The 47167-nt window shown below is 73.4% G+C and carries 37 protein-coding genes (1 of these 37 running past the window's edge); 23 read left to right on the plus strand and 14 right to left on the minus strand.

The window, feature by feature from the left end:
* From AC29IT_RS25765 to AC29IT_RS25780, 4 genes are all read right to left on the minus strand, one after another.
* Window positions 1-530 carry the 5' portion of a hypothetical protein gene (locus AC29IT_RS25765; protein WP_358442879.1) on the minus strand. The gene continues 298 nt to the left of window position 1, outside the view, so the window shows 530 of its 828 coding nt (coding positions 1-530); the start codon lies at window positions 528-530; the stop codon falls past the left edge of the window.
* A 578-nt stretch (window positions 531-1108) separates the two neighbouring features.
* Complete coding sequence (locus AC29IT_RS25770; protein ID WP_488220386.1) at window positions 1109-2170, minus strand: glycosyltransferase family 4 protein; 1062 nt, start codon at window positions 2168-2170, stop codon at window positions 1109-1111.
* A complete protein-coding gene (locus AC29IT_RS25775) occupies window positions 2167-4680 on the minus strand; it encodes a glycosyltransferase (RefSeq protein WP_488220387.1) in 2514 nt (837 codons plus the stop codon). Before AC29IT_RS25775 ends, AC29IT_RS25770 begins: the two co-directional genes overlap by 4 nt.
* Window positions 4681-4888: 208 nt before the next feature.
* On the minus strand, window positions 4889-5917 hold the full coding sequence (locus tag AC29IT_RS25780; protein ID WP_488220388.1) for a glycosyltransferase family 2 protein: 1029 nt from the start codon (window positions 5915-5917) through the stop codon (window positions 4889-4891).
* Window positions 5918-6044: 127 nt separating this feature from the next.
* On the opposite strand from AC29IT_RS25780, the gene AC29IT_RS25785 reads away from it, so the two are divergent.
* The 3 genes from AC29IT_RS25785 to AC29IT_RS25795 are packed head-to-tail and all read left to right on the plus strand — an operon-like array spanning window position 6045 to window position 9275.
* Window positions 6045-7145, plus strand: coding sequence for a glycosyltransferase family 4 protein (locus tag AC29IT_RS25785; RefSeq protein ID WP_488220389.1), 1101 nt, complete (start codon window positions 6045-6047; stop codon window positions 7143-7145).
* 49 nt (window positions 7146-7194) lie between these two features.
* The gene (locus AC29IT_RS25790; protein ID WP_358443260.1) at window positions 7195-8346 is read left to right on the plus strand and encodes a glycosyltransferase family 4 protein; all 1152 of its coding nucleotides are present in this window, start codon (window positions 7195-7197) and stop codon (window positions 8344-8346) included.
* Between the two features lie 53 nt (window positions 8347-8399).
* A complete protein-coding gene (locus AC29IT_RS25795) occupies window positions 8400-9275 on the plus strand; it encodes a glycosyltransferase family 2 protein (RefSeq protein WP_488220390.1) in 876 nt (291 codons plus the stop codon).
* Between the two features lie 59 nt (window positions 9276-9334).
* Here AC29IT_RS25795 and AC29IT_RS25800 read toward each other — a convergent pair whose 3' ends face one another.
* A complete protein-coding gene (locus AC29IT_RS25800; protein ID WP_488220391.1) occupies window positions 9335-9916 on the minus strand; it encodes a hypothetical protein in 582 nt (193 codons plus the stop codon).
* Between the two features lie 728 nt (window positions 9917-10644).
* Between AC29IT_RS25800 and manB the strand changes: the two genes are divergently transcribed.
* Together manB and AC29IT_RS25810 are read left to right on the plus strand one after the other, a co-directional pair.
* Entirely contained in the window at window positions 10645-11751 is a 1107-nt protein-coding gene (manB, locus tag AC29IT_RS25805; RefSeq protein WP_488220392.1) for a mannose-1-phosphate guanylyltransferase, read from the plus strand.
* Window positions 11752-11755: 4 nt separating this feature from the next.
* Window positions 11756-12658, plus strand: a complete 903-nt coding sequence (locus AC29IT_RS25810; RefSeq protein ID WP_358443253.1) for a DNA-3-methyladenine glycosylase family protein — start codon at window positions 11756-11758, stop codon at window positions 12656-12658.
* Here AC29IT_RS25810 and AC29IT_RS25815 read toward each other — a convergent pair.
* The 4 genes from AC29IT_RS25815 to AC29IT_RS25830 all read right to left on the minus strand — a co-directional run bounded on the left by AC29IT_RS25815 (window position 12643) and on the right by AC29IT_RS25830 (window position 16425).
* Window positions 12643-13203 (minus strand): NUDIX hydrolase, encoded by a 561-nt coding sequence (locus AC29IT_RS25815; protein WP_488220393.1) that lies wholly within the window; start codon window positions 13201-13203, stop codon window positions 12643-12645. The genes AC29IT_RS25810 and AC29IT_RS25815 overlap by 16 nt on opposite strands.
* A gap of 63 nt (window positions 13204-13266) precedes the next feature.
* Window positions 13267-14610: a coenzyme F420-0:L-glutamate ligase gene (locus AC29IT_RS25820; RefSeq protein WP_488220394.1), complete on the minus strand. Its 1344-nt coding sequence runs from the start codon at window positions 14608-14610 to the stop codon at window positions 13267-13269.
* Window positions 14607-15614, minus strand: coding sequence for a 2-phospho-L-lactate transferase (gene cofD / locus AC29IT_RS25825; RefSeq protein WP_488220395.1), 1008 nt, complete (start codon window positions 15612-15614; stop codon window positions 14607-14609). Before cofD ends, AC29IT_RS25820 begins: the two co-directional genes overlap by 4 nt.
* 70 nt (window positions 15615-15684) lie before the next feature.
* On the minus strand, window positions 15685-16425 hold the full coding sequence (locus AC29IT_RS25830; protein ID WP_488220396.1) for a site-2 protease family protein: 741 nt from the start codon (window positions 16423-16425) through the stop codon (window positions 15685-15687).
* 567 nt (window positions 16426-16992) lie between these two features.
* Between AC29IT_RS25830 and AC29IT_RS25835 the strand changes: the two genes are divergently transcribed.
* Window positions 16993-17325 (plus strand): WhiB family transcriptional regulator, encoded by a 333-nt coding sequence (locus AC29IT_RS25835; protein ID WP_358443277.1) that lies wholly within the window; start codon window positions 16993-16995, stop codon window positions 17323-17325.
* Window positions 17326-17515: 190 nt separating this feature from the next.
* Entirely contained in the window at window positions 17516-21193 is a 3678-nt protein-coding gene (locus AC29IT_RS25840; protein WP_488220397.1) for a glycosyltransferase, read from the plus strand.
* Window positions 21194-21259: 66 nt separating this feature from the next.
* On the opposite strand, the gene AC29IT_RS25845 is transcribed toward AC29IT_RS25840, so the two are convergent.
* Entirely contained in the window at window positions 21260-21733 is a 474-nt protein-coding gene (locus AC29IT_RS25845; RefSeq protein WP_184482313.1) for a metallopeptidase family protein, read from the minus strand.
* 253 nt (window positions 21734-21986) lie between these two features.
* Between AC29IT_RS25845 and AC29IT_RS25850 the strand changes: the two genes are divergently transcribed.
* The 9 genes from AC29IT_RS25850 to AC29IT_RS25890 all read left to right on the plus strand — a co-directional run bounded on the left by AC29IT_RS25850 (window position 21987) and on the right by AC29IT_RS25890 (window position 30359).
* On the plus strand, window positions 21987-22337 hold the full coding sequence (locus AC29IT_RS25850) for a DUF3499 domain-containing protein (RefSeq protein ID WP_358443275.1): 351 nt from the start codon (window positions 21987-21989) through the stop codon (window positions 22335-22337).
* 116 nt (window positions 22338-22453) lie between these two features.
* Entirely contained in the window at window positions 22454-23803 is a 1350-nt protein-coding gene (locus AC29IT_RS25855; RefSeq protein ID WP_358443236.1) for a phosphomannomutase/phosphoglucomutase, read from the plus strand.
* 52 nt (window positions 23804-23855) lie between these two features.
* Window positions 23856-24071, plus strand: coding sequence for a Trm112 family protein (locus AC29IT_RS25860; protein WP_488220398.1), 216 nt, complete (start codon window positions 23856-23858; stop codon window positions 24069-24071).
* 6 nt (window positions 24072-24077) lie between these two features.
* Entirely contained in the window at window positions 24078-25151 is a 1074-nt protein-coding gene (locus tag AC29IT_RS25865) for a hypothetical protein (RefSeq protein WP_488220399.1), read from the plus strand.
* Between the two features lie 149 nt (window positions 25152-25300).
* Entirely contained in the window at window positions 25301-26539 is a 1239-nt protein-coding gene (gene manA, locus AC29IT_RS25870) for a mannose-6-phosphate isomerase, class I (protein WP_358443228.1), read from the plus strand.
* 89 nt (window positions 26540-26628) lie between these two features.
* Window positions 26629-27639, plus strand: coding sequence for a cation diffusion facilitator family transporter (locus AC29IT_RS25875; RefSeq protein ID WP_488220400.1), 1011 nt, complete (start codon window positions 26629-26631; stop codon window positions 27637-27639).
* Between the two features lie 281 nt (window positions 27640-27920).
* Window positions 27921-29432: an amino acid permease gene (locus AC29IT_RS25880; protein ID WP_358443223.1), complete on the plus strand. Its 1512-nt coding sequence runs from the start codon at window positions 27921-27923 to the stop codon at window positions 29430-29432.
* Window positions 29433-29553: 121 nt separating this feature from the next.
* Window positions 29554-30048, plus strand: coding sequence for a hypothetical protein (locus AC29IT_RS25885; protein WP_488220401.1), 495 nt, complete (start codon window positions 29554-29556; stop codon window positions 30046-30048).
* Window positions 30045-30359, plus strand: a complete 315-nt coding sequence (locus AC29IT_RS25890) for a winged helix-turn-helix domain-containing protein (RefSeq protein ID WP_358443218.1) — start codon at window positions 30045-30047, stop codon at window positions 30357-30359. The genes AC29IT_RS25885 and AC29IT_RS25890 overlap by 4 nt, the downstream gene beginning before the upstream one ends.
* A gap of 204 nt (window positions 30360-30563) precedes the next feature.
* On the opposite strand, the gene AC29IT_RS25895 is transcribed toward AC29IT_RS25890, so the two are convergent.
* The 3 genes from AC29IT_RS25895 to AC29IT_RS25905 form a co-directional block, all read right to left on the minus strand.
* Window positions 30564-33203: a hypothetical protein gene (locus tag AC29IT_RS25895; protein ID WP_488220402.1), complete on the minus strand. Its 2640-nt coding sequence runs from the start codon at window positions 33201-33203 to the stop codon at window positions 30564-30566.
* Between the two features lie 332 nt (window positions 33204-33535).
* Entirely contained in the window at window positions 33536-34375 is an 840-nt protein-coding gene (locus tag AC29IT_RS25900; protein ID WP_488220403.1) for a hypothetical protein, read from the minus strand.
* A gap of 116 nt (window positions 34376-34491) precedes the next feature.
* On the minus strand, window positions 34492-35154 hold the full coding sequence (locus AC29IT_RS25905; protein ID WP_358443210.1) for a Crp/Fnr family transcriptional regulator: 663 nt from the start codon (window positions 35152-35154) through the stop codon (window positions 34492-34494).
* 99 nt (window positions 35155-35253) lie between these two features.
* Here AC29IT_RS25905 and AC29IT_RS25910 point away from each other — a divergent pair, with 99 nt between their 5' ends.
* The 7 genes from AC29IT_RS25910 to secA all read left to right on the plus strand — a co-directional run bounded on the left by AC29IT_RS25910 (window position 35254) and on the right by secA (window position 45950).
* Window positions 35254-35892, plus strand: coding sequence for a dTMP kinase (locus AC29IT_RS25910; RefSeq protein WP_488220404.1), 639 nt, complete (start codon window positions 35254-35256; stop codon window positions 35890-35892).
* 151 nt (window positions 35893-36043) lie between these two features.
* A complete protein-coding gene (gene mtrA, locus AC29IT_RS25915) occupies window positions 36044-36721 on the plus strand; it encodes an MtrAB system response regulator MtrA (protein WP_224959260.1) in 678 nt (225 codons plus the stop codon).
* 16 nt (window positions 36722-36737) lie between these two features.
* Window positions 36738-38642: an MtrAB system histidine kinase MtrB gene (mtrB, locus tag AC29IT_RS25920; protein WP_488220405.1), complete on the plus strand. Its 1905-nt coding sequence runs from the start codon at window positions 36738-36740 to the stop codon at window positions 38640-38642.
* The gene (locus tag AC29IT_RS25925) at window positions 38639-40357 is read left to right on the plus strand and encodes an LpqB family beta-propeller domain-containing protein (protein ID WP_488220406.1); all 1719 of its coding nucleotides are present in this window, start codon (window positions 38639-38641) and stop codon (window positions 40355-40357) included. The genes mtrB and AC29IT_RS25925 overlap by 4 nt, the downstream gene beginning before the upstream one ends.
* 403 nt (window positions 40358-40760) lie before the next feature.
* A complete protein-coding gene (locus AC29IT_RS25930; protein ID WP_488220407.1) occupies window positions 40761-41648 on the plus strand; it encodes a ComF family protein in 888 nt (295 codons plus the stop codon).
* A gap of 466 nt (window positions 41649-42114) precedes the next feature.
* The gene (gene hpf / locus AC29IT_RS25935) at window positions 42115-42822 is read left to right on the plus strand and encodes a ribosome hibernation-promoting factor, HPF/YfiA family (RefSeq protein WP_488220408.1); all 708 of its coding nucleotides are present in this window, start codon (window positions 42115-42117) and stop codon (window positions 42820-42822) included.
* Window positions 42823-43037: 215 nt separating this feature from the next.
* Window positions 43038-45950, plus strand: a complete 2913-nt coding sequence (gene secA / locus AC29IT_RS25940; RefSeq protein ID WP_488220409.1) for a preprotein translocase subunit SecA — start codon at window positions 43038-43040, stop codon at window positions 45948-45950.
* Between the two features lie 77 nt (window positions 45951-46027).
* On the opposite strand, the gene AC29IT_RS25945 is transcribed toward secA, so the two are convergent.
* A complete protein-coding gene (locus AC29IT_RS25945) occupies window positions 46028-46462 on the minus strand; it encodes an Rv3235 family protein (RefSeq protein ID WP_488220410.1) in 435 nt (144 codons plus the stop codon).
* Window positions 46463-47167 lie beyond the last annotated feature (705 nt).

Consider the following 47167-nt stretch of genomic DNA (forward strand, 5'->3'; position numbering starts at 1 on the left):
GTGACGCCGTTGCCCGCGACGTTGCCCGCGTTCAGGTCGCCGGTCAGGCCGCTGATGTCACCGGTGTTGATGTCGCCGACCAGGCCGACGTCGTTGCCGTTGCCGACGGGCGCGCCCAGCTGGTTGTCCGAGCCGGTGCTGTCCTCGCTGCGGGACATCTCGGTGCTGTTGCCGCTGTTCTCGGTGGACTGCTCGTCGGTGGTGCGCGCCGTCGGCGACAGCAGGCCTTCGACGTCGCCGAGCGCGGTGAAGATCTCCGGGGTGGCCATGGTGCTCTCCAATTCGTCGGGGCCGTTCGGGAGGAACGGCATCAGGGCGTCCGCGGGTGCGCCGTGGCCGTCGGCGGCGAGCGCCACCAGCCCTGGGGGCAGGGCTCGGGTGAACTCGTCGACGACCTCGACCGGTGCGAGGTCGAGGGCCAGGGAGGCGGCGTGCACCACGTCCGCACCGCTCAGCTCGGGCAGGCCCGCCTGGTCCAGGAACGCGCGCGGTTCGGCGGTGAACTCGGCGCGCGATTCCGCGCCGGTCACCACTCTCCGCAATATTTCGTACACCGTGTCCACGGTTCGCACGCTCCGTTCCCAGGGATTCCGCACGAGCGGGGCGGAACGGTTGTGGCGAAGTCATCGGTACCCGCCGCACAGCCTCGTCCGAGCCTGCCAGGACTCGGATTCCGGGGACCGATCGCACCGCGACCCTCGCGCCGCCGACCCGTTCCGCCCGTGGTCACCACGCTAGGAGAGCTGCGGGAAGCAGGACATGGGGGTGATCCCCGTACGGTTTTCCGCTATTAGGGGATCGGGTGCGAACTGATTCTCCAGCGGCAGATCAGGAACGCGGCGGGAAATCGATTGGTCGATTTCCGGTGGGATTCGACACCGAGTTCCGGCGGCGTTCCCCATCGATTCGGATAAACATCGCGCGGGGACCGATCGATCGGGCCCGCGGCTACGAAGGAATGCGGTGCCGGGTGCTGCCACGGCACCTTCGCACGGATCGCGGCCGCCGCGGTCACGGTCCGGGAGTGCCGGGATACCGGGTGTGCATCGGTGTGGTCGCGGCATCGGTGTGGTCGCGGAACCGGGGCGGACGGCCGGACGCGGCCGGGTCAGCTCGCCGCGCGCTCGTAGGCGCGCAGCGTCGCCTCCGCGCAGCCGCGCCAGGTGAAGCGGGCCGCGTGCGCCCGCCGCGCCGCCACCGCCGCCGGGTCCGGGGCGGCTTCCCCGGCCCGCCGCAGCGCCGCGCGCAGCGCCGCCGCGTCGCCGTGCGGGACGAACTCCGCCAGCCCGCCGGTGACCTCCCGCAGCACCGGCAGATCCGAGCAGATCACCGGTACCCCGCAGGCCAGCGCCTCCAGCGCGGGCAGCCCGAAGCCCTCATCCCGCGAGGGCAGCACCAAAGCCCGCGCCCCGGCCACCACGCTGCGCAGCTCCGGTTCCGGCAGGTACCCGGTGCGCAGCACCTTGCCGGTCTGCCGCGCCTCGCCCGGGCCGGCCAGCACCAGCGGCGGCAGGTCCCGGTCGTGCGCGCGCAGCAGCACCTCCACGCCCTTGCGCGGGCCTTCGGCGCCAACGAACGCGAAGTACTCGTCCGGCAGGCCCAGCCGGTGCAGCTCGGCACCCGGTGGCACCGCCTCGAACCACTCCGGGCCCACGCCCAGCGGGGTGACCGCCACGTCCGCGCGCGGCACCCCGAACCGCTCGGCGACGACGTCGGCGACCGCGGCGCTCGGCGTGCACACCACCGCGGCCCGCCGCACCGAGGAGCGCACCAGGTCGGCGAAACCCGGCTCCGCCTCGGCGGGCTCGTCCAGGAACGCCAGGTCGTGCACCGTCACCACGCCGCCCGCGCGCACCGCGGGCGGCAGCGCGAAGTTCGTGCCGTGCACCACGTCCACCGCGCCCGCCAGCAGCTCCACCGGCGGGAACGGCGCCCGGGTCCACAACGCCCGCACCGCCCGCGCCGGCACCGGCACGCCGGTGGCCCGCACCCCCGGCGGCACCGCCCCGCGCAGCGCGCGCCAGCCGCGCGCGGTGAACCCGATCGCCCGAGCGTCCACACCGGACATCCGGCCGAGCTCTGCGCTCAACGACGCGGTGTAGCGCCCGATCCCGGTGCGCCTGCCCAGCAGCGGAGTGCCGTCCAGCAGGACCCGCAGCGGCCCGCTCACCGCTTGCGGAGCCGATCACCGGCCAGCCTGCGCAACCGGCCACCGGCCCGCCGCGCCACCTCGACCGGGCCACCCGCGTCCAGGTATTCGCGCAGCAGCGCCACATCGCGGCGCACCGCCTCCACCCGGTCCGGCGGCTGCGTCCGGGTCAGCGGCGACGCGGCCCGCAACCGGTCCGCGGCCGGGCGCGGGTCGCGGCAGAACTCGGTGAGCGGCGCCAGCACCGACTCCCAGGTGAACCGCTCCCGCACCGCCTCGATGCGCTCCCGGCAGGACGCGGCGAACTCCGCGTCGTAGAGCACCCGCTCCAGCGCCGCGGCCAGCGCGTCCGGGTCCTCGGCGGGCACCACCACGCCCAAGCCCTCCTGCCGCACCAGGTCCGCGAACGAATCGCCGTCCGTCGTCACCACCGGCAGCCCCGACCACAGGTAGTCCAGCACCCGGGTGCGGAACGCGAACGTCGTCTCCACGTGCTCGAAGTGCGAGGTCACGCCGCAGTCGGCGTCCAGCAGGAAGTTCTGCCGCTCCCCGTACGGCACCCACGTCTCGTTGAAGAACACGTGCTTGCCGGTCAGGCCCAACCGGCTCGACAGGTGCCGCGTCCGGTCCGCCATGCCCATCTCCGGCACGTCCGGGTTCGGGTGCTTCATGCCGAGGAAGAACAACCGCACGTCGTGGTGCCGCCGCGCGACCCGGTCCACCGCGTGCAGCAGCGTCAGCGGGTCGAACCAGCTGTAGACGCCGCCCGCCCACAGCACCACCTTGTCGTCGGCGTCCACGCCCGGCTGCACGCCCTTGATCGCCGGACCGGTGCGGCGCGGCGCCACCGAGGACAACCCGAACGGCACCACCTCCAGCAGCGAGCGCACCGTCGGATCGGTGTCGTAGAGGCCCGGCGTCAACCGGCCCAGCGACGCCAGGTGCCCCAGCCAGAAGTGCCGCTGCCGCTCCGAGGCGCACAGGAAGAAGTCACCGCGCTCCAGCTGCGAGTTCAGCACCTTCGTCACCCCGCGCAGGTCGGCGGCGCGGCGTTCGTCGTCGGTGTCCCGGCCCTGCTCCAGCAGCTCCAGGTGCATCGGGTCGTACACGTCGCACACCACGACCTTCGTGGAGTCGGCGTGCTTGAGCGCGGGCACCATCTCCAGCACGTGGCCCTGCACGATCACCACGTCCGCCCACTCCACGTGCGCGGCGAGCTCGCGCGGTTTCGCCGCCACCACGGGGAAGGCCGACTCCGGCGGGTTCACGTGCGCGTTCACGCTGACCAGCCGCACCTGGTGCTCGGCGCTGAGCACCTCCGCCATGTGCCAGGCGCGGATCGCCGGGCCCGCCATCCGCTCGGCCACCGAGTCCCCGGTGATCACCGCGATGGTGCGGGGGCGGCCGTAGACCTCGTCCAGGCCGAACGCGTCCACCAGCACCTCGTGCGCGGCCAGGTAGCTCGGCAGCGGGTAGGCCGGTTCCATCGCCTTGCGCATCAGCGGCACCAGGTCCGCGTCCGAGCGCACCCGGGCGGCCTGCTCGACCTCCCGGGACTCGGCCAGCTGCGGCAGCATCTCCACGAACCGGTCGATCGCGAGCAGGCTCGCCAGCGAGTCCCGCGAGATCGGCACCTCGTCGTCGAAGTCCGGGCCCTCCGGGCGCCGCGTCATCTCCAGCTGATCCGGGTCGATGTCGCCGCGGGCGGTCGCGCGGCGCACCGACAGCGCCATCGCCGCGGGCAGCACCTTCGCCAGCGTCTCCGCGGAGACGTTCTTGTACAGCGCGGCCAGCGCGTTGCGCTCCAGCAGGAAGTGCTCCCGCGCGGAGGACACCTGCGTCATCGAGGCGTGGTGGCGGTGGAAGGTCAGCGACCGCGGCTCGTAGCGCACCCGCCAGCCGCGCAGGTTCAGCCGCCAGCCCAGGTCCACGTCCTCGTAGAACATGAAGAACCGCTCGTCGAACCCGTCCAGCGCGGCGAACAGCTCGGCGCGCACCAGCAGCGCCGAACCGGTGCCGAACAGCACGTCCCGCGGCGCGTCGTGGCTGCCGTCGTCCGGTTCGCCTGCGAACCGCTTGTAGCCCATGCCGAACCAGGTGAGCCCGCCGTCCACGAAGTCGACGAGCTCGCCCTCCCAGTCCAGGACCTTGCTGGCGACCGCGCCCACCGTCGGCTCGGCGCGCAGCACCGCCACCGCGGCCCGCACCCAGTCCCGGTCCGGCCGGGCGTCGTTGTTCAGGAACGCCAGCACCTGGCCCGACGCGGTCCGCGCGCCCAGGTTGCAGCCGCCGGCGAAACCCAGGTTCTCGCCCGGTTCCAGCACGGTGGCGCCCGGCGCCGCGGCGCGGATGCGGGCGGCTTCGGCGCTGCCCGGGGTGTTGTCGACGCAGATCAGTTCCAGCCGGTCCGCCGGGTAGTCCAGTTGGTCGCGCACCGCGCGCAGGCACGTGATCGTGTCCTCGGCACCGCGGTGGTTGACGACGATCACGGAGACTGCGGGCAGCGCAGCGGACTCGGAGGTATCAGCCACGCCCCTAAGCGTGCCCTATCGGTGCCCGCCGAACGCACGCAGTCCGAAGATCCACCCGAATCCGGCACCACCGCCGCCGGGGTGCGCGGACCGCCGGTCCGACCTCGTCGGGTGAGCGGTCCGTTGGTTCGTGCGGTGGTGTCCGGGGCGGGCTGCCCGTCCGATGCCGTTGGGCGAACGGTCCGTTCACCCGCGGAGCGGGTGCGGGTCAGCGGCCCGCCCAGCGCCGCCACACCTCGGCGCGGGCCCGCGCGGTGCGGCCGCGGCGGGCGAGCAGCGCGCCGGGGGCGAGCGCGCCGAGCTCGGCGAGCACCCGCAGCCGGAGCCCGAGCCGGAAGTTCGGCGGCGGCACCGGAGCTCCGCGCAGCCGCCGCAGCGGCAGCACCCCGGTGAGCGCGGCGAACCGGGCGAGCTCCCGCACCGCGACCCGCCCCGGCGCGCAGCGCAGCAGCATCAGCAGCCGGTTCCGCTCGTTCCACCGGTGGAACCGCGCCGAACCGGGCCGGGTGCTCGCGCCGTGCAGGTGCGCCACCCGCGCGCCGGGCACCAGCAGCACCCGGCCGCCGTCGAGCCGCAGCCGCCACGCGGTGTCGGTGTCCTCGTAGTAGCAGAAGAACCGCGCGGGAACTCCGCCCGCGGCGCGCAGTTCCGCGGTCCGCAGCAGCGCCGCCCCGCCGCAGAACCCGAACACCTCCCGCACCGGGGCGGTTCCGGCGATCGGGTCGGTCCCGGCCGAGTCGGCATCAGCGCTCGGATCGACTCCGGCCCTCGGATCGGTTTCGGGCCCCGGATCGCCCCCGGCCCGCGCACCGGCCCCGCCCCCCGAATCGACGCCGTGCCCGTCTGCGCTCAACCGCACCCCGGCGGACTGCACCACCCCGTCGGGAGTGCGCAGCACCGCGGCCGCCGCCCACACCCCGCGGTCCGCGTCGAGCGCGTCCTCCAGCGCGGCGAGCCAGCCGGGTTCGGGCGCGGCGTCGTCGTTGAGCCAGGCGGTGAACGGGGTGCCGATCCGCGGCAGCGCGGCGGCGATCCCGCCCGCGTAGCCGAGATTGCGGGGCAGCCGCAGCACCTCCGGCCGGGACGGGTGCCGGGCGATCAGCTCGGCCGTGCCGTCGTCGGAGGCGTTGTCCACCACCAATGTCCGATGTGGACGGTCGAGTGCGGCTACCGCGTCCAGGCAGGCGGTCAGGTGCCGCCGCCCGCGCCACGTCACCACCACGACCGTGCTCCGCACACCGCCTCCGTCCCGCCGCAGGCCCCGAACCCTAGGCGACGGCACCGCGCTTCCCGGCGGGGCCGGTGAATTCGCAGCGTAGGGTTCTGCTCGGAGTGCAGCGTCCGCGAACCGGAGAGGTGATGAGGTGCCCGAGTTGGTCGTGATCGCCGAGCAGCTGGTCGCCCGCGTGCCCGGCGGAACGGGCCGCTACACCCGCGAACTGCTCGCCGCGCTCGCCGCCACCGCCCCCGCGGGCTGGGAGGTGAGCAGCGCGATCAGCCGCGGCGGCGACCCGGCCCGCGCCACCGTGGCCGGGGTGGCGGGCCCGAAGGTGCTGCCGCTGCCGCGCCGCGCCCTCACCGCGGCCTGGGAGCACGGCCTCCCGCCGTGGCCGGGCGGCGACGCGGTGCACGCCATGACCCCGTTGGCCCCGGCCCGCAAGCGCGGCCGCGGCCTGGTGGTGACGGTGCACGACACGGTGCCCTGGACGCACCCGGAGACGCTCACCCCGCGCGGCGCCGCCTGGCACCGCCGCGCGATCACCCGCGCCGCCCGGGAGGCCGACGCGATCGTGGTGCCCACCGAGGCCGTCGCCGCCGACCTCGCCACCCGCGTCGAGCTGCGCGCCGACGTGCGGGTGATCGGCGAAGGCGTGCCCGAGGCGCTGCTCGCCGCCCCCGACCCGGACCGGGTGCGCACCGCCGCCGCGAGCCTCCCGCCGCGCTACCTGCTGACCGTCGGCACCTTCGAACCGCGCAAGGGCCACGCGCACCTGATCGAGGCGCTGTCCCGCCCGGAGGCCCCCGACCTGCCGCTGCTGCTGGTCGGCGTGCCCGGCTGGGGCGGGGTCGATCCGGTGCGGCTCGCCGAACGGCACGGGCTGCCCGCCGGGCGGGTGCGGGTGCTGCGCGACATCGGCGACGCCGAGCTCGCCGTGCTGCTGCGGCGGGCGACCGCCCTGGTGGCGCCGAGCCTCGCCGAAGGCTTCGGGCTGCCGGTGCTGGAGGCGATGGCGCTCGGCACGCCCGTGGTGCACTCCGACGCCCCCGCCCTGGTGGAGGTCGCCGGGTCCGCCGGCCTCACCGCGCGCCGCGCCGACCCGCGCGCGCTGGCCCGCGCGCTGCGCATCGCCGTCGACGACCCGGACCAGCGGGACCGGATGGCGGCGGCCGGACCGCGCCGCGCCGAGCTGTTCGGCTGGCGGCGCGCGGCCGAGCAGGTGTGGCGGGCGCACCTCGAGACCTGATTTCCGGAACCCCCCACGATCCGCACCGGCACCCCCGTACGCTGCACGCGTGCACAGAGGCGAGCCGCAGCTCCTCGTCGACGCCACCGCCGTCCCCGCGGACCGCGGTGGCGTCGGTCGCTACGTGGATTCCTTGTTGGCCGCGCTCGACCAGGACGGCGCGCAGCTGAGCGTCGCCTGCCAGCCGCGGGACGCCGCGCTGTACGGCAGGCTCGCCCCGAACAGCCGGATCATCCCGGCGGCGGAGGCCGTCGCGACCCGCACCGCCCGCCTCACCTGGGAGCAGACGACGCTGCCCCGGCTGGTGCGCAGGCTCGGCGCGCACGTGCTGCACTCGCCGCACTACACGACGCCGCTGGCGAACCCGGCCGCGTCCGTGGTCACCCTGCACGACGCCACGTTCTTCACCGACCCCGCGCTGCACTCGCCGGTGAAGGCCCGCTTCTTCCGCTCCTGGACGAAGGCCGCGCTGCGCCGCGCCACCCTCTGCGTGGTGCCGAGCGAAGCCACCGCCGACGAGCTCGCCCGCAGCGCCGGAGCCGACCGCACGGCGATGCACGTGATGTACCACGGCGTCGACCCCGAGCACTTCCACCCGCCGTCGCCCGCCGAGATCACGGCCGTGCGGGACCGGTTGGGTCTGCACGACCAGCCGTACGTGGCGTTCCTCGGCGCCCTCGAACCCCGCAAGAACGTGCCCGCCCTGATCAAGGGATTCACCGCGGCCGGGCGCGGCCGCTCCGACGACCCGGCGCTGGTGCTGGCCGGGCAGCCCGGCTGGGACACCCGGGTGGAGCGGGCGCTGGAGGCGGTGCCGCACCGGGTGCGGGTGATCCGCGCCGGGTACGTGCCGTTCGCCGAATTACCCGGTTTCCTCGGCGGCGCGCACGTCGTCGCCTACCCGAGCATCGGCGAGGGCTTCGGGCTGCCCGTCCTGGAGGCGATGGCCTGCGGCGCGGCCGTGCTCACCACCGGACGCCTCAGCCTGCCCGAGGTCGGCGGCGACGCCGTCGCCTACTGCGGGGTGCGGCCCGCCGAGATCGCCACCGGGCTGACCGGGCTGCTCGACGATCCGGCCCGCCGCGCCGCGCTGTCGGCCGCCGCCCAGCGCCGTGCCAAGGAGTTCACCTGGGCCGCGTGCGCGGCGCAGCACCGCGAGGCCTACTCCCGTGCGCACCACCTGCACCGCCGCCGCCGCTGACGGGGCCTCACCGCCCCGCGGCCGCCGCGCGCCGTTCGGCAGAATGTCCGGGCGTGACCGCCTCTTCCCGCAGCCATGGCGACCAGCTCGCCATCGTCATCGTGACCTACTCGCCCGGCGAGACCCTCGACCGCAACCTCGACTCGATCCGCGCTGCCACCGAACGCCCGGTACGGGTGGTCCTGGCCGACAACGGGTCGACGGACGGGGAACCGGAACGCGCCGCCGAGACCCGCTCCGAGGTCGAATTCCTGCCGACCGGGGCGAACCTCGGCTACGGCGGGGGAGCGAACCGCGGGGTGGCGGCCCTCGGCGCGGAGTACGGCTGGGTGGTGATCAGCAACGCCGACGTCGAATGGGCGCCGGGGGCGCTGGACGCGCTGCTGGCCGCGGCCGAGCGCTGGCCGCGCGGCGGTGCCTTCGGCCCGCTGATCAACGAGCCCGACGGCACCGTCTACCCGTCCGCGCGGCTGCTGCCCTCGCTGGGCCGTGGTGCGGGGCACGCCGTGTTCGGCCGGATCTGGCCGGGCAACCCGTGGACCCGCGCCTACCGGCAGTCCGAGGCGGCCGTCGAAGAGCGCACCGCGGGCTGGCTGTCCGGCTCCTGCCTGCTGCTGCGCCGCGAGGCCTTCGACGGCATCGACGGGTTCGACCCGCGCTACTTCATGTACTTCGAAGACGTGGACCTGGGGGACCGGCTCGCCCGCAAGGGCTGGCTGAACGTGTTCGTGCCCAGCGCGCGGATCACGCACATCGGCGGGCACGCCACCTCCAGCGCACCGGCGAAGATGCTGGTGGAGCACCACCGCAGCGCCTACCGGTACCTCGCCGACCGGCACCGGGGCGCGGTGTGGGCGCCGCTGCGGCTGGCGCTGCGGGCCGCGCTGGCGGTGCGGGCGCGGCTGGAAGTGCGGGCGCGCGGGAAGTAACCGGGACGGGCGGCGCGAGCACCGCGCCGCCCGCCGGGCTCCGGCCGGTGCTGCCGGCGCTAGTACTGCTGGCGAGCGGCGCGGGAACCGAGCGGGCCGAACTGGCCCTCGGGGCGCTGCGCCTGGTACGGGTTCGGCGGCAGCTGCTGGCCGAAGTCCTCGTCCGGCCAGCCGTACTGGTCGTTCCGGCCGCCCTGCTGCTGGCCCGCTTGTTGTTGGCCGCCCTGCTGCTGAGCGCCCTGTTGCTGGCCGCCCTGCTGCTGCCCCGCCTGTTGCTGGCCGCCGTGCTGCTGGCCCGCCTGCTGCTGAGCGCCTTGCTGGGGACCGGCCTGCTGGCCGCCCTGCTGCCGGGCCTGCTGGTCACCGCCCTGCTGCTGCGGCCGGTTCTGCTGCTGGCCCTGCTGGCCGCTCTGCTGGTAGTGGCCCTGCCCGGTCTGCTGCGGCCGCTGCTCGGCGCGCTGCTGCGGCCACGCCGCCTGCTGCTGCCCGCCCTGCTGGGACTGCTGCGGAGCCGTGGCCTGCGGGATCGCCGTCGTCGCGTCCGCATCGACCTGCGCGTGATCGGCGGCGTCGACCACGGTGCGCGGAATCCGCACGGTCGTCGAGGCGTCCATCGGCGAGGTGGCGCTGTCCGGTGTCACGACGAACGCGCCCCGTGCCCGCGCACGAGCAAGTGTTTCGTCGGCTCGGTCCCGCGGGTCCATAGCGGTGCCTCTCCATGCTTTCGCCGTCGGCTTCTCGGCCGCGTCGCGACCGTCGCGCTACCGCGGGGCGCCGGCGAGGAGCTCGTCGCGCCGCGGTCCCTTCGTGTTGTCACCGTCCCGCGGCAAGGTATGCGTGCCCTGTCCGCGTCCCGGCACGGGGTTCGACTTCGGTCCGCGCCGTGGCGCGGGGTTCGGTCCTGCTCCGCTGCTTCGCACTGTATCCGCCGTTCCCGGTCCGGGGCCGGTATTGGCGGTGGTCGAGCGCCCGGTGTCGTCGCGGCACGACGATCATCGTGCCACCACCGGGAGCGGATCCGCGACGCCGAGGTGGGGTGGAGCCGCGGTGCTCCGGTCGCATTCGGGGGCGGCCGCCCGGGACCGCGCCGCGCCGTCGCGGTCGCCGTTCCGCGCGTGCCACCGGGAGGATCGGGGGCGTGCGGGGTGCCGTGCTCGCGGAACGGCCGGGTAGTGACCGATTCCACTGAGCCGGAACCCGGCCTCCATTATGCCGCCGTCGTTGTCACAGTATTCCCCCCAACGGGTTTTCGTCAGGATCTACCGCACGCACCCGGCACCGGCGCGGGGGAGCCCCCGCCGCCGCTGACCGCGGTCGCCTGCCGGTACCGGAGGCCGGGACGAGCCCGGCGCGAGGAAGGAGGTCCGGTATGAGCGCCGGTCCCGATGGTTCGCCCGGCCCGCTGCCCGACGCGGAGGCGGTGGTGCTCGTCGGCGGCAAGGGCATGCGCCTGCGCCCGCTGACGCTGTCCGCGCCGAAACCGATGCTGCCCACCGCCGGGGTGCCGTTCCTGAGCCACCTGCTGGCGCGGATCCGGGCGGCGGGCATCCGGCACGTCGTGCTCGGCACCTCCTACAAGGCCGAGGTGTTCGCCGAGCACTTCGGCGACGGCTCCGAGTTCGGCCTGGAGCTGGAGTACGTCGTCGAGGACGAGCCGCTGGACACCGCGGGCGCCATCCGCAACGTGGCGCACCTGCTGCGGGCGAAGGACGTGCTGGTGTTCAACGGCGACATCCTCTCCGGCCTGGACCTGCGCTCCCTCGTCGAGACCCACCGCGCCAGCGCCGCCGAGGTGACGCTGCACCTGGTGAAGGTGGCGGACCCGCGCCAGTTCGGCTGCGTGCCCACCGACGCCGACGGCAGGGTCACCGCGTTCCTGGAGAAGACCGAGGATCCGCCGGTCGACCAGATCAACGCCGGTTGCTACGTGTTCCGCCGCCCCGTGATCGAGGACATCCCGGCCGGTCGGCGGGTGTCGGTGGAGCGCGAGACCTTCCCCGGCCTGCTGGCCGCGGGCGCCCGGTTGCAGGGGCACGTGGACTCCTCGTACTGGCTGGACATGGGCACGCCCGCCGCCTACGTGCGCGGCTCGGCGGACCTGGTGCGCGGCGAGCTGCCGTCCGCGGCGCTGCCCGGCACCCCGGGGGAGGCGCTGCTGCTGCCCGGCGCGCAGGTCGCCGCGGACGCCGTCGTCGACGGCGGCAGCACCATCGGCGCGGGCGCGGTCGTCGGGGAGCGCGCCCGGATCACCGGCTCGATGGTGTTCGACGGCGCGCACATCGGTGCCGAGACCGAGGTGGACGGCTGCGTGATCGGCGCCGGGGCCCGCATCGGCGCGGGCGTGGCGCTGCGCGGCGCGGTGCTCGGCGACGGCGTGGTGCTCGGCGACGAGTGCGAACTGCTGGACGGCGCCCGGGTGTGGCCGGGCGTGGAGATCCCCGCCGGTGGCGTGCGGTTCTCGGCGGACCGGAGATGACCTGATGCGCACCACCTGGCGGCCGACCGGCCCGCTGGACCTCCCGCGGGTGCTGTCCCCGCTGCGCCGCGGCAGCGGGGACCCCGCCAGCGCGGTGCAGGACTCCGGGGCGTGGTGGCTGGCGATGACCACCGCGCACGGTGCCGGGACGCTCCGGCTCGCCGCCGACCCGGCCGGCGAGGTCGTCGCCGAGGCGTGGGGCGACGGCGCGGAACCGCTGCTGGCCCGGGTGCCGCGGCTGCTCGGCGCCGCCGACGACGACGGCGGCTTCGCACCCGCGCACGACGTGGTCCGGCGGGGGATGCGGGCCGCCCGCGGCCTCCGGCTCTGCTCGACCGGGCGGGTGTGGGACGCGCTGGTCGCCGCCGTGCTGGAGCAGAAGGTCACCAACCGGGAGGCGTGGCGTTCCTGGCGCGAGCTGTGCCGCCGGTTCGGCACCCCCGCGCCCGGTCCCGCGCCGCGCGGCCTGTGCGCGCCGCCGAGCCCGCGGCAGGTGCGGGAGATCCGCGACTGGGAGTGGCACAAGGCGGGCGTGGACGGCGCCCGGCGGCGCACCCTGATCGCCGCGGCCGGGGTGGCGCACCGCCTGGAACGGGCCGTGGAGCTGGGTGGCGAGCCGGGCCGCGCGCTGCTCCAGCACGTGCCCGGCATCGGGCCCTGGACGGCCGCGGAGGTCGCGCAGCGGGCCTGGGGCGATCCGGACGCGGTCAGCGTCGGTGACTACCACCTGCCGACGATCGTCGGGATCGGGCTCGCGGGCCGGCCGATGGACGACGCGGAGATGCTGGCGGCGCTCGCCCCGTACGCGGGCCAGCGGCACCGCGCGGTGCGCTACCTCGGCGCTGCCGGGGTCACCCGCCCGCGGTTCGGGCCGCGGCTGCCGCCCCGCGACTACCGGGTGCTCTGAGCCGCGAGGTGCGGTCCGGCCGCGGCCAGCAGCGGGCCCAGATCGGAGTCCGCGGGCAGCGCGTCGACCGGCCACCAGCGCAGGTCCAGCGACTCGTCGCTGCGCACCGGCTCGGCGCCCGCGGGCGCGCGCACCAGGTAGCGGACGTCGAAGTGCCGGGTCGGCACGCCCAGCGAGCAGGTGATCGGGTGCACGTCCAGGTGCACCGGTTCCGCGGACGCCGCCAGCCCGTCGATCCCGGACTCCTCGGTGGCCTCCCGCAGCGCGGCGCCCGCCAGCGAGGTGTCCTCCGGTTCGCAGTGCCCGCCGAGCTGCAGCCACTTCCCGACCCGGGGGTGCAGGGTGAGCAGCACGTGCTCGGCGGCCGCGTCCAGCAGCACCGCCGAGGCCGTCACGTGCCCCGGCGCGCAGGCGCGCAGGCACGCGTCCTCGCGCGCGTCCAGCAGGGCGAGGAACGCGTGGCGCAGCGCCTCCTGCCCGCCGTCGGACGGCCGCCACCCGCGCAGCACCTGTTCCGCGTCCGCGTGCAACACCTCGGCCCCCACGACCGAACCTCCTCGTGCTCGCACCCGCTCACTCGGCGGGCGGGTCGTCGACCTGCGGCGATGTCAGAGTTCCAGCAGCCCGTCGGCCAGGTCGCGCGGCGGGCGCGGGCCGTCGACCGGCTCGGCCGGGTGACCCACGGCCACCGCGCCCAGCGGTTCCCACGACTCCGGCAGGTCCAGCGCCGCCCGCACCACGTCCGGGCAGAACATCGTCGAGGACACCCAGCAGGAGGCGAGCTCCTCCGCGGCCAGCGACACCAGCAGCCCCTGCACGGCCGCCCCGCCCGCCACGGTGAACATCTCCCGCTCCGCCGCGGTGCGCCGCGCGTCCGGGTAGTCGTGCGAGCCGTCCCGGACCAGGAACGGCAGCACCAGTTCCGGGGCCGCGTACAGCAGGTCGCCGCGGCCCACCCGGCGCTGCGCGGCGGCCTCCTCGCGGCCGTCGCCGCGCAGGTCCGCGAGCCACGCCGTGCGCATCGCGTCCAGCAGCTTCGCCCGCAGCGGCCGGTCCCGCAGCCACACGAACCGCACCGGGCGGGTGTGGTGCGGGGCGGGTGCGGTGAGCGCGGCGGCGACGGCCCGGCGCACCGGCTCCTCGGCCACCGGTTCCGCGCTGAACGCGCGCACCGAGCGGCGCAGCAGCACCGCTTCCCGGCGGCCCTGCGCGATGGCCTCGTCGGTGCCGAGCCGGAACAGGTCGTGCTCCACCGGCCGCGTCAGGTCCCGCGCCGAGGAACCGTCGTCCTCGGTGCTCAGCCCGCGCAGCACCGCGACCGGGACGCCGCCGAGCTTGCCCTTCACCAGGTCCGCGGCGGCCGCGACCTCGTCGGCGATGGCGACCTCGGTGACGGCCAGCTCGTTGCCCTGCGCGTCGACGCTGCCCGCGTACCGGTGCAGCACCCGCAGCCCGGCCGCGCCGATCGCCGCGTCGGTCTGCCCGTTGCGCCAGGTCCGCCCCATCGTGTCGGTGATCACCACGCCGACCTGCACGCCGAGCCGGTCGGCCAGTCCGGCGCGCAGCCTGCGCGCGGAGGCGTCCGGGTCCTCCGGCAGCAGCGCGATCCGGTCCAGCGCCACGTTCGAGGCGTCCACCCCGGAGGCGGCCTGCACGATGCCCAGCCGGTTCCGGGTGATCAGCGTGTTCCGGAACCGGGCCAGCACCGCGGTGGCCTCGGAGCGCACCAGTTCGCGGCGCAGCCGTTCCCGTTCCGCCGGGTCGCGCGGGGTGCGCACCACCCGGTCCTCGACCTTCGAGATGACCTTGCTGGTGACCACCACGACGTCCCCGTCGGACAGCCACGGCGCGCCCGCCGCGATGGAGGCCGCCACGTCGTCGCCGGGCCCGAACTCGGGCAGCCCGGTCACCGCGAACAGCTGGAGCCCGGCGGTCGCCGCGTGATCCCTCATGACGCCTCCGGAACCGCGAGCCCGGCCGCGTCGAACGCGGCCCGCGCCATCTCCGCGGTCGCATCCACGTCGGACATCAGCAGCGGGACGTCGCGCACCGCCACGCCCGGCACGTCGGCGGTGTCGCCGGTGTGCACCAGCCACGCGTCGAGCACGCCGTCGGCGGACTCGGCGCGGGAACCGTAGAGCCTGCCGACCGCTTCAGCCGAGGTCTCCACGCCGATCGCGGTCAGGCAGGCGTCGGCCATGCCGCGCAGCGGGCGGCCGCCGATGATCGGGGACACACCCACCACGGGGGCGGGCGTCGAGCGCAGCGCCTCCCGGAACCCGGGCACCGCGAGCAGCGTCCCCACGCTCACCACCGGGTTCGACGGCGCGACCAGCACCACGTCGGCCCCGGCGATCGCCTCGGCGACGCCCGGCGCGAGCTTGGCCTCCTCGGCGCCGACCGGCACGATGGCGCCCGCGGCCGGTTCCGCGCGGTGGCGCACCCACCACTCCTGGAAGTGCACCGCGGCCGGTTCGCCGGTGGCGGGATCCTCGATCGCCACGTGCGTCTCGACCCGGTCGTCGCTGACCGGCAGCAGCCGCACCCCGGGCCGCCAGCGGTCGCACAGCGCCTCGGTGACCGCGGACAGCGGGTAGCCGGCGCGCAGCATCCGCGACCGGACCAGGTGGGTGGCGATGTCCCGGTCGCCCAGCCCGAACCAGCTCGGTTCGGCGCCGTAGGCGGCCAGCTCCTCCTTCACCGACCACGTCTCGTCGACGCGGCCCCAGCCCTTCTCGGTGTCGATGCCGTCGCCGAGGGTGTACATGCAGGTGTCCAGGTCCGGGCAGACCCGCAGCCCGTGCATCCACACGTCGTCGCCGATGTTGACCACGGCGGTCACCTCGTGCGGGGACCCGCCGTCGCCTTCGCCGAGCGCGGGCATGCCCAGCGCCGCCTTGACCCCCAGCAGGAACCGCGCCCCGCCGACTCCACCGACCAGTGCTACGACCTTCACCCCGCGATCCTCGCACGCGGGCGGGGCCGTCCGAGGCCGGACCGGTGTCCGCTGCGTCACCGGCCGGTGATCACTGCCAGAAGCGGAAGGTCTCCTGGCCCAGCATCGCCAGCACCGGATTCCCGCCGACGGCGCCGAACACCAGGTACGCCAGCGAGAAGAACGCCTGGCCCACGAACGGCACCGCGAACAGCAGCAGGAACAGCACCAGCGGCGCCCACGGCCGCGCCTTCTCGCCGAACTCCCGGGCCTGGCGCGACAGCCACGGCTCGATCGCGCCGTACCCGTCCAGGCCCGGCACCGGCAGGATGTTCAGCACGAACGCGATCACCTGCAGGAACGCCAGGTAGGACAGCCCGGTGGAGAGCCCGATCGGCATCGGCACCAGCAGCACCGCGGCCGTGATCAGCATCCCGATCACCAGGTTCGTCAGCGGTCCGGCCAGCGACACCATCGATTCGACGCGCCGGGTGCGCAGCGCGTGGTGGTTGATCCACACCGCGCCACCGGGCAGCGGGATCCCACCGGCGATCACGAAGAGCAACGGCAGCACGATGCTGAGTACCGGATCGGTGTAACGGCGCGGGTCGAGCGTCAGGTAGCCCTTGCCCGGGATCGACAGGTCGCCACCCCGGTACGCGGTGATCGCGTGCCCGAACTCGTGCAGGCACAGCGACGCCGCCCACCCGCCGATGACGATCAGCACGATTCCGGTGGTCCGGGCGAACGGCTGGTCGACGGTGGCGAGCACACCGCCGAGCACCGTCGCGCCGAGCAGGGCCAGGAACAGGGGGCTCACACGCGTCTTCACGCCCCCAGTGTCCCCGGTCGCCCCGACGGCCGGGCACGGCCGGGTGAAAAGTCCTGATCGGTGCTGCGCGGCGCTGCCACCTGGCGTAATGGGCTGCCGACAAAAGAGTGCCGGAGTTGCGTCATGCGGCGGGAGCCGCGGGGTCCCTCAACGGGTTGGCTCCGCTTGACCGAGTGGAGCTACACCGGTGTAATCACAGCGGTGTCATTCTCCGCTGAAATGATTGCTCGGCGGCGGGTTCACCGGGCGGTCCACCGCAGCGCGGTCGGCCACCGGTGGTGAATCCCGACGAATCGTCCGGTTCGGATTTCCACCTCGTGGATTTTCCGCCTGCCGGATTTCGAGCGGAGGCCGGGAAAAGGGAGTCCCGGTAGGTGGCCATGGTCGAACGGGCGGGTCCGGTGAGAGGGCCGGTGCGCTGCCCGGGCGGCGACGCGGGGTGCGGTGCGCCTCACGTCCGGAGTGCATCCCGAACGGTCCTGGGGAGGGCCGGAGGGAACGGGAGCGATCGGGGGAGGACCAATGTGGGAGACAGGTCAAGCCCACCTGATGGAACAGGGCCGCTTGATGGAACAGAGTCATCCGCTGCTTCAGGGGAACCTGGTGCAATGGGGGGATCCGAAGGAATCCGAGACCACGGATGCCGATGTGCTCGCCCAGCTCTTCGAACTGGGTGAGCCGGAACAGGAGTGGCAGGAGCGCGCATTGTGCGCGCAAACCGATCCAGAGGCCTTCTTCCCGGAGAAGGGCGGTTCCACTCGCGAGGCCAAACGCATCTGCGCGGGCTGCGAGGTCCGGTCCGAATGCCTGGAGTACGCGCTGGAGCACGACGAGCGCTTCGGCATCTGGGGCGGGCTGTCCGAGCGGGAGCGCCGCCGCCTCAAGCGACGCGCGGTGTGAAGCCGGGCCCGCGCCCGCCGGTCCGAGGGACCCGCGCGGCGCAGGGCCCGGCTTCCCGCCGGAGGGACCTGCGGTGATCACCTGAGACGTCCGCGCGCACGCCCGTCCCGGTTCGGCGGCGGGCCCTCAGCTTTTCGGCTTCCGTCCACTACCGTCGTGCGGTGATCGCACCACGGCAGGGGAGGACACTGTGGCCGGGACCGCGCCGCGCCTGAACACCGCGCCCGCACTGGCGGTGCTCGTGTGCCACGACGGCGATCGCCGGTTACCGGAGGTGCTGGCCGCGCTGCGCGAGCTCACCGTCCGGCCCCGGCACCTGCTCGCGGTGGACACCGGTTCCACCGACGGCACCGCGGACCTGCTGGCGGCGGCCTCCGACCTGGTGGACGGCGTGCTGGACCTGCCGCCGGAAACCGGTTTCGGCGCCGCGGTCGCCGCGGCCACCGAGCACGCCGTCGACCGCTGGGGCGATCCGGGCCGCTGGTTGTGGCTGCTGCACGACGATTCCGCGCCGGAACCGGACTGCCTGCGCCGGTTGCTGGACGTCGCCGAGCTGGATTCGGCCGCGGCCGTGCTGGGGCCGCTCGGCCTGGACTGGGACGATCCGCGGCTCGTGGTGGACGCCGGGCTGTCCACCGACGCCTCGGGACACCGGCAGACCGGCATCGGCTCGGCCGAGGTCGACCCGGAGCTCGCCTGGGCGGGCGCCGCGGACGGGGAGATCGGTGGAGGTCCGGGGCGGTCCGCGGACGAGTCGGCCGCCACCGCCGGAGCCGGAGCGGACGCCGACTCCGATGACTCCGATGACTCCGACGACACCGTCGGCGCCGGTTCCGTCGACACCGCCCGCACCGAGTCCGCCCGCACCGACTCCGCGGTCGCCGAGTCCGCCACTTCTTCCGATACCGCCGACGCCGCTCAGCCCGACGGCTCAGCCGACACCGAACCCGCCGAACCCGTCGGTGAATCCGCCCCGGACGACCGGCCCACCGACGCCGACCCGGCCGCCGATGAGGCCGCGGCCGACGGCGCCGGCTCGTCCCCCGAGTCCACATCGGACGCGGAGCGCCGCGCGCCCACCGACGTCCGCGTCGTGTCCGAGGTGCTGGCCGTCTCCACCGCGGGCGCGCTGGTCCGCCGCGAGGTCTTCGAGCGGCTCGGTGGGTTCGACCCGGCGTTGCCGCTGGGCTTCGAGGACATCGACTTCGGCTGGCGCACCAACTCCGACGGGCACCTGGTGCTGTGCGTGCCGAGCGCCCGGATGCGGCACGCGGGCGCGCTGCGCGCCGGCGACCGGGAACCGGACGCGACCCGGCGCACGCTGCGCGCCGCCGAGCGGGTCGGCGGGGTGCGCACCTTCCTGGCCAACGCGCCGCGCTGGTCGTTCCTGCTCGGCGTGCCGCGGCTCGCGGTGCTGGCGCTGCTGCGCGCCGCCGGGTTCGGGCTGCTGTGGCGGCGGGGGGACGCGGCCGCCGAGCTCGCCGTGTTCACCGCGCTGGTCACCGGCCGGATGGGGTTGCGCACGGCGCGCGCCGAACGGCGGAGCACCACACCGGAACCGTCCGGGGTCCGCGGTCTGCTCACCAGCCGGGTGACGCGGCTGCGCAACGGGTTCCGGGCCGCGTTCGCCGGGCTGGTGCGGGAACGGGTGCGCCGCGAGGTCGTGCTCGGCCGCATGCCCGCCGCGCTCGGGCCGGCGCGGGTGACCCCGGTGGCGCCGCGCTCGGTCGGTCCGGCCGCGCTCCCGGCGGGGGCGCTCGGCACTCGCAGGCGCAGCGTCGGCGGGCTGCGCCGTCCCAGCGGCCCCGTGGTGGTGCCGGTCGAGACGGCGGCCGCCGCGGCGGAGCAGCGGCGGCCGTCGCCGGTGCCGCGCGACGCGGGCTCCGTCCCGGAGCCGGACCGCAGGCTGCTGCTGGTGCAGGTGGACCGGCGGCGGGTGCTGCGGGAACTGGTGCTGGCGCCGCCGGTGGTGCTCGCGGTGGTGCTCACCGCGATCGCGCTGATCACGCACGGCCTGGTCGCCGAGCACGCCCGGTTCGGCGCCGAGCTGCAGGGCGGCAGGCTGTTCGCCGCCGTCGACCTGGGGTCGACCTGGCGGGACTACCTCGCCTCCTGGCATCCGGTGCACGGCGGCACCGGTTCGCCCGCGCCCGCCGCGCTGCTGGTGCTGGCGCTGCTGGGCACGGTGCTGGCGCCGCTCGGCGGGCCGCCCGCCGTGGTGGCGTTGCTGCTGCTGTTCGGCGTGCCGCTGGCCGGGCTCACCGCCTACGCCGCGACCCGCACGCTGCCGATGCGCGGCGAGCACCGGGCGCTGGCCGCGGGCGCGTACGCGCTGCTGCCGCTGGCCACGTCCGCCGCCGGGCAGGGCAGGCTCGACGTGGTCGTCGCACACGTCCTGGTGCCGCCGCTGCTGGCGGGCATCGCGTCCGTGATCGGGCTGTCCCGGCTGGCGATGCTCGCCCAGTCCCGGCATTGGCTGGGCACCGCCTGCGCGACGGCGCTCGGCCTGGCCGTGCTGGGGGCGTTCGCCCCGCTGGTGCAGGCGCTGCTGGTGGTGCTGGCGCTGCTCGGGTTCGTGGCGGTGCCCGGCGAGGCGCGGCGGGCGCGGCGCCGGATGGCCGGGCTGGCCGCGCTGGTGCTGCTGCCGATCGCGTGCCTGCTGCCGTGGCCGGTCGTGCTGGTGCAGCACCCGGAACTGCTGCTGCACGGGCTCGGCGCGCGGATCACCGAGGTGCCCGCCGGGTGGTGGCCGCTGCTGCTCAGCGCCGACGGGGCTCCGGCGACCTGGGCCGGTGGGCTGCTGGTGCTGGTCGCGCTGCTGGCGGCGGCGCTCGCCCCGCGTCCGGCGATGATCCCGGGCGCGGTCACGGCGGCCGCCGGGTGGGCGGTGGCGTTCACCGTGGACCGGATCGCGATGACCCCGGTGGCGGGCGGCCCGGCGGGCACCGGCGGTGCCGGGGCCCCGCTGGTGGTGGCCGCGGCCGGGCTGCTGTGGGCGGCGCTGTCCGCGGGACCGCTGCCGGTGCGGGTGCCGCGCCGGGTCCTCGCGGGTGCGCTGACCGGAGTGCTGCTGCTGGCCGGGGTGAGCGCGGTGTTCGCCGGGCGCGGACCGCTGCAGGTCGCGCCGACCGGCGGGACTCCGGCGCTGGCCGCTGAGCTCGACGGGCCCGGCGGCATGCTGCTCCTCGAGCGCGGCCCGGCTCCGGCCCGGCTGGTCGAGGGCCGCGCACCGCACTTCGGCGACGACGACCTGGTGCCGGTGCCGGACGCGATGCGCTGGCTGCGCGAGGTCGAGGCGGACCTGCTCTCCGGCGACCCGCAGCGGGTGCGGACCGCGCTGGCCACCGCTGCGGCCCGCGGCACCGGGCACGTGGCGGTGCCGGACGCGGCGACCGCCGACCGGGTGCGGGTGGCGGCCGGGGACCTGGTGGCGGATCACGGCGAACTCGGCGACGGCACCCCGGTGCTGCGGGTGCTGCTGCCGTCCGGCCCGGTGCAGCTGCTCGGCCCCGACCTGGCCCGGCAGGCGCGGCTCGCGGGGACCCCGTCCCCGCAGGCGCGTCCGCTGGGCGTGCCCGCGACGCTGCCCGAGGTCGCGGTCCGCGTCTCCGACGGCGGGGTGGGGCGGGTGCTGCTGCTCGCCGCCGAGCACGAACCCGGCTGGCACGCGGTGATCGACGGGCGGGAGGCGCCGCTGGCCGAGGGGTGGGGCCACCAGGTCGCGGTGCCGGTGCCGGAATCGGCGAGCGAGGTCCGCGTCGGCTACGGCGACTCGTCCCGCACCGCGCTGCTCGTGGTGCAGGCCGCCGCCGTGCTGTTCACCGCGATCGGCGCCCTGCCCTCCCGGCGCCGCTCCGAGGAGAGCTGAGCGGCGGCCGTCCCGCCGTGCCCGGCGGCCTCGCGGTCACCGCCCGGCGGGGGAGTTCGGCATGGCTTACTGGCCTTCGATGACGTCCGGGTCCAAGCCCAGGTAGGTGGCGACCTGCTCGATGAGCACGTCGTGCAGCAGGTCGGCCATGTCCTGGCCGTCGCGGGCGCGGGCCTCCAGCGGCCTGCGGTACAGCACGATGCGGGCGCGGGTCGGCAGCCCGCGGCGGTCCACCCCGGCGGGGACGAGGCGCGCCAGCGGCACGTTCGCGTCCACCACCACGTCGTCGTCCCAGACGACCTTCTCAGGGGCGGTGACCTGGACCTCGGGCACCTCGTCGACGGCGACGTCGAGCTCGGTCAGCTCGGCGTGCCAGCGCTGCTCGATCGGTTCCAGGGCTTCCAGCACGATCGCGTCGAACCGTTGCGACCGGCTGCGCGCGACCGGGACCGACGACGGGTACAGGGGGCCGCGCAGGCCGCGCCCTCGACGGTCCCGCCGGGCGAGCGTCCGGCGCCGATATCCACGTGCGGTCACCACGGGCTGAGGGTACGCCCTCAGGACCCCCGCGGGGATGCCCGTTCGGGTCGCCTGTCGGCACCGGATGTGAGCACCCGCCGTCACCGGATCGCCCGGCACCCGTTCAGCGCAGCGCGAACAACACCGCCCACCTGCGCGAATCCGCCGGTGAGAGCCGTGCGCGCCGGAAGATCGACATCGACGGGCGAGGACGTTTCCGCGTGCCTCCGGCGCGGGCTGGACGGGGGGCGCTATCGTGCCAGTCGTGCGGAGCGTGAGGCGGTGCTCGCGGACCGGGTGTACCAACCCGGCCGTTGCGACGCTTACGTATGCCTATGCGGACTCGACCGCGGTGGTCGGACCGCTCGCCACGTATGCGGAGCCCCACAGCTACGACCTGTGCGAGGAGCACGCGTTGCGGCTGACGGTGCCGAAGGGCTGGGAGGTCGTCCGCTACGAGGGCGAGTTCTCGCTGCCGGACGGTTCCGCGGACGATCTGACCGCGCTGGCCGAGGCGGTACGCGAAGCGGGGCGGTCGGACCGGCCGGTGGACGCGCCGGACTTCTCCGTCGGCGGCGGCAGGCGCGGGCACCTGCGGGCGCTGCCCGACCCCCGGGACGACTAGGACCACGCCGAACGTGACGTGCCGCTCGTGGCCGTCGGGAGCTCTCCGCAAGATCACCGATCGCCGGTAGGCTCGGACCGCAGCGAGGTTGGCCGGACTACGTAGGGATGTGCAGCGTGCGGGACCTGTCGGAGATCGTCAAGGCGTACGACATCCGCGGGGTGGTGGATGAGCAGCTCGACGCCGACGTCGTTCGGGAGATCGGTGCCGCGTTCACCAGGCTCGTCGGCGGCCCGGCCGTCGTCATCGGGCACGACATGCGGGACTCCTCCCCGGCGCTGGCCGCCGCGTTCGCCGAGGGCGTCACCGGGCAGGGCGTCGACGTGGTCTCCATCGGGCTGGCCAGCACCGACATGCTCTACTTCGCCTCCGGCACGCTGGAGCTGCCGGGCGCCATGTTCACCGCCAGCCACAACCCGGCCCGCTACAACGGCATCAAGCTGTGCCGGGCGGGCGCCGCGCCGGTCGGCCAGGACAGCGGGCTGTCCGAGATCCAGGAGCTCGTCGGGCAGGGCGTCCCCGAGTTCCTGGGCGCGAAGGGCGGCACCACCGAGCGCGACATGCTCGCCGAGTACGCGGAGTTCCTGCGCGGCCTGGTGGACCTGAGCGCGATCCGGCCGCTGAAGGTCGTCGTCGACGCCGGGAACGGCATGGCCGGGCACACCGTGCCGCAGGTGTTCGAAGGCCTGCCGGTCGAGGTGGTGCCGATGTACTTCGAGCTGGACGGGAACTTCCCGAACCACGAGGCGAACCCGCTGGACCCGGCGAACCTGGTCGACCTGCAGGCGAAGGTGCGCGAGGTCGGCGCGGACGCCGGGCTGGCCTTCGACGGGGACGCGGACCGCTGCTTCGTGGTGGACGAGAACGCCGACCCGGTGGCGCCGAGCGCGATCACCGCGCTGGTCGCGGTGCGCGAGCTGGCGAAGGAACCGGGCGCGACCGTCATCCACAACCTGATCACCTCGCACGCGGTGCCGGAGATCGTCGCCGAGCAGGGCGGCAAGCCGGTGCGCACCCGCGTCGGGCACTCCTTCATCAAGCAGACCATGGCCGAGACCGGCGCCATCTTCGGCGGCGAGCACTCGGCGCACTACTACTTCCGGGACTTCTGGAAGGCCGACTCCGGCATGCTGGCCGCGCTGCACGTGCTGGCCGCGCTGGGCGGGCAGGACGGCGGGCTGTCCGGGCTGATGGCCGAGTACTCCCGCTACGCCGCCTCCGGCGAGATCAACTCGACGGTGCAGGACCAGGCGGGGCGGATGCGCGCCGTGGCCGAAACCTACCGGGAACGTTCCGGTGCTCGAACCGACGAGCTCGACGGGCTTACCGTGGAGCTGGCGGACGGCTCCTGGTTCAACATCCGGCCTTCGAACACCGAGCCGCTGCTGCGGTTGAACGTGGAGGCGCCGGACGCCGCCGCGGTCGCCGCGCTGCGCGACGAGGTGCTCGCCGTGGTGCGGGGCTGACCGAGTGATACCGCCCGCTGGGCGTGGACCGGGTGTGGACTCAGGAGGGAACGTGGCCGTGGCCCTGGAACCGACATTGCTGGAGATCCTCGCCTGCCCGGCACCGGACCACGGCGCGCTGCGCGCCGGGGGCGGGACCGAGCAGGACGAGTACTTGACGTGCACTTCGTGCGGCCGCGGCTACCCGGTGCGGGACGGCATCCCGGTGCTGCTGGTGGACGAGGCCGTCGGTGGCCCCGAGGATCCTGGCTCGACCGGGGAGAGGTGACCTCCGGTGCTCGACGACAGCCTCTTCGACGATCCCGAGCGGATCACCGAGGCCGATTCGCGCGGGCTGCTGCGCTCCGCCGCGCTCGCGGGCGCGCAGGTGCGGGCGGCCGCGGAGACGGTGCAGGAGATCGGGTTCGACGACCTCGCCGACGGCAGGCCGCGTTCGCTGGTGCTGGTGTCCCGGCCGGGCCTCGGCCCGTCGGTGTGCGGGTTGCTGGCCGCGCTGGCCGGGGCGTCCTGCCCGGTCCCGGTGATCGTGGCCGAATCGGTGCCGGTGTGGGTGGGGCCGCTGGACGTGGTGTTCGCGCACACCCCCGACCCGGGTGATCCGACGCTGGCCGAAGGGGTGGCGACCGCGACCCGGCGAGGCGCCTCGGTGGTGCTGGCCGTGCCGGCGGACGGCCCGGTGGCCGCGTCCGGCGCGGGCCGGGCGAAGGTGGTGCCGCCGCGGATCCCGGTGCCCGACGAGCTGACGTTCGCGCACGTGTTCACCGCGGGGCTCAGCGTGCTCATCGCGCTCGGCCTGCTGCGCTGCGACACCGATCAGCTGGCGGACGAACTGGACCGGGAGGCGGAACGCGCGCACCCCGGTCAGGAACCGCTGATGAACCCGGCGAAGTCGCTGGCGCTGCGGCTCGCCGATCACGAGGCGCTGCTGTGGGGAGTCGACCAGCTCGCCACCGCCGTCGCCGGGCACGGCGCCTACGCGCTGGGCGTGCACGCGGGAGTGGCCTGCGACGTGGCGAGCCACCCGCAGGCCGTCACCCGGCACGCGCTGTACCGCTCGGTCCGCGACACCGGATCGGACCTGTTCGCCGATCCGGACGAGGACGGCGGCGCGACGCCCCGGGTCTTCCTGATCGGCACCCGGCACGACGAGCGGGCCGAGGCGGACGAACGCGCCGCGACCCGGTCGCTGCCGGGCGCGGACCTGATCGTCCCGGGCGAGTCGGCGCGGGCCGACGCGGTGTTGCGGGCCGCGGTGCTCGCGTTGCGGTTCGATCTCGCCGCGGTCTACCTGGGCCTCGCGGCGGGCACGCTCGGAGGCCCGGGCAGGCAGGCGCTGGCCGTGCACTGACCGGACGGGGCGGAAACCTGGGTGATTGCCGGGAACGTCCCTGATGCACTGGTGGCGGCGAGGCGATGTCCTGGTTCCAGGGTCGGCGCCCCTACGGTGCCGGTCCGAGGACGCGTGCCCGACCGGCGGTGAAGAGAGCGAGAAGGACTGTGGAGTTACTGCGGAACGCGGTGCGCCCCTACGCGTGGGGCTCGCGTACCGCCATCGCAGATCTGCTCGGGCGGCCCGTTCCCACTCCGCACCCCGAGGCCGAACTGTGGATGGGTGCGCACCCGGGCGACTCGTCGAAGCTGGTGCGCCCGGACGGCAGCGAGGAGTCGCTGCTGGACCTGCTCGACGCGGACCCGGCGCACCACCTCGGTGAGGTGTGCACCGGCCGGTGGGGCAGCAGGCTGCCGTTCCTGCTCAAGGTGCTCGCCGCGAACGAGCCGCTGAGCCTGCAGGCCCACCCGTCCGCGGAGCAGGCCGCCGAGGGCTTCGAGCGGGAGGAGCGGGCCGGCATCCCGCGCAACGCGCCGAACCGGAACTACCCGGACCCCACGGCGAAGCCGGAGCTGGTCTGCGCGCTCACCGAGTTCCACGCGCTCGCCGGGTTCCGGGAGGCGCACCGCACGGTGCGGCTGCTGGGCGAGCTGGACGTGCCGACGCTGCGCCCGCACACCGCGCTGCTGGCGGCGCAGCCGGACCCCGACGGGCTGCGGGCGCTGTTCACCACGTGGATCACGCTGCCCGAGCACTACTTGCGCGGGCTGCTGCCGGAACTGCTCGACGCCTGCGTGCGGCACGTGCGCGAGCACGGCGAGTTCGCGCTGGAGTGCCGCACGGTGCTGGAGCTGGGGGAGGCGTACCCGAACGACGCGGGCGTGCTGGCGAGCCTGCTGCTGAACCGGCTGGTGCTGCAGCCCGGCGAGGCGATCTACCTGCCCGCGGGCAACCTGCACGCCTACCTGCAGGGCACCGGCGTGGAGATCCTGGCGAACTCGGACAACATCCTGCGCTGCGGGCTCACCCCGAAGCACGTGGACGTGCCGGAGCTGCTGCGGGTGCTGGACTTCACCTGCGGGGACATGCGGGTGCACAAGGGCGAGTCGCTGGACGGGAACCGCACCGTCTACCAGACGCCCGCCGAGGAGTTCCGGCTGTCCAGGGTGGACTGGTCCCCGGCGAACTCGACGGCGGTGCTGCTGGACTCGGACGGTCCGCAGATCCTGCTGTGCACGAAGGGCGCGCTGCGGCTGACCGCGCAGCGCCCCGGCGCGGAACCGGCCGAGCTGGAGCTGAGGAAGGGCCAGTCGGTGTGGCTGGCGGCCTCCGACCCGGCGGTGCTGGCGAGCCCGGTGTGCCCGGACGGGACGGCGCAGGTGTTCCGCGCCGCCGCGGGCACTTAGCAGGCGCAATCCCGACATACCTGCTCCGTCCGGGCGATCGCGGCGGTAGGTTTCCCGCGGAACGCAGGGAATCGAGCTCGGGAGCACGCGTGTCAGCAGGTGGCGGTACCAAGGCGATCCTGGCGGCGTTGGCCGCGAACGCGGGCATCGCGGTGGCCAAGTTCGGCGGATTCCTGTTCACCGGGTCCTCGTCGATGCTGGCCGAGTCGGTGCACTCGGTGGCGGACACCTCGAACCAGGGGTTGCTGCTGCTGGGGAAGAAGACCTCGGTGCGCCGGCCGACCGCGGAGCACCCGTTCGGCTACGGGCGGGACCGCTACTTCTACTCGTTCGTCGTGGCGCTGCTGCTGTTCAGCCTCGGGTCGGTGTTCGCGCTGTACGAGGGCGTGCACAAGATCCAGCACCCGGAGCCGTTGAGCTCGCCGCTGGTGGCGGTGGTGATCCTGCTGCTGGCGATCGCGCTGGAGTCCTACAGCTTCACCACCGCGATCAAGGAGTCCCGCGGGATCAAGGGCGGGCTGAGCTGGTGGCAGTTCATCCGGCAGGCCAAGACCCCGGAGCTGCCGGTGGTGCTGCTGGAGGACGCGGGCGCGCTGCTGGGCCTGGTGCTCGCGCTCGGCGGGGTGGGGCTGGCGGTGCTCACCGGGAACCCGATGTTCGACGGGATCGGCACGGTCGGCATCGGGCTGCTGCTCGGCGTGATCGCGGTGATCTTGATCGTGGAGACGAAGAGCCTGCTGATCGGGGAGGGCGCCGACCGGTCGGTGCTGGACGAGGTCGTCGGCGAGCTGCGCGGCGGCCGGGTGCGGCGGGTCATCCACATCCGCACCCAGTACCTCGGCCCGGACGAGCTGCTGATCGCCGCGAAGATCGACCTGGAGCCGTCGCTGGACGTCGCCGCGGTCGCCGCGGAGATCGACGCCGCCGAGGCGCGGGTGCGGGCGAAGGTGCCCGCGGCGCGGCTGATCTACCTCGAACCGGACCTGGACCGGAGCGGGGATCGGAGCGCGGATCGGGATCGGGGCGCGGTCTCGGAACCGGTCGCCGACTCGCCTTCCGAGACCGACTCGGAACCGTCGATCGACTCGCCGCGGGACTGATTCACCGCAGATCTTGCACCGTTCGCGGGGGCTTTCCCGATGATCTGCGGATAACCGGGAAATTGTCCCGCCGGGCGGCGGTCTACCTGCAGTGACACCCCTGCTGTGTGCGGACGGTGATCGCCTCGGAGCATTTGGCGGATCAACTTGTCCTCCGGGTGGACGGGGCGGTCACAGAGCATTAACGAATCCCGACCCCCACACTGTTTCCTAGCTAATCCGGTGCAACACTCCCCCGCTAGGGTGCGTTCCACCATTCGGGTTGGAAGAGGAGGGCGACAGTGCCAGGGACCGGGCTGTGGCGAACGAAGACGGTCGAGCAATCGATCAAAGACACCGATGAGCCGGACACGAAGCTCCGAAAGAACCTCGGTGCCTGGGACCTGATGGTCTTCGGCGTCTCGGTCGTCATCGGCGCGGGGATCTTCACGCTCGCCGCCTCCACCGCGGGGGACGTGACCGGCCCGTCCGTATCGCTGTCCTTCGTCATCGCGGCGATCGCCTGCGGGCTCGCCGCGGTCTGCTACGCGGAGTTCGCCTCGACCGTGCCGGTCGCGGGCAGCGCGTACACCTATTCGTACGCGACGTTCGGCGAGTTCGTCGCCTGGATCATCGGCTGGGACCTGATCCTGGAGTTCGCGGTCGCCGCCGCGGCCGTCAGCAAGGGCTGGTCCAGCTACCTGCAGCAGGTGCTGCAGCTCATCGGCATCAACGGGGTGCCGACGAAGTTCGAGCTCGGGCCGCTGCAGTTCGACTGGGGCGCGCTGCTGCTGATCGCCGGGCTCACCGCGGTGCTCGCGCTGGGCACCAAGCTCTCGGCGCGGGTCAGCCTCGTGATCAGCGCGATCAAGGTGTTCGTGGTGCTGCTGGTCGTCGTGATCGGCCTCTCCTACATCAACACCGCGAACTACACGCCGTTCATCCCGCCGGCCGAGGCCGGTGCGGAGGATGCGTCCAAGCTGGACCAGTCGCTGCTGTCGCTGCTGCTGGGCGGTGAGACGAGCAGCTTCGGCGTCTTCGGCCTGCTCGCCGGTGCCTCGCTGGTGTTCTTCGCGTTCATCGGCTTCGACGTCGTCGCCACCACCGCGGAGGAGACCCGCAACCCGCAGCGCGACGCGCCGCGCGGCATCTTCGGCTCGCTGGCCATCGTCACCGTGCTGTACGTGGCCGTCGCCGTCGTGGTGACCGGCATGGTCAACTTCAAGCAGCTGGCCACCGTGGACGGCGAGAAGGCCACCCTGGCCACCGCATTCCAGCTCAACGGAGTCACCTGGGCCGCCGGGGTCATCACGGTCGGCGCGCTCGCCGGCCTCACCACCGTCGTCATGGTCATGTTCCTCGGCCAGGTGCGCATCCTGTTCGCCATGTCCCGCGACGGGCTGCTGCCGCGCGGGCTGGCCAAGACCCACGACGAGCACGGAACCCCGGTGCGGGCGACGCTGATCGTCGGCGGCATCGTGGCGCTGGCCGCGGCGTTCTTCCCGGCGGACAAGCTGGAGGAGATGGTCAACGTCGGCACCCTGTTCGCGTTCATCCTGGTGTCCGCCGGCGTGATCATCCTGCGCCGGTCGCGGCCGGACCTGCCGCGTGGTTTCCGGGCGCCGCTGGTGCCGCTGATCCCGATCCTGGCGATCATCGCCTGCGTGTGGCTGATGCTGAACCTGACCGCGCTGACCTGGGTGCGGTTCGTCGTCTGGATGATCGCGGGCGTGGTGGTGTACTTCCTGTACAGCCGCAAGCACTCGCGGCTCGGGCAGCAGCAGCGGGACATCGCCGCGGGCGGCTCCGTCTGATCCTGCGCTCGCGCGCAGCGGGCCCGTTCCCCTCCGGGGGAGCGGGCCCGCTTTTTTCGCGCCGCGGACCGCGTGGACTGCACGCTTGGCATCTACTTGCCGATGTGCGTACACTTTCCATATGGAAAATGAATCGAACGCCTCCGGACGTGACCAGCTCGGCCAGCTCGACCAGGTCGCCGACGCGCGCCGCCGCCTCGCCGGCCACGCCGGGTTCCCCACGGCCTACTGGGTGATCTTCGGCGTCGCGCTCGTCGCGATGGCCGGACTGCCGATCTGGATGGACCTGCTGGGCACGGACTACAGCGCCTACCTGTCGTGGGGGCTCGCGGCGATCGCCCTCGGCTCGGCCGCCTTCTCCGCCGCCCAGCGCCGCCGATCCGGCGTCTACCTGCCCAAGCGCATCGGGTCCTACCCCGGCGCCCGGCCGATCTGGCTGGCCGCGCTCGCCATCACCGTGGTCGGCTTCGGCGTCATCGCAGTGCTGGTCAGGTTCGAGCAGCAGGGGATCGCCCTGCTGGTGCTGCCCGTCGTGGCGATCGCGGTCTTCGTGGCGCAGGTGAAGACCCGGGCGGCGATGCGGCGCGACATCGAAGAAGGCCGGGTCTGGCCGTGACGGGTGCGCACCAGGAAGGCGAAGGGCGCCAGCCCCTCTTCGAGACCGGGCCCCGGTTGGCGCTGTGCGCCCTGCTGCAAGGCGCCGAGTGGGTCGACTTCGCGACCGCGCGCGACATGCTGGGCGTCAGCGACTCCGTCCTCTCCAAGCACAGCCGGGCCCTCGAAGAAGCCGGCCACCTCGAAGTGCGCAAGGGCTCCGTCGGGCGCAGGCCGCGGACCTGGTTCCGGCTGACCGCGGAGGGCAGGACCGCGATCAGCAACCACCTGACCTGGCTCTCCGGTCTTCAGGCTGCCCTGGATCGGGAGTGACGGGGTCGTGTTGCGAGCGGGGTGGGTGGCGGAACCTCAGCGGTCTTCTCGCTGCGGGATCGTTTTCACCGGTGGCTCCGCCACAGGCGAAAACGCTGTCCTCGCGAGAATCCCGCTGAGAACCCGCGGGTGGTCTGGGTGGTCGCTGCTCAGCGGCTTCGCCGCTGGCAGGACGGTGGTATGGCTTGCGGTTCGGTTTCGGTGTCAGCGGTCTGCGGCTCGGAGGGCGTTGCCCCGTTCCCAGGGGGCTGCTCGGCCGCGCGGGTCGGTGAGCTCGGGGAGCGCGGAGCGGGAAGGCTTCCCGTCGTTCGCGGCGGTCTCGGCCGCCCCGGCCTCGCCGGTGCCCGCCACCTCGTCCGGGTCCCAGCCCAGCAGGTCCGACACGGATGCCGACTCGTCCTCGCCGAGCTCGGCGTCGGCGGTGGGCTCCGGTTCGGTGCGCCGCGGTTCGGTCAGGGCGCCCAGCGGATCAGCGGTCTGCTGCGCCACCGCGGTCGGCGTGCGCAGCGGCAACGTGGCGCCCCGCACCGGGATCTCCAGCCCGGCCGCCATCGCGACCGCGCGATCCCACTCCGGGTCCCCGCTGTAGTCCGTGTGCCCGAGCACGCCGGGCACCCAGCGGCGGAACGAGAACGGCCCGCGCTGCGGGTCCGGCAGCCAGTGGTCCCCGCCGAGGACCAGCGCGCCCGTCGGCCCCCGCGTCGCGGGCGGCAGCGGGCCCTGCGTCCCGTCCGGGCGCAGCCCGACGCCGATCAGCATCCCGTCGAACACCTGCCGGTTCCAGGTGGTCACCGCGCCACCGAGCGGATCGGTGCCGCGGCACAGCGACCGCCAGCGCCCGTTGAGCGACCCCGCCAGATCGCGCAGCGACCCGTGCGGCACCACCCCGGGGAACGCCCGCGGATACGCCCACTGCAGCTGGGAACCCGCGGTCACCAGCCCGACCCGCTCCCGATCGGCCTCCGGCAACGTCTCCAGCAGCCGCGCGGTCGCCACGGCGGCCAGCAGGCTGCCCTGGCTGTGCCCGACGAGCACCACCCGGGTGTCCGGCTCGGCGAGGTGCTCGGCGGCGCGCGCCGCCAGCTCCGGCACCACCTTCAGCGCGTAGCACGGCGGCACCACCGGGTGCGCCTCCCGCGGCCAGAACAACGTGAGATCGCACAGGATGCCCAGGTAGCGCCCGGCGGTCCGCTCCTTCGCCGCCAGCTGCACCATCCGCAGCAGCCCCGCCGCGAGCAGGCCCAGCGCCAGCACGCCCAGCGCGCGCAGCCAGTCCGCCCACTCGGTGCGCGGGAAGCCCCACGCCCGCAAGCCCACCGCCAGCACCGCGCTCGCCGTCAGCACCGCCGCCACCAGCAGCAGCACGTGGTGCGAGTAGCGCCGCTGCACGTCCGCGGTCCGCCACGAACCGGCCGCGTTGCGCTGGTCCTGCTGCCTGCCCGCGTGCAGCAGCGACACCTGCTCGGGCACGTCCTCGACCCCGCTCGGCAACCAGCGGCGGACCAGCATCCAGCAGCCCAGTCCGAGGCCGCCGACCAGCAGCAGCACCGCCGCGCTGCCCCAGAACAGCGCCACGTCGTCGTAGGCGTCCGGCAGCCGAAGCCGCTCCGGACCGCCCAGCGCCTGCCGGAGGCTCAGCGCGAGGCCGGCGCCGAAACCGGCGCCGAGCATGCACGCCAGCATCAGCATCGGCGCCGCCATCCAGCCGCCCGCCCACGGGCGCAGCTCGCGCGGCACCGACGACCAGCCGGGCCGGGCCAGCAGCGCGGCCGGCACCAGCAGCGCCGCCACCGCCAGGCAGGTCAGCAGCAGTCCCACGGTGATCGCGTCCACCGTCGCCCCGGAGCCCGGCAGCGGTGCGTTCAGCGGACCCGGCAACACCGCCACCGCCAGCAGCAGCACCGCGGCGGTGGCGATCACGACGCGGCGGGCGGTGCGGCTCAGCAGCCCGCGCACCACCGCGGCGACCGGGCCGGAACCCATGCCGCTCGGATCGTCCAGCAGCAACGTCCCGCCCACCGAGAGCACCAGCAGCAGTTCCGCCAGCATCCAGCGCGGATCGGGGCTCGGCGTCAGCGGCCCGCCCAGCGCGAGCACCGCGATCACCGCCAGCGCCCCCACCACGTGGAGCGCGCGCAGCGCGGGCGTGTCCGGATCGGCGACGACGTTCGCGCCCGGCAGCAGCGGAGCTCGCGCCGAATGCGGCGAGGACTCGGTGCGCCCGCCGAACGTGCGCCACGAACCGGAGACCTTCCAGGACACGCTGGACAGCCGGTGCATCAGCAGCACCACCAGCCCGAGCAGCAGCATCGCGGGCATCGCGCGCACCGCGGGCACGGCGCGCAGCGACTCCGGCACCGAGTCCAGGCACGGCGAACCGGGGCGCAGGCACTGCGCGGCGAGCAGGTCCAGCAGCACCACGGCCAGCTGCGCGACGAACAGCATCGTCAGCAGCAGCGCCCCCACCCGCAGCAGCGCCCGCAGCAACCGGGACAGCACGGCCCCGACGGCGTCGCCGGACCGCGGCGGCGGCAGCATCCAGTGCGCCACGTTGCTCAGCGCGAACGGGAACATCAGCGCCCAGCTGGCCTTCGCCCAGCCGCCGGAGGTCATGCCGCCCCACACGTAGCCCTCGACGATCCGGGGGACGGTGCGGTCGCCCGCGGTGAGCATCGGGCCCGGCACGGGACGGCGCAGCCGGTCGGCGGGGCGCACGATGCGGCCCACCCCGTCACCCGCCACGTCGACCGAGGCCACGGAGTCGGTGAGCGCGTCCCCGGTGGTCCCGAGGATGCCGTGCACCCGCAGCTCGACCACGCGGGTGTCGGGCCCCGGTATCTGCACTTGTGCCTCCTGGCCATCGGGTGTTGATCACTTGCCCGTGATTGTCCACCGCAGATCGACTCGTGGCGAGCCCTCGGCCACTCGATTGTGACGGCCTTCGCCCGGGCCTGTCCCCGGTTCGCCGTTGCTCGATCGAAATTCCAGGTCAGCGGAGCGTGCAGGGCTTGCGCGCGCACGCAACCGGGCACGTCCGGGTGAGCCGCAGGCGTGTCGCGCGAGCAGCGGCCGCCGCCCACCCCGCCCCGGGGGTGAACGGCGGCCGCCGGATGGAGCAGCCGACCCCTCCGCGGCTGCTCCACCCGCGCTCCGGGCCGGTGTTCCGGAGCGGGTGTTCAGGACCCGTTGCGCAGGCCGCTGACGTCCCGGGCCTGCCCGATCTGCAGCACCGAGCCGCTGCTCTCGCCGGAGAAGTTGTTCTGCACGTGCACCGACTGCCCGCGTCCGCCCTCGTCCCCGGCCTCCCGGCGCTCCGAACCGCGCACCCGGTCCTGCTCCTGCTCGAGCCGGTCGCGGTCGACGGGCCAGGCGTCGACCCCGTCCAACAGGTCCCGGTTCACCGAGCTCTTCGGGGTGTACAGGAAGGCGTGGGCTTCGAAGTTCTTGACCTTGACGGCGTTCGCGGCGAACTGGGAGGCGCGCTTCTTGATGTAGCCGCCTTCGACGACGTCGGTGAACACGCGCTGGGACAGGATCGCGGCGACGTAGGTGACGTCCGGATCGGAGCCGGTGAGGATGTGGCGCACCGGTTCGGCGTCGAGCAGCCGGTGCGTCTCGTTCATCGAGGTGGACAGACCGCTCTCCGGGACCGGCCCGAGGTGGATGCTGACGCGCAGCCGGAGCTTGAGCGCGCGGTCGCGGGCGCGGACGACCTCGTCGTGCTCGTCGAGCACCTCGTTGAGCTCGTCGAGGAACGGGTCCACCAGGAACGGGGTGTCCATGGCGTCGACGCCGAAGTAGTAGCCGTCGCCGGTGGAGTGGGGGAACACCTTCGTCTGCCACAGCCGGGCCAGGCCGCACTGCTCCAGCGCGCGTTCCAGCAGGTCCGGGATGTCCTGGCTGAGCCGTTCCTGGTGCGCGCTGGGGCTCTCGCTGAAGCCCTTGGTGTCCACGGCGAGCACCGCGCGGTACGGCGGGAGCTGGCTGCTGCGCCGGGTGTTCGGACTGGGTGGCATGTCGGGTCCTTCCTGGAGCGGGGGCACCCGCGGGCCGGTGCTGAGATCAGCATCGGGCGGGTGCGCGGAGCGCGGGGTCCGATTCCGGACACCGCGCCGGGTGACCGCGATCACGTCTATCGGGATCGGTGGATTTCGTCCAGCAACGCGGCCGGGTCGAGCACGTGCACCCCGCCCTGCTCGGTCCGCAGCAGGCCCAGCGCGCGGAACTCGGCGAGGCTCGCCGCCACCGAACTCCGCGCCAGGCCCAGCAGATCCGCCAGATCCCGTTGCGGCAGCGGCACGAAGTCGTCCTGCCCGGTGGTCGCGGTCAACCGGTGCAGCAGCCACGCCACCTTCGACCGCGCCGAGGAGCGCGACAGCTCCGAGATCATGGAGCCGTTCGAGCGCAGCTTCATGCTCAAGTAGCTGGTCAACTGGGCGTCGAGCCTGCGGCGGCGGATGAACGCGGTGAACTCGGGGCCGCGCAGCCGCTGCCCGCGGCACTCCACCACCGCGTGCACGCTCGCCGACCGCGGCCGCTTGTCGATGCCGGACTGCTCGCCGATGGTGTCGCCCGCGGCGCGCAGCGCCAGCAGCGACTGGCCGTGGTCCGCCCGCGCGCCCACCACCCGGCACAGCCCCGCGGTCAGCACGAACACGTGATCGCCGTCCTCGCCCTCGTTGAGCAGCGTCGCCCCGGGGCGGAAGCGGAACGGTCCGCCGATGCGCAGCAGGTCGGCCCACTCCGAAGTGGACAGGTGATCGCGGAAGCTGCGGTAGTCCTCGTCGAGCGCCACGGTGATCGATTCTGCGGCACCGGATTCGAGGTGGACGGTTTTCGCGCCAGGTCAACCCTAATGGCGGTCCGCGGCCCTCGGCTGCGTATCGTCGCCGCCGTGGGGCGGCTGATCGTGATCGAAGGACTGGACGGCGCGGGCAAGCGCACGCTCGTCGACGGGCTCACCGCGCGGCTGCGGGAACGCGGCAGCAGCGTCGCGCACGCCGCCTTCCCCCGCTACACCGCCGACGTGCACGCCGAACTCGTCGCCGAAGCGCTGCACGGCGAGCACGGCGACCTCGGCGGATCGGTGTACGGCATGGCCGTGCTGTACGCGCTGGACCGGCGCGGCGCCGCCGACGACCTGCGCGCCGACCTCGCCGCGCACGACGTGGTGCTGCTGGACCGCTACGTCGCCTCCAACGCCGCCTACGGTGCCGCCCGGCTGCACCAGGACGTCGACGGCGACTTCGTGCGCTGGGTGCGGGAACTCGAAGCCGACCGGTTCGGCCTGCCACGCCCCGACCTGCAACTGCTGCTGCAGGTGCCCGCCGACGTGGCCGCCGGGCGCGCCGAGCACCGCGAACGCACCGAGACCCGCCGCCGCGACCGGTTCGAAGCGGACTCCTCGCTGCAGCAGCGCTGCGGCGAGCTCTACGCGCGGCTCGCCGCCGCCGGCTGGTGGTCGCCGTGGCTGGTCGTCGACGGCTCCGCCCGCCCCGACCACGAGGCGATCGCCGCCCGCATCACCGGCTGACCTGCACCGCGCTCCGCGCCGCACGCGCCGCCGATCGACTCCCCCGTTCGGCGGTACACCTCGATCCGCGTTCGGTGCAGGCGCGACGACCTGCGGTGACGATCGGCGGGTGCTGCACGACCCGGGAGTGAGAAGTGCAACCATGTGGGGCATGAAGGCGCGCGTGCTCGTGGTGGACGACGATCCGGCCCTGGCCGAAATGCTGACCATCGTCCTGCGGGGCGAAGGTTTCGAGACAGCCGTGGTCAGCGACGGCACCAAGGCCATGCCCGCGCTGCGCGAACTGAAACCCGACCTGGTGCTGCTCGACCTCATGCTGCCCGGCATGAACGGCATCGACGTGTGCAAGGCGATCCGCACCGAATCCGTGGTGCCCATCGTCATGCTCACCGCGAAGAGCGACACCGTCGACGTGGTGCTCGGACTCGAATCCGGCGCCGACGACTACGTCGTCAAGCCCTTCAAGCCGAAGGAGCTCGTCGCCCGGCTGCGCGCCCGGCTGCGCCGCACCGACGCCGAACCCGCCGAGGTCCTCGCCATCGGCGACCTCAGCATCGACGTCCCCGGCCACGAGGTCACCCGCGACGGCGTGCCCATCGCGCTCACGCCCCTCGAGTTCGACCTGCTGGTCGCGCTGGCCCGCAAACCGCGCCAGGTGTTCACCCGCGAAGTGCTGCTCGAACAGGTCTGGGGCTACCGGCACGCCGCCGACACCCGCCTGGTCAACGTCCACGTGCAGCGGCTGCGGTCCAAGGTGGAGCGCGACCCGGAACGGCCCGAGGTGGTGCTGACGGTCCGCGGCGTCGGGTACAAGGCCGGCCCCCCGTGATCCGGAGACCGGCGCGTTGAGCGGGTGGGCGAGCCGGGGCGGTGTGCCGCACCGGTGGCTGTCGCGCGCCCGCGTCGAGGTCCGCGAGCGCTGGCAGCGCTTCGAACGCGTGTGGCGCCGGTCCATGCAGCTGCGGGTCGTCGTCAGCACCCTCGCGCTGTCCTCCGTGGTCATCTGCGTGCTCGGGATGGTGCTGCAGACGCAGATCACCTACCAGCTGATGACCGCGAAGGAAGACGCCGCGATCTCGCAGGTGCGCTACAGCCTGCCCGTGCTGGAACGCGAGCTGACCGCCGTCGACCCCAACTCCGACGACGTCTCCCAGCAGCTCGAACAAGCGCTCAACCGGCTCACCACGCCCAACTCGGGACGGCCCAGCACCGAGGCCTCCGCGGGCGCCTTCGACCCGGTGCTCGTCGACGGCTCCGACGCCGAATCCGAAGCGCAGCCCTCCGCGGGCCCCATCGACGACGTGCCGAAGGAACTGCGCCGGTTCGTCGAGCAAGGCGAGCTCGCCAAGCAGATCACCACCGTGCAGCGCGGCCCCGAACCGGTGACCATGCTCGTCGTCGGCACCCCGGTGGACAGCTCCACCCGGTCCCTGCAGGCCTACCTGCTGTTCCCGCTGACCTCCGAGAAGGACACCCTCAACGTCGTGCAGAGCACGCTGCTCGTCGGCGGGCTCGTGCTGGTGGTGCTGCTCGGCGCCATCACCAACCTCGTCACCCGCCAAGTGGTGCGCCCGGTGCGGCAGGCCGCCGAGAACGCCGCGCGGCTCGCCGACGGCGACCTCGACCAGCGGATGCGGGTGATCGGCGAGGACGACGTGGCCCGGCTCGCCGAATCCTTCAACGAGATGGCCGACAGCCTCCGGCAGCAGATCAAGCAGCTGGAGGAGTTCGGGCAGCTGCAACGCCGCTTCACCTCCGACGTCTCGCACGAACTGCGCACCCCGCTCACCACCGTGCGGATGGCCGCCGACGTGCTGCACGCCTCCCGCGAGCAGTTCCCGCCCGGGCTGGCCCGCTCCACCGAACTCCTCGTCGACGAACTCGACCGGTTCGAATCGCTGCTCGCCGACCTGCTGGAGATCTCCCGGCTCGACGCGGGCGTCGCCGAACTCGCCGCCGAACCGCTCGACCTGCCCGCCATCGTGCAGCGCGCCGTCGACTCGGTCCGCGGCATCGCCGAGACCAGCGGCGTCCCGCTGCGGGTCGAAGTGCCCGCCGTCGACCTCGACCTCGTCGCCGACGCGCGCCGCGTCGAACGGATCGTGCGCAACCTCATCGCCAACGCCATCGACCACGCCGAGGGCGGGCCCGTCGAAGTGCGGTTCGGCGCGGGGCAGGACGCCGTCGCGGTCAGCGTCCGCGACTACGGCGTCGGCCTCCGCCCCGGAGAAGCGGAACTCGTGTTCACCCGGTTCTGGCGCGCCGACCCGTCCCGCAACCGGCGCACCGGCGGCACCGGGCTCGGCCTGTCCATCAGCTCCGAGGACGCCCGACTGCACGGCGGCCTGCTCGACGCGTGGGGAGAACCGGGCTCCGGCTCCTGCTTCCGGCTCACCCTGCCCCGCGAACCCGGCCGCGACTTCACCGAGAGCCCGCTGGCGCTGCCGTCCGGACGGCGCATCGCCGCCCCCGGCGCGCTGCTCGCCCGCACCGTCGACGCGCATGCCGACGGCGAACCCGACGGGGAACCCGCCGTCCGCGATACCGGACCGGCCCGGCTGTCCGAACCGGTCGAGCCCGCGGCCCGCGCCGACCACCTTCGGCTGGACCGGGCCCGCGCCGACCGGGCACGCCTCGAACAGGCCCGTTCCGACCGGGCCGGAGACGCTCAAGCCCGAGTCGACCAGGCCAAGGCCGAGCACGAGCGCGGCGACCAGACCGCCCGCCGAGGCAGGGAGGACCCGAGATGATCAGTCGCAGGCTCGTCGTGCTCGCCCTGGCGGTGCTGCCGCTCGCCGCCTGCGCCTCCATCCCGGAACGATCCGACCCGATGGCCGTGCCGCCGCTCGTCGACCACGGCGTCTCCCGCACCACCGCGCCCGAACCGCCGCGCGCCACCGACGCCGTCGACATCGTGCGCAGCTTCGTCGACTCCGGCTCCACCAGGGAGACCGGCTTCGCCTTCGCCCGCAGCCACCTCACCCCGGAAGCCGAACGGCGCTGGGAACCGGCCAGCTCCGTGCTCATCGTCGACAACATCGACACCATCCCGGTGCCGCCCGCCCCCGGCCAGCCCGAGGGGGACCGCGTCGTCAGCCTGCAAGCCGACCGCGTCGGACGGCTGCGCGCCGACTCCTCCTTCGTGCCCGAAACCGGGTCCTTCGAAGTGCGCGTCCCCGTGCAGCGCGGCCGCGACGGGCGGTGGCTGATCACCGCGCCCCCGTCCGACATGGTCATCAGCCGCACCTCCTTCGAGAACGACTTCATGCCGGTGCCGATCTACTTCGCCGACCACGACGGCACCGGCGTCGTCCCCGACCTGCGGTGGATCGGATCGCAGCCGGACAGCACGCTCCCGCGGCGCGTCGTCGAACTGCTCATCGGCGGCCCGTCCGAAGGCTTCAAGAAGGCGATGGCCAGCAGGCTCCCGACCGGCGCGAACCTGAAGACCAACGCCACCGAAGCCGACGACGGGGCGCTGGTCGTCAACCTCGGCGAACTCGGTGAACCCGACCTCGAAGCCCGCCGCATGATCGCCGCGCAAGTCGTGCTGTCCCTGCAGAGCGTCAGCAAGGCCCGCGTCCGCCTCCAGGAGGACGGTGTCGCGCTGCTGCCCGACAAGCCGGACCTGCAACCCGCCGACGTCGCCTCCCACGAGAGCGACAACGCGCTGCGCCCCGGCACCCCCGGGCTCGTCATCATCGGCGAACGGCTGCACGTGCTCGACGAGAACACGCGGCCCATCCCCGGACCCGCGGGCTCCGGCGCGCTCGAAGTGCTCCAAGCCGCGCAGTCCATCGACGGCAGCAGGCTCGCCGCCGTCACCCGCAACCCCACCGGGCAGGTCGACCTGCGGATCGGCGCCTACGCCTCCTCGGAACTGCCCGGCGTCCCGCTCACCGGCAGCTTCATGTCCCGGCCGAGCTGGCGCGACGACAACGAGGTGTGGACCGTCGTCAACGGCCGCGACGTGTTCCGCGCGATCGACGAGAACGGCACCTGGACCGTCCGGCCCGTCGACGTCGCCGAATTCGCCGCAGGCCGCGAGATCAAGGAACTGCGGCTCTCGCACGACGGGACCCGGGCCGTCGGCGTCGTCGACGGCAACCTCGTCGTCGCAGGCGTCGTCGACGAGGACGGCCGCGTCGCGCTGCGCAACCCCGTGGTCCTCGGCGCCGACCGCGGCTTCGACGTCACCCACGTCGACTGGCTCACCGACCGGTCCCTCGTCGCCACCACCGACGGGTCCTCGCCGGTCATGGAGGTCTCCGTCGACGGGTTCAAGTGGACCGGGTACGCCTCCGCGAACCTCACCCAGCCGATCAACGCGGTCACCGTCGGACCCGGCAAGCGCGTCGTCGTCGCCGACCAGAGCTGGCTGTGGGAGGCGGGGGAGCCGAAGGCGGTGTGGAGCCTGCTACCAGGTCAGATAGGCGGTAACTCGATCCCGCTCTTCCCCGGCTGACGCCCCTCTTTCCCGGGTGATGCCGTTCTTCCCCGGGTGACGCCGCGCGTTCCCGGGTGGTGCCGTTCTTCCCCGGGTGGCGCCGCTTCCCCCGGCTGATTTCCCCGCTTCCTCGGGCGATGCCCGGCTGGTGCCGCTCTTCCCGGTGCTGACTCGGCCCCCTGCGCTGCGCGGGGCCGGACCTCGGCGGCGTGCTCGCCGCGGGATCGTTCTCGCCCGGCTCCGCCCCGACGACGCCGTCCTCGCGAGAAGGCGGCCGAGCACCCGTCGGGCGGCCCGGTCGCTCGGCCGGTCACTACTCGGCGCTTCCCCGCTGACGAGATCCGCCGGTCCGGCCGACTCGCGCCGGTCCGGCCGACTCGCGCCGGTGTGTCGGATCGGGGGAGGGCGCAGGATCCGGGGCATGCCGGGAGCGTGGGGGAGGGTCGGCGGGGGCGTCGCCGCCGCGGTGGGCGGGCTGGTGGATCTGGTGCTGCCGTTGCGGTGCGCGGGGTGCGCGCGGCCCGGCACCGGGTGGTGCGCGGGTTGCGGGCGGGAGCTGGGCGGGCTGCGCAGGGTGGTGCGGGCACTGCCCGCGCCGCCGGGCGATCGCGTCGTGCTGCCCCCGGTGTTCGCGCTCGGCCGGTACCGCGGCCCGGTGCGACGCGCCATCATCGACTACAAGGTCGCCGGACGCCGCGACCTCGCCGAACCCTTCGGCCGCGCGCTCGCCGAGGGCCTCCGCGGGATCACCGGGTGGGAACCGGAACTCGCGTCCGCCGCGGTCCGGGCCGATCCGCCGGCAGCCGGTCTGCCGTCAGCCGGTCTGCCGTCTGCTGATCCGTCGTCTGCTGACCCGCTGTCCGCTGACTCTCCGTCCGCTGACTCGCTGTCTGCTGATCCGCCGTCAGCCGACCTGGCCCAGGCGTCCGAGGCAGCGCGCTGGCACCTGGTGCCCGCCCCGTCCCGGCCGATCACCTCCCGCCGCAGGGGCGGCGCCCACATGGCCCGGGTCGCGCGCCGGACCGCCGCCGCGCTCGCCGCGGACGGCACCGCCGCGACCGTCGCCGACTGCCTGACCACCGGCCCGGGCACCCGCGACTCGGTCGGCCGCAGCCCGCACGAACGGCTGCGCGACCTGGCGGACCGCGCCGCCGTGCGGCCGGACCGCGCACCTCCCGCCGCCGCCCCGGTGCTGCTGATCGACGACGTGCTCACCACCGGCGCCACGATTGCGAGCTCGGTGGGCGCGCTCGCCGGCCACGGCATCCCCGTCACGGCGGTGCTGGTGCTGGCCGCGACCGCAGGTTGACCCGATCGTGCGTTGTCCGACGGCCCGACATCCGGGTGGAACTCCACCGGGGCCTTCGTTCGTTCAGGGGGTATGAGCAGTCGGCAGAATCCGGTGGCGGTCCTCTCGACCGGCGCGGACCGCGACACGCGCCCGTTGCGGCACGTGATCGCCAGTCGATCTTGCTTCCCCCGAACGAGTGAGACCTGTGGGGTGGGACACGCCGTGGAAACGCGCTGCGCGAGCCTCGCGCGTCGCCCGCTCAGCCCCGCACATCACGCTCGGTGGCGGCTTGACGTCGCCCATCTCGGGGGCTGTTTCCCGTTGGCGAAGTTAGCTAACGTGCCTGCATTCAGTCGTACCCGGGCTTTCGGGAAGGAGTGAGAACCCCATGTCCCTGGCGCCGGAAGCGAGCTGAGAACACCGCTGCACCGGCGCCTCCGTGCGGACACGTCCACGGGATGTACGCGAGGAACGGAGGTCGTGAATGGACATCGTCGTCAAGGGTCGCAACGTTGAGGTTCCCGAGCACTACCGGGAGCACATCGCCGAGAAGCTGACCCGGCTGGAACGCTACGACAGGAAGACCATTCGGGCGGACGTGGAGCTCTTCCACGAACGCAATCCGCGACAGGCGAAGAGCTGCCAGCGCGTCGAGATCACCCTGAAGAGCCGCGGCCCCGCAGTGCGGGCCGAAGCGTGCGCAGGGGATTTCTACGCCGCGCTCGACTCGGCGACGAGCAAGCTGGAGAACCGGCTCCGCCGCATGCACGACCGTAGAAAGGTCCACTACGGCAGGCACAAGTCCACCTCCGTCGCCGAGGCGACCTCGGCGAACACCTCCAAGACCGTCGCAGCGGCGGGCGCGACCAGCGCCGTCGGACTGCTCGAAGCCCCCGCGGAGGACGCAGTGGACGCCGACGTGGACATCGACCTCCCCGCGGGCACCGGCGCGACCGGCACCGGACGCGGGGTTCCCCAGCCGCGCGGCGGCTCCGACGACGGCTACGAGCCGGGACGGATCGCCCGGGAGAAGGAGCACACCGCGGTTCCCATGACCGTCGACCAAGCCCTCTACGAGATGGAACTGGTCGGCCACGACTTCTACCTGTTCTCCGACGCCGACACCGGTTGCGCGAGCGTGGTGTACCGGCGCCGCGGATTCGACTACGGGGTGATCCGGCTGGCAGCCTGACCCGCTGATCGACCGGGCGTCCGGCGAGTCTGCGCCAGCGCCCGACCCCGCCGACCGTCCCCCGCGTACCGTGTGCGCGGGGGACGGTCGCCGTCCGGGGCCCGGCACCGACCGATCGCTCCTCGGGAATCGCCCACCGGGCGTCCCGGCTCTAATACGATGACCACAAGGCGTCCTTGACGGGCGCATCACGATCAGCTAGTGAGGTCGACCGGATGGTCCTGTCCCGACTGCTCCGCGCCGGCGAGGGCAAGACGCTCAAGCGCCTCCGCGCCATCGCGAAGCACATCAACGAGCTCGAAGACGAAGTGCTCGCGCTCTCCGACGCAGAACTGCGGGCCAAGACCGACGAGTTCAAGCGCCGCTACAACGACGGCGAGACCCTGGACGAACTGCTGCCCGAGGCGTTCACGGTGGCACGCGAGGGCGCGCACCGCACCCTCGGTCAGCGGCACTACGACGTCCAGCTCATGGGTGGCGCGGCCCTGCACCTCGGCCAGATCGCCGAGATGCGCACCGGTGAGGGCAAGACCCTGACCTGCGTTCTGCCCGCGTACCTGAACGCCATCGCGGGCAAGGGCGTCCACGTCGTCACCGTCAACGACTACCTCGCCAAGCGCGACTCCGACTGGATGGGCCGCGTGCACCGCTTCCTCGGGCTCGAGGTCGGCGCGATCACCGCCGACATGACCCCGGAGCAGCGCCGCGCCGCCTACGAAGCGGACATCACCTACGGCACGAACAACGAGTTCGGCTTCGACTACCTGCGCGACAACATGGCGTGGAGCCTGTCCGACTGCGTGCAGCGCGGGCACTTCTTCTCCATCGTCGACGAGGTCGACTCGATCCTCATCGACGAGGCCCGCACGCCGCTGATCATCTCCGGCCCCGCGGACCAGTCCTCGCGGTGGTACCAGGAGTTCGCGCGGCTCTCGCCGATGCTGCAGAAGGACGTCCACTACGAGGTCGACGAGCGCAAGCGCACCGTCGGCGTCACCGAGGACGGCGTCACGATCATCGAGGACCAGCTCGGGATCGAGAACCTCTACGAGGCGGCGAACACCCCGCTGGTCGGCTACCTGAACAACGCGCTCAAGGCCAAGGAGCTCTACAAGCGCGACAAGGACTACATCGTCCGCGACGGCGAAGTCACCATCGTCGACGAGTTCACCGGCCGCATCCTGCACGGTCGCCGCTACAACGAGGGCATGCACCAGGCGATCGAGGCCAAGGAAGGCGTCGAGATCAAGGCCGAGAACCAGACGCTGGCCACGATCACGCTGCAGAACTACTTCCGCCTCTACGAGAAGCTGGCCGGCATGACCGGTACGGCCCAGACGGAGGCCGCCGAGTTCCAGGGCACCTACAAGCTCGGCGTCGTCAGCATCCCGACGAACGAGCCGATGGCCCGCAAGGACCAGCCCGACCTGGTCTACAAGAGCGAAGCCGCCAAGTTCGAGGCCGTCGCCGAGGACATCGAGGAGAAGCACCGCACCGGGCAGCCGGTGCTGGTCGGCACCACCAGCGTCGAGCGCTCCGAGCACCTGGCGAAGCTGCTGACGAAGAAGGGCGTGCCGCACAGCGTGCTCAACGCCAAGCACCACGAGTCGGAGGCGGGCATCGTCGCCGAGGCGGGGCGCAAGGGTGCGGTCACGGTCGCCACGAACATGGCCGGCCGCGGTACCGACATCGTGCTCGGCGGCAACGTCGACCACATCGCCGACGCCGAGCTGCGGCGCCACGGACTGGACCCGGTGCAGCACCGCGAGCAGTACGAGGCGGAGTGGCCCGGTGTCGTCGAGCGGGTCAAGGCCCAGGTGAAGGCCGAGGCCGAAGAGGTCCGCGCCGCGGGCGGCCTGTACGTGCTGGGCACCGAGCGGCACGAGTCCCGCCGCATCGACAACCAGCTCCGCGGTCGTTCCGGCCGCCAGGGCGACCCCGGTGAATCGCGCTTCTACCTGTCGCTCGGTGACGAGCTGATGCGCCGGTTCAACGCGGCCATGGTCGAGACGGTCATGACCCGGCTCAAGGTGCCGGACGACGTGCCGATCGAGAACGGCATGGTCACCAAGGCCATCCGCAGCGCTCAGACCCAGGTCGAGCAGCAGAACATGGAGATCCGCAAGAACGTCCTCAAGTACGACGAGGTCATGAACCAGCAGCGCACGGTGATCTACGCCGAGCGCCGCCGGGTGCTGGAGGGCGAGGACCTCCGCGAGCAGGTCCGCCACATGATCAAGGACGTGACCGCGGCCTACGTCAACGGCGCCACCGCCGAGGGCTACGCCGAGGACTGGGACTTCGAGAAGCTCTGGACGGCGCTGAAGGCGCTGTACCCGGTCCGGCTGGACTGGGAGGAGCTGGTCGAGTCCGAGGAGGACGTCAGCAAGGAGCTGCTCCAGGAATCGGTCCTCAACGACGCCTGGGACGCCTACGACCGGCGCGAGGCCGAGGTCGACGGCAAGGTCGGCGCCGGCGCCACCCGGGAGCTGGAGCGCCGGGTCGTGCTGAGCGTGCTGGACCGCAAGTGGCGCGAGCACCTCTACGAGATGGACTACCTCAAGGAAGGCATCGGCCTGCGTGCGATGGCGCAGCGCGACCCGCTGGTGGAGTACCGGCGGGAAGGCTTCGACATGTTCCACGCGATGCTGGAGGCGTTGAAGGAGGAGTCGATCAGCTTCTTGTTCAACGTGCAGGTGGAGGCCGCCGAACCGGAACCCGTCACGGAGGAGCCGTCGGTGCCGGTTTCGGTGAGTCGTTCCGACGGGTCCGACTTCCCGACGGACGTGCAGCCCGCGATCCCGCGCGAGCAGCGCGCACCGCAGGCCGCCGCCCAGTCGACCGGTGAGGCCGCGCAGCCGCGGTCGAAGCGCGCCAGGGCCGCCGGGCCCGCGATGAGCCAGCTCGGTGGTGGCACGGTCGGTGGCGACGGCACGCAGAACGCGTTCGGCGGGCAGGGCTTCGGCGCGCCGCAGCAGCGTCCGCGGCTGAACTACTCCGGCCCCAGCGAGTCGGGCGAGGTGCGCACCAGCACCGAGCACGGCGGCGGTGAGGACGCCAACGGCGGTACTCGGCGCGAGCGCCGTGCCGCGGCCCGGGAAGAGGCCAAGAAGAACAAGCGGAACTGACGTTCCGCGCGCAGCACCACCGCGGCGCCCCGCACTCCTCGTCGAGTGCGGGGCGCCGTCGCGTTCCGGCCCGGAGGTCAGACGACGGCCAGGAAGGTGCACAGCCATCCCGCCCCACCCCGCTCCCAGCGCAGCACGACCGCACGGGCGCGGCCGCGGGAAGCGAGGACCGCACAGCCCTCGACGAGATCCGATCGGACCGCGCACGCGTGCAGCGAGGTGAGCCTGGTCCGGGAGTCGCCGAGGATCTCGCGCACCGACGTGGATGTGAACAGGGCGTGCACGGCGGGGGAGAGCCGGGATTTGATCTGGCTCAACGGCCGCCGCCCGAGCAGTACGTCCACCACCGGTCCGCCGAGCCTGCTCGCGAGCGCCCCGGAACTGCGATCGGCGGGCGCGCCCGCGGGGTTGGCGAGCTCGGTGCGCGACGGGCCGGGCGAATGAGGTCCGGAACTCGGGAGCGCCGAGATCTCGGCCGGACGGGAATCGAGTGGCGGGGCAGCGGCGGTCATGTCTTCTCCAGGACGGGGTGGTCGGCGACGGATCGGCCCGATCTCGTGGGGAAGAGGGCGGCGGACCCGGATCGCGGTCGCGATCCGGCGAGATCGCCCCGAAGGTGTGAGGACCGGTCGAACGGGCGACACCCGGCGTTCATCCCCCGTGACCTGCGATTTCGCATTAAGAGGGGGGTGGTGTTCAGGGCCCTGTGGGCGTCCTGTAGATTTCTTTCTGCCAGCACGGAACGGGCCGAAAACGAATCGGGCCGGGTGCGGCGGGGGTTGCGAAACGGGCTTCCAGGTGACTGGTAGAGTGAGCGACCTGATGAATCAACTCTAAACGGCAGGCCGGTGGCGGATGTTTCGCCTGTGGGTGTGGCTGGGAAGCGGAAACGCTGAACCGACCCCCCCTGAAACGGCCGGAAATCGGGCCTGCTAGAGTTTGAAACATCGCAAGAACGGAAGACGAAAGAGTGACTCCCCGGAGTTCGCGGCCCTGAAATTGGGGTTGTGGGTGATGGTGTGGGTGTGTTCTTTGAGAACTCAACAGCGTGCCGATGATGGTGAGTGGTAAACTCATCTTGATGAATTACATGCCTCGGCTTTCTTTTGGGATTGCTGGGGTGCCTCGTTTATTTCGGGGCAGGATTTACTCTAAGACATTGTTGGAGAGTTTGATCCTGGCTCAGGACGAACGCTGGCGGCGTGCTTAACACATGC

The sequence above is a fragment of the Saccharopolyspora sp. MMCC62 genome, assembly GCF_057736575.1.

Excerpts from the sequence above, each read along its gene's own strand:
- manB (WP_488220392.1), top strand. The coding sequence starts at position 10,645 with ATGAGCGCCGGTCCCGATGGTTCGCCCGGCCCGCTGCCCGACGCGGAG.
- AC29IT_RS25810 (WP_358443253.1), top strand. The coding sequence starts at position 11,756 with ATGCGCACCACCTGGCGGCCGACCGGCCCGCTGGACCTCCCGCGGGTG.
- AC29IT_RS25820 (WP_488220394.1), bottom strand. The coding sequence starts at position 14,610 with ATGAGGGATCACGCGGCGACCGCCGGGCTCCAGCTGTTCGCGGTGACC.
- AC29IT_RS25835 (WP_358443277.1), top strand. The coding sequence starts at position 16,993 with ATGGAACAGAGTCATCCGCTGCTTCAGGGGAACCTGGTGCAATGGGGG.
- AC29IT_RS25885 (WP_488220401.1), top strand. The coding sequence starts at position 29,554 with ATGGAAAATGAATCGAACGCCTCCGGACGTGACCAGCTCGGCCAGCTC.
- AC29IT_RS25900 (WP_488220403.1), bottom strand. The coding sequence starts at position 34,375 with ATGCCACCCAGTCCGAACACCCGGCGCAGCAGCCAGCTCCCGCCGTAC.
- mtrA (WP_224959260.1), top strand. The coding sequence starts at position 36,044 with ATGAAGGCGCGCGTGCTCGTGGTGGACGACGATCCGGCCCTGGCCGAA.
- AC29IT_RS25925 (WP_488220406.1), top strand. The coding sequence starts at position 38,639 with ATGATCAGTCGCAGGCTCGTCGTGCTCGCCCTGGCGGTGCTGCCGCTC.
- AC29IT_RS25930 (WP_488220407.1), top strand. The coding sequence starts at position 40,761 with ATGCCGGGAGCGTGGGGGAGGGTCGGCGGGGGCGTCGCCGCCGCGGTG.
- hpf (WP_488220408.1), top strand. The coding sequence starts at position 42,115 with ATGGACATCGTCGTCAAGGGTCGCAACGTTGAGGTTCCCGAGCACTAC.
- secA (WP_488220409.1), top strand. The coding sequence starts at position 43,038 with ATGGTCCTGTCCCGACTGCTCCGCGCCGGCGAGGGCAAGACGCTCAAG.
- AC29IT_RS25945 (WP_488220410.1), bottom strand. The coding sequence starts at position 46,462 with ATGACCGCCGCTGCCCCGCCACTCGATTCCCGTCCGGCCGAGATCTCG.